The 56,321-nt window shown below is 70.7% G+C and carries 50 protein-coding genes and 4 pseudogenes (1 of these 54 only partly in view); 29 read left to right on the forward strand and 25 right to left on the reverse strand.

Going from position 1 to position 56,321, the window contains the following annotated elements:
* Positions 1-165: 165 nt before the first annotated feature.
* The 3 genes from ACZ5PB_RS09940 to ACZ5PB_RS09950 form a co-directional block, all read right to left on the reverse strand.
* A complete protein-coding gene (locus ACZ5PB_RS09940; protein ID WP_468689461.1) occupies positions 166-1,149 on the reverse strand; it encodes an isopeptide-forming domain-containing fimbrial protein in 984 nt (327 codons plus the stop codon).
* 178 nt (positions 1,150-1,327) lie between these two features.
* Positions 1,328-3,868: a GEVED domain-containing protein gene (locus ACZ5PB_RS09945; RefSeq protein WP_468689462.1), complete on the reverse strand. Its 2,541-nt coding sequence runs from the start codon at positions 3,866-3,868 to the stop codon at positions 1,328-1,330.
* A 221-nt stretch (positions 3,869-4,089) separates the two neighbouring features.
* On the reverse strand, positions 4,090-6,537 hold the full coding sequence (locus tag ACZ5PB_RS09950) for an LPXTG cell wall anchor domain-containing protein (RefSeq protein WP_468689463.1): 2,448 nt from the start codon (positions 6,535-6,537) through the stop codon (positions 4,090-4,092).
* 765 nt (positions 6,538-7,302) lie between these two features.
* Between ACZ5PB_RS09950 and ACZ5PB_RS09955 the strand changes: the two are divergent.
* A pseudogene (locus ACZ5PB_RS09955) lies at positions 7,303-7,770 on the forward strand (Na+/H+ antiporter NhaA); the annotation flags it as partial.
* A 482-nt stretch (positions 7,771-8,252) separates the two neighbouring features.
* On the opposite strand, the gene ACZ5PB_RS09960 reads toward ACZ5PB_RS09955, so the two are convergent.
* The gene (locus ACZ5PB_RS09960; RefSeq protein ID WP_468689465.1) at positions 8,253-8,696 is read right to left on the reverse strand and encodes a DUF6653 family protein; all 444 of its coding nucleotides are present in this window, start codon (positions 8,694-8,696) and stop codon (positions 8,253-8,255) included.
* 453 nt (positions 8,697-9,149) lie between these two features.
* The gene (locus ACZ5PB_RS09965; protein ID WP_468689466.1) at positions 9,150-9,677 is read right to left on the reverse strand and encodes a hypothetical protein; all 528 of its coding nucleotides are present in this window, start codon (positions 9,675-9,677) and stop codon (positions 9,150-9,152) included.
* Between the two features lie 354 nt (positions 9,678-10,031).
* On the opposite strand from ACZ5PB_RS09965, the pseudogene ACZ5PB_RS09970 reads away from it, so the two are divergent.
* The 3 genes and pseudogenes from ACZ5PB_RS09970 to ACZ5PB_RS09980 form a co-directional block, all read left to right on the forward strand.
* A pseudogene (locus ACZ5PB_RS09970) lies at positions 10,032-10,088 on the forward strand (hypothetical protein); the annotation flags it as partial.
* 307 nt (positions 10,089-10,395) lie between these two features.
* Positions 10,396-10,868: pseudogene (locus tag ACZ5PB_RS09975) on the forward strand (hypothetical protein); the annotation flags it as partial.
* 20 nt (positions 10,869-10,888) lie between these two features.
* Positions 10,889-11,764, forward strand: a complete 876-nt coding sequence (locus tag ACZ5PB_RS09980; RefSeq protein WP_468689468.1) for an alpha/beta fold hydrolase — start codon at positions 10,889-10,891, stop codon at positions 11,762-11,764.
* Between the two features lie 194 nt (positions 11,765-11,958).
* On the opposite strand, the gene ACZ5PB_RS09985 is transcribed toward ACZ5PB_RS09980, so the two are convergent.
* The gene (locus ACZ5PB_RS09985) at positions 11,959-13,446 is read right to left on the reverse strand and encodes a SulP family inorganic anion transporter (protein ID WP_468689470.1); all 1,488 of its coding nucleotides are present in this window, start codon (positions 13,444-13,446) and stop codon (positions 11,959-11,961) included.
* Positions 13,447-13,682: 236 nt separating this feature from the next.
* On the opposite strand from ACZ5PB_RS09985, the gene ACZ5PB_RS09990 reads away from it, so the two are divergent.
* Positions 13,683-13,916, forward strand: a complete 234-nt coding sequence (locus ACZ5PB_RS09990; protein WP_468689471.1) for a MerR family transcriptional regulator — start codon at positions 13,683-13,685, stop codon at positions 13,914-13,916.
* Between the two features lie 302 nt (positions 13,917-14,218).
* On the opposite strand, the gene ACZ5PB_RS09995 is transcribed toward ACZ5PB_RS09990, so the two are convergent.
* Complete coding sequence (locus ACZ5PB_RS09995; RefSeq protein ID WP_468689474.1) at positions 14,219-15,625, reverse strand: NAD(P)-binding domain-containing protein; 1,407 nt, start codon at positions 15,623-15,625, stop codon at positions 14,219-14,221.
* Between the two features lie 107 nt (positions 15,626-15,732).
* Between ACZ5PB_RS09995 and ACZ5PB_RS10000 the strand changes: the two are divergent.
* From ACZ5PB_RS10000 to ACZ5PB_RS10015, 4 genes and pseudogenes are all read left to right on the forward strand, one after another.
* A pseudogene (locus tag ACZ5PB_RS10000) lies at positions 15,733-16,017 on the forward strand (FAD-dependent oxidoreductase); the annotation flags it as partial.
* Between the two features lie 275 nt (positions 16,018-16,292).
* A complete protein-coding gene (gene arsM, locus ACZ5PB_RS10005; protein WP_468689475.1) occupies positions 16,293-17,141 on the forward strand; it encodes an arsenite methyltransferase in 849 nt (282 codons plus the stop codon).
* 79 nt (positions 17,142-17,220) lie between these two features.
* Positions 17,221-17,586, forward strand: coding sequence for an ArsR/SmtB family transcription factor (locus tag ACZ5PB_RS10010; protein ID WP_468689477.1), 366 nt, complete (start codon positions 17,221-17,223; stop codon positions 17,584-17,586).
* Positions 17,587-17,655: 69 nt separating this feature from the next.
* Positions 17,656-18,156, forward strand: a complete 501-nt coding sequence (locus ACZ5PB_RS10015; RefSeq protein ID WP_468689478.1) for a GNAT family N-acetyltransferase — start codon at positions 17,656-17,658, stop codon at positions 18,154-18,156.
* Positions 18,157-18,212: 56 nt separating this feature from the next.
* Here ACZ5PB_RS10015 and ACZ5PB_RS10020 read toward each other — a convergent pair whose 3' ends face one another.
* The 6 genes from ACZ5PB_RS10020 to ACZ5PB_RS10045 form a co-directional block, all read right to left on the reverse strand.
* A complete protein-coding gene (locus ACZ5PB_RS10020; protein ID WP_468689479.1) occupies positions 18,213-18,689 on the reverse strand; it encodes a permease in 477 nt (158 codons plus the stop codon).
* An 11-nt stretch (positions 18,690-18,700) separates the two neighbouring features.
* On the reverse strand, positions 18,701-19,186 hold the full coding sequence (locus ACZ5PB_RS10025) for a permease (RefSeq protein WP_468689481.1): 486 nt from the start codon (positions 19,184-19,186) through the stop codon (positions 18,701-18,703).
* Positions 19,179-19,535 carry an ArsR/SmtB family transcription factor gene (locus ACZ5PB_RS10030; RefSeq protein WP_468689483.1) on the reverse strand — a complete coding sequence of 119 codons (357 nt, stop codon included), beginning with the start codon at positions 19,533-19,535 and terminating at the stop codon, positions 19,179-19,181. The genes ACZ5PB_RS10025 and ACZ5PB_RS10030 overlap by 8 nt, the downstream gene beginning before the upstream one ends.
* A 213-nt stretch (positions 19,536-19,748) precedes the next feature.
* Entirely contained in the window at positions 19,749-20,807 is a 1,059-nt protein-coding gene (locus ACZ5PB_RS10035; RefSeq protein ID WP_468689486.1) for an ArsO family NAD(P)H-dependent flavin-containing monooxygenase, read from the reverse strand.
* Positions 20,804-21,922 carry an ACR3 family arsenite efflux transporter gene (arsB, locus tag ACZ5PB_RS10040; RefSeq protein ID WP_468689488.1) on the reverse strand — a complete coding sequence of 373 codons (1,119 nt, stop codon included), beginning with the start codon at positions 21,920-21,922 and terminating at the stop codon, positions 20,804-20,806. The genes ACZ5PB_RS10035 and arsB overlap by 4 nt, the downstream gene beginning before the upstream one ends.
* On the reverse strand, positions 21,922-22,227 hold the full coding sequence (locus tag ACZ5PB_RS10045) for an ArsR/SmtB family transcription factor (protein ID WP_468689490.1): 306 nt from the start codon (positions 22,225-22,227) through the stop codon (positions 21,922-21,924). Before ACZ5PB_RS10045 ends, arsB begins: the two co-directional genes overlap by 1 nt.
* A 95-nt stretch (positions 22,228-22,322) precedes the next feature.
* Between ACZ5PB_RS10045 and ACZ5PB_RS10050 the strand changes: the two genes are divergently transcribed.
* Both ACZ5PB_RS10050 and trxB read left to right on the forward strand, forming a co-directional pair.
* On the forward strand, positions 22,323-22,745 hold the full coding sequence (locus tag ACZ5PB_RS10050) for an arsenate reductase ArsC (protein WP_468689492.1): 423 nt from the start codon (positions 22,323-22,325) through the stop codon (positions 22,743-22,745).
* Positions 22,742-23,722 carry a thioredoxin-disulfide reductase gene (trxB, locus tag ACZ5PB_RS10055; protein ID WP_468689493.1) on the forward strand — a complete coding sequence of 327 codons (981 nt, stop codon included), beginning with the start codon at positions 22,742-22,744 and terminating at the stop codon, positions 23,720-23,722. The genes ACZ5PB_RS10050 and trxB overlap by 4 nt, the downstream gene beginning before the upstream one ends.
* 189 nt (positions 23,723-23,911) lie before the next feature.
* On the opposite strand, the gene ACZ5PB_RS10060 is transcribed toward trxB, so the two are convergent.
* The 4 genes from ACZ5PB_RS10060 to ACZ5PB_RS10075 all read right to left on the reverse strand — a co-directional run bounded on the left by ACZ5PB_RS10060 (position 23,912) and on the right by ACZ5PB_RS10075 (position 27,247).
* Positions 23,912-24,457, reverse strand: a complete 546-nt coding sequence (locus tag ACZ5PB_RS10060) for a hypothetical protein (protein ID WP_468689495.1) — start codon at positions 24,455-24,457, stop codon at positions 23,912-23,914.
* Between the two features lie 162 nt (positions 24,458-24,619).
* On the reverse strand, positions 24,620-25,630 hold the full coding sequence (gene gap, locus ACZ5PB_RS10065) for a type I glyceraldehyde-3-phosphate dehydrogenase (protein ID WP_468689497.1): 1,011 nt from the start codon (positions 25,628-25,630) through the stop codon (positions 24,620-24,622).
* Positions 25,631-25,699: 69 nt separating this feature from the next.
* Positions 25,700-26,572 carry a universal stress protein gene (locus ACZ5PB_RS10070; RefSeq protein ID WP_468689498.1) on the reverse strand — a complete coding sequence of 291 codons (873 nt, stop codon included), beginning with the start codon at positions 26,570-26,572 and terminating at the stop codon, positions 25,700-25,702.
* A gap of 15 nt (positions 26,573-26,587) precedes the next feature.
* A complete protein-coding gene (locus ACZ5PB_RS10075; protein WP_468689499.1) occupies positions 26,588-27,247 on the reverse strand; it encodes a flavodoxin domain-containing protein in 660 nt (219 codons plus the stop codon).
* Between the two features lie 240 nt (positions 27,248-27,487).
* On the opposite strand from ACZ5PB_RS10075, the gene ACZ5PB_RS10080 reads away from it, so the two are divergent.
* The gene (locus ACZ5PB_RS10080) at positions 27,488-27,730 is read left to right on the forward strand and encodes a hypothetical protein (RefSeq protein ID WP_468689500.1); all 243 of its coding nucleotides are present in this window, start codon (positions 27,488-27,490) and stop codon (positions 27,728-27,730) included.
* A 47-nt stretch (positions 27,731-27,777) separates the two neighbouring features.
* Here ACZ5PB_RS10080 and ppk2 read toward each other — a convergent pair whose 3' ends face one another.
* The 4 genes from ppk2 to ACZ5PB_RS10100 form a co-directional block, all read right to left on the reverse strand.
* Entirely contained in the window at positions 27,778-28,617 is an 840-nt protein-coding gene (gene ppk2, locus ACZ5PB_RS10085; protein ID WP_468689501.1) for a polyphosphate kinase 2, read from the reverse strand.
* Positions 28,618-28,673: 56 nt separating this feature from the next.
* On the reverse strand, positions 28,674-29,525 hold the full coding sequence (locus ACZ5PB_RS10090) for a universal stress protein (RefSeq protein WP_468689502.1): 852 nt from the start codon (positions 29,523-29,525) through the stop codon (positions 28,674-28,676).
* Positions 29,526-29,579: 54 nt separating this feature from the next.
* Positions 29,580-31,931, reverse strand: a complete 2,352-nt coding sequence (locus ACZ5PB_RS10095) for a phosphoketolase family protein (protein ID WP_468689503.1) — start codon at positions 31,929-31,931, stop codon at positions 29,580-29,582.
* 93 nt (positions 31,932-32,024) lie between these two features.
* On the reverse strand, positions 32,025-32,897 hold the full coding sequence (locus ACZ5PB_RS10100) for a universal stress protein (protein WP_468689505.1): 873 nt from the start codon (positions 32,895-32,897) through the stop codon (positions 32,025-32,027).
* A 163-nt stretch (positions 32,898-33,060) separates the two neighbouring features.
* Between ACZ5PB_RS10100 and ACZ5PB_RS10105 the strand changes: the two genes are divergently transcribed.
* The 16 genes from ACZ5PB_RS10105 to ACZ5PB_RS10180 all read left to right on the forward strand — a co-directional run bounded on the left by ACZ5PB_RS10105 (position 33,061) and on the right by ACZ5PB_RS10180 (position 49,467).
* Entirely contained in the window at positions 33,061-33,636 is a 576-nt protein-coding gene (locus ACZ5PB_RS10105; protein ID WP_468689507.1) for a hydrogenase maturation protease, read from the forward strand.
* A 17-nt stretch (positions 33,637-33,653) separates the two neighbouring features.
* Positions 33,654-36,008, forward strand: a complete 2,355-nt coding sequence (gene hypF, locus ACZ5PB_RS10110; protein WP_468689509.1) for a carbamoyltransferase HypF — start codon at positions 33,654-33,656, stop codon at positions 36,006-36,008.
* Between the two features lie 6 nt (positions 36,009-36,014).
* Positions 36,015-36,386, forward strand: a complete 372-nt coding sequence (locus ACZ5PB_RS10115; protein ID WP_468689511.1) for a HypC/HybG/HupF family hydrogenase formation chaperone — start codon at positions 36,015-36,017, stop codon at positions 36,384-36,386.
* A complete protein-coding gene (locus ACZ5PB_RS10120; protein WP_468689513.1) occupies positions 36,383-39,079 on the forward strand; it encodes a bifunctional acetate--CoA ligase family protein/GNAT family N-acetyltransferase in 2,697 nt (898 codons plus the stop codon). Before ACZ5PB_RS10115 ends, ACZ5PB_RS10120 begins: the two co-directional genes overlap by 4 nt.
* A 61-nt stretch (positions 39,080-39,140) precedes the next feature.
* Positions 39,141-39,872, forward strand: a complete 732-nt coding sequence (locus tag ACZ5PB_RS10125) for a CBS domain-containing protein (protein WP_468689514.1) — start codon at positions 39,141-39,143, stop codon at positions 39,870-39,872.
* 26 nt (positions 39,873-39,898) lie between these two features.
* Positions 39,899-40,420 carry a flavodoxin domain-containing protein gene (locus tag ACZ5PB_RS10130; RefSeq protein WP_468689516.1) on the forward strand — a complete coding sequence of 174 codons (522 nt, stop codon included), beginning with the start codon at positions 39,899-39,901 and terminating at the stop codon, positions 40,418-40,420.
* Positions 40,417-41,004 carry an Rv1733c family protein gene (locus tag ACZ5PB_RS10135; protein ID WP_468689517.1) on the forward strand — a complete coding sequence of 196 codons (588 nt, stop codon included), beginning with the start codon at positions 40,417-40,419 and terminating at the stop codon, positions 41,002-41,004. Before ACZ5PB_RS10130 ends, ACZ5PB_RS10135 begins: the two co-directional genes overlap by 4 nt.
* 194 nt (positions 41,005-41,198) lie before the next feature.
* On the forward strand, positions 41,199-42,353 hold the full coding sequence (locus tag ACZ5PB_RS10140; RefSeq protein ID WP_468689519.1) for a 4Fe-4S dicluster domain-containing protein: 1,155 nt from the start codon (positions 41,199-41,201) through the stop codon (positions 42,351-42,353).
* Positions 42,350-42,814, forward strand: coding sequence for a Crp/Fnr family transcriptional regulator (locus tag ACZ5PB_RS10145; RefSeq protein ID WP_468689521.1), 465 nt, complete (start codon positions 42,350-42,352; stop codon positions 42,812-42,814). Before ACZ5PB_RS10140 ends, ACZ5PB_RS10145 begins: the two co-directional genes overlap by 4 nt.
* Positions 42,811-43,617, forward strand: coding sequence for an FAD/NAD(P)-binding protein (locus ACZ5PB_RS10150; RefSeq protein WP_468689522.1), 807 nt, complete (start codon positions 42,811-42,813; stop codon positions 43,615-43,617). The genes ACZ5PB_RS10145 and ACZ5PB_RS10150 overlap by 4 nt, the downstream gene beginning before the upstream one ends.
* Before the next feature lies 1 nt (position 43,618).
* Positions 43,619-44,431 (forward strand): NADH-quinone oxidoreductase subunit B family protein, encoded by an 813-nt coding sequence (locus ACZ5PB_RS10155; RefSeq protein WP_468689523.1) that lies wholly within the window; start codon positions 43,619-43,621, stop codon positions 44,429-44,431.
* Positions 44,428-45,777 carry a Ni/Fe hydrogenase subunit alpha gene (locus ACZ5PB_RS10160; protein WP_468689525.1) on the forward strand — a complete coding sequence of 450 codons (1,350 nt, stop codon included), beginning with the start codon at positions 44,428-44,430 and terminating at the stop codon, positions 45,775-45,777. Before ACZ5PB_RS10155 ends, ACZ5PB_RS10160 begins: the two co-directional genes overlap by 4 nt.
* 21 nt (positions 45,778-45,798) lie before the next feature.
* Positions 45,799-46,497 (forward strand): CBS domain-containing protein, encoded by a 699-nt coding sequence (locus ACZ5PB_RS10165; protein ID WP_468689527.1) that lies wholly within the window; start codon positions 45,799-45,801, stop codon positions 46,495-46,497.
* Complete coding sequence (hypD, locus tag ACZ5PB_RS10170) at positions 46,497-47,597, forward strand: hydrogenase formation protein HypD (protein WP_468689529.1); 1,101 nt, start codon at positions 46,497-46,499, stop codon at positions 47,595-47,597. The genes ACZ5PB_RS10165 and hypD overlap by 1 nt, the downstream gene beginning before the upstream one ends.
* Positions 47,594-48,664, forward strand: a complete 1,071-nt coding sequence (gene hypE / locus ACZ5PB_RS10175) for a hydrogenase expression/formation protein HypE (RefSeq protein ID WP_468689531.1) — start codon at positions 47,594-47,596, stop codon at positions 48,662-48,664. The genes hypD and hypE overlap by 4 nt, the downstream gene beginning before the upstream one ends.
* Positions 48,665-48,777: 113 nt before the next feature.
* A complete protein-coding gene (locus ACZ5PB_RS10180; protein WP_468689532.1) occupies positions 48,778-49,467 on the forward strand; it encodes a response regulator in 690 nt (229 codons plus the stop codon).
* 7 nt (positions 49,468-49,474) lie between these two features.
* On the opposite strand, the gene ACZ5PB_RS10185 is transcribed toward ACZ5PB_RS10180, so the two are convergent.
* The 3 genes from ACZ5PB_RS10185 to ACZ5PB_RS10195 all read right to left on the reverse strand — a co-directional run bounded on the left by ACZ5PB_RS10185 (position 49,475) and on the right by ACZ5PB_RS10195 (position 54,478).
* Positions 49,475-51,202, reverse strand: a complete 1,728-nt coding sequence (locus ACZ5PB_RS10185) for a sensor histidine kinase (protein ID WP_468689534.1) — start codon at positions 51,200-51,202, stop codon at positions 49,475-49,477.
* Positions 51,203-51,308: 106 nt separating this feature from the next.
* Positions 51,309-53,690, reverse strand: a complete 2,382-nt coding sequence (locus ACZ5PB_RS10190; protein WP_468689536.1) for a glycoside hydrolase family 65 protein — start codon at positions 53,688-53,690, stop codon at positions 51,309-51,311.
* A complete protein-coding gene (locus tag ACZ5PB_RS10195; protein ID WP_468689538.1) occupies positions 53,687-54,478 on the reverse strand; it encodes an HAD family hydrolase in 792 nt (263 codons plus the stop codon). The genes ACZ5PB_RS10190 and ACZ5PB_RS10195 overlap by 4 nt, the downstream gene beginning before the upstream one ends.
* Positions 54,479-54,678: 200 nt before the next feature.
* On the opposite strand from ACZ5PB_RS10195, the gene ACZ5PB_RS10200 reads away from it, so the two are divergent.
* The gene (locus ACZ5PB_RS10200) at positions 54,679-55,575 is read left to right on the forward strand and encodes a universal stress protein (protein WP_468689540.1); all 897 of its coding nucleotides are present in this window, start codon (positions 54,679-54,681) and stop codon (positions 55,573-55,575) included.
* Between the two features lie 208 nt (positions 55,576-55,783).
* On the opposite strand, the gene ACZ5PB_RS10205 is transcribed toward ACZ5PB_RS10200, so the two are convergent.
* Positions 55,784-56,321: the 3' portion of a PP2C family protein-serine/threonine phosphatase gene (locus tag ACZ5PB_RS10205; RefSeq protein WP_468689541.1), read on the reverse strand. Its footprint extends 500 nt past the window's final position; 538 of the gene's 1,038 nt are visible here — the last part of the coding sequence; its start codon lies off the right edge, out of view; its stop codon occupies positions 55,784-55,786.

Consider the following 56,321-nt stretch of genomic DNA (forward strand, 5'->3'; position numbering starts at 1 on the left):
TCCCCCCCCCCCCCCCCCCCCCCCCCCCCCCCCCCCCCCTTCCCCCCCCCCCCCCCCCCCCCCCCCCCCCCCCCCCCCCCAACCCCCCCCCACCCCCCCCCCCCCCCCCCCCCCCCCCCTTCCTTTCCCCCCCCCCCCCCCCCCCCCCCCCCCCCCGAGACGGGGTCAGGAGGCGGTCTTCGTCACCTCCAGGTCGGCCAGGGGCTCGGTGACGCCGCCGCCGGGCGGGTCGACCGGCTCGCTGCCGCCGTTGTTGGGATCGGGGTCCTCGACCTCGGAGGTTGAAGAGGCGGTGTTCTTCAGGTCGCTGCCGTCACCGGTGTACGCCGGGTCGAGCTTGACCTTGAACGTCCACGACTTCGACTCGCCGTTCTTGACGACGTCGGCCGTACACGTGACCTTCTGGCCCTGGGCCGTGCAGTTGTCGGACGAAGACACGAACGACAGCGGCCCCGGCAGGTCGTCCGTCGCCACGACCTTCGTGGCATCGGACGGACCCGCGTTCTTCGTGGTGATGGTGTACTCGAACTCCTCACCCGGCGACACCTTCTCCGAGCCCACCGCCGTCTTCGACGTCGACAGGTCCGCACTCGGCTTGCCGACGCTGCCGCCGCCGGGCAGTACGGCCGAGGCCGTGTTGTTCGCGCTCGTGGGGTCCTTGGTGTCCGAGGAGATGACTGCGCTGTTCTTGAGGTCCGTGCCGTCGCCGGTGTAGCCGGAGTCGACGCGGGCCTCGAAGGTCCACGTCTTGGTGGCACCGGCCGCCAGTTCGGCGACGGGGCCGCAGGTGACAGTCTGGCCCTGGGCCGTACAGCCGTCCGTGGACGAGACGAAGGTCAGCCCGGTGGGGAGGGTGTCGGTGACCTTGGCGTTCTTGGCGACGGAGGGGCCGTTGTTCTTGGTGGTCAGGGTGTAGGTGACGATCCCGCCCGGCGGGACCGGCGCCAGGCCGCGCACGGCGGCCGAGCGGTTCGCCCCCTGAACGCTCATGTCGGCCGTGAGGGAGAGGTCGGTACCCGCCCCGGTGGGGGCGGGTACAGCCGTAACCTGGGCCAGAGCGGCGGGGGTGGCGCACAGGGGCACTGCGCAGGACAGCGTGGCCACCACTGCGGCCGAAGCCAGGTGCCACCGTCTCTTGGTCATCGTCATGTCGGTTTCTGTTCTCTCTCGGTCGTGCCACAGCCCTCGGGGTATGTGTCCGCACGGGCACATAGGTGCCCTTCGGGTGATGGCGTGGGGGTGAAGCGGCCACCTCCGAGGAGGGGGTGGCCGCGGTCCGCCACCGGAAGGAGGGCGCCGTGTGGCGCCCTGCCCGGCGGTCGGAAGCTCAGGAGGAGGTCTTGGTCAAGTCCAGGTCCGACTGGAGGATTTCGACCGTGACCGGGTAGTCCTCTACCTCGCCGGCCATCTTGTACTCACCGGTGGGTAGCGGAGCGGCGACTGCGCCCTCGTACAGGCGGATCCGGGCGAAGGTCTTGCCCTGCGCGATTGCCTCGGGCACGTTCCAGCTCAGCTCGGCACTCGTGGCGCCTGCGGTAACGGCGGCGGTGGCACGTTCGCCGGAGTCGAAGACGCCGTTGTGGTTGAAGTCGATCCACGCGGCGACCGTGGCGGTGCGCTGAGGATCGGTGTTGGTGAGCGGCACGGTGAGCCCGTAGGTCTGCTCGCTGATGACCGGGAGCGCGGTGAACGCGTCGTCCTGGTCACCGAGGCCGTTGTAGTCGGCAGCCTGGCCGTCGGCGTCGACGGGACGGCGGGCATCGGACTCGACGCTCTTGTCCTGGCCCAGGAAGAAGCCCTCCGCCACGTCGGAGAAGGGTCCACCGTTTTCAGCCGTGGTGTGGTAGGAGTCGGGGGCGTCCCCGAAGTCCTTGTTGATCACGCAGCCCCCCGCGTCCACGACCTTGTCGTTGTCGCCGGAGATCTGGCTGGCGAGCACGGCATCACGCACTTGGGCACCCTGGATCGGGTTCTCGGCGGTCGAGCTGGTCAGGTCCATCTGGTAGACCTTGCCGCGACGGTCGATGGCGTAGAAGTTGCCGATCTCGTCGAAGAACGTCGAGAGGTAGTCGCCGTTCGGGATCTTCCTTCCCACCACCGTTCCCGGCCCCCTGTCCCCGTCGAAGACCACGCGCTTGAGGGTGGAGCCGTCAGCCATGTACAGGCGCCCGTCCTTGGGGTGCAGGGCCCAGTCGTACCAGTTGCCTCCTCCCACGTTGAACTTGCTCGCTCTGGCTACCGGCTTGGGGGCGGTCAGGTCGATGGCCAGGGCCTTGTTGAAGGCGTCGCCGGCCACGTAGAACGTCTTTCCGTCACCGCCGATGTCGCCCTCCCTCCAGTAGCCGTTGTTCTCCAGCCCCGGCACGTCCTGGACCTTGATGTCGCCGGACGGAGTGTTCGGGTTGATGGTCAGCATGCGGAACGGCTTCTGCCGCGTGATCGCGTAGAGCCGGTCGGTGTGCGTGCTGTATCCCAGGGCGTCGAATCCGCCCGCGTAGGTGATCCCGGTGTCGACGGACTTCCCGGTGAGCGGGTTCACCCGGAACAGTCTCGTCGGGGCCTCGCCGATCGCGGCGTAGGTGTACGTGTGGCACGAACCCTGCGGTGTGGTGGACGCGGAGATCCCGACGGTGACTTGCGCCCGGTCGTTGTCCGGGTTGACATCCACCAGGTGAGCCGGGACCGCTACGGTGGCCGAGTTGGTCACCTCCTGGGGCAGGAGGGGTGTGGTGGCGGTGACGGTGTAGACGGCGGTGCCGCCACGCTTGAGGTCGGCGGTGGTGTCCAGGTTGTTGCCGCTGCCCGTGGCCGTGGCGCAGGAACTGCCTGCGGATGCCTCGCAGGTCCAACTCACGTCGGTCAGCGCGGCCGGGAGGGCGTCCCTGATGCGGGCGCCGGTCACGTCGTTGGCCTCGTCGTTCTTGACCGTGAGCTTGTAGGTGAGCTTCTTGCCGCCCTCGGCCGTGGCGGGGGCGGTCTTGGTGAGGGACAGATCCACCGGGAGGGCCACCTTGAGGTCGCCGATCTCGTGGTTGTTGGTCGCGCCGCCCGAACCCGCGGAGAAACCGAGCTTGAGGGTCTGCGGCAGCGCGGGCTGGTTCGTGACTGTGGAGATGTCGAAGCTGTCGATCATCTGCTGCATCGGGGTGCCGGGGCCGGTGTTGGAGGCGACCGAAACCAGCAGCTTGCCCCCCTTGGGCACCACGCTGACCCTTGCCGTCCGGAATTGCTTGCGGCTGTCCTTGGTCTGCACGGTGCCGCCCGGCCCCTTCACACCGGTCGCGTAGTTGTAGCCGGTGATCTTGCCGTCGACCTTGGTGCCGCCGCCGCGCAGCACGATGTTCTCCTCCCTCCGGCCGGGGCCGCCGTACTCGCCGGAGAAGTTGCCGTACTCGTCGAAGCCGACGCCCAGGAACGCCCCGGGCACTCCGACGTAGCCCAGCGCGCCGCCCGCGTTGCCGACACCGTTGGGGGCGGTGCCGTCGGCGAAGTACATCGTCAGTCCGTCGCCGAACCCGTTGCACCCCAAGATCAGCACGCAGTGGTTGTTGCCGCCGTAGGTGGCGTAGGTGAACTCCGCGACCACACCGAGGTCGGTGGAGAAGTCGCCGTTCATCTGCCAGCTGCCCGACTGGTCCTTGTCCGTCGTGGTCAGGCGCAACCAGCCGTCGGGGTCCTTGTCGTCGTACCTGGCGCTGCCGGTCAGTACGGTGTCCGAGGTGGGGCCGTCGAAGCCGTTGACGTAGGGGAAGGTGACCGGCGCCGCCTGCCGGGCGGCCTGCGGCTGCTGCCCCTGCTGGAGGACGGCACCGCGGGCGCCGGGGGCGGGCGGGGGTGTGGCCGCGGCCAGCGGGGCCAGCGCGAGCACGGTGAGCACGGTGGTGGTCAGGGCCGCGGCGCGGCGCCCGCGCAGGGCGTGTGGGGGCCGTGGTCGAGCAGGTCGGGGTGGGGAGCTGTGGGTCTGCACTGTTCTGTCGTTACCTTTCCTGGTGTACGTCGCGGCCCGCTGCCGGACCGCTGACCGCGCCTGCGCGCGGGGCGCGTCGGGCGAGTGGGGCTCCGCTCGCCCGGCTTGTGGCCGATCCGGGGTCAGCCGGAGCGGCGGCGGCGTGCCGCGTACGTCAGGCCGGCGCCGGCGAGGAGCAATCCGGCGGCCCACAGTGTCCACGGGGACACGTCGTCGCCGGTCTCGGCCAGCTGCGGCGCCTGGGTGGTCGGCTTCGAACCGGCCGGCTTCGAGTTGGTGGGCTTCGAGCTGGGCTTGGTGACGTGCAGCGGACCGCCGCCGGGGCCCGAAGTGCCGGGCGGGTTCTGGTCGTTGTCCGGGTTCGGGTCGGGCGTGGTGGACCCGGCGGAGGCGATGTTGTCCAGGTCCGCACCGGTGCCCTGGTAAGCAGGAGAGAGCCGTACGACGATGTCGAACTGGGCGCTGCGCCCGGCCGCCACGGTTCCGGCCAGGCAGGTGACCGTCTGGCCCTGGGCGGTGCAGCCGGAGGAGGCACGCTGGAACAGCAGGCCGTCCGGGAGCCGGTCGGTGACCTTGACGTTCTCCGAGTCGGACGGGCCGTTGTTGGTGACCTTGACGCGGTAGGTGAAGGTGTCGCCGGGGCGGATCTTGGACTGGCCGGGCGCCAGGATCGCCGTCTTGCTGGTGGCCAGGTCGGCGTTGCCGTGTGCGGCGGTGGTCGCCAGGAAGGTGTCCGTGTTGTTGTCCAGGGAGCTGTCCTCAGGGCTGGTCACCCTGGCGGTGCCGCCCGACAGCGTGGTGCCCACGGGCGCGTCCGAGCCGACCCGCACCGGGTAGGAGAGGGTCACCGAGGAGTCGGCCCTGCTGTGCGCGGCACGGCCGGTGGTCCTGCCGTCCGTGGGCGGTACGGCTTCCAGGCCCGCTTCGATGGTGCAGCGCAGCGCCTTGCCGGCGTCGCGAACGGTGCACCCCGGGGGCAGGCTCGTGTTCGGTACGGTGACGTGCGTGGGCAGCGTGATGTCGACCTGGGCGGGCCGGCGCGTGCTGGAGGGCCCGTGGTTGACCACCGTGATCTGCCCGCGTGCTGCTGTGCCCGGGACCACCGGGCCGGTGATGTCCTGGGCACGGACCTCCAGGTCGGCCTCGGCCTGGCCGGGCGCCTGTCCCGGCCCGCCCGGCAGCCCGGACGCGGAGGCGGTGTTGTTCTCCGGCTTCGGATCGGCCGTCTTCGCGGTCACCCGGGCGGTGTTGACCACGTCGGTGCCGTCACCGTCGTACGAGGGGGAAAGCCGCACGGTGACCGTGAACGTCTTCGTCTCTTCCGGCTTCAGCTGGGGCAGGTCCGGACAGGTCACCGTGGCGCCGTAGACGCCCTTCTCGCCGGTGCAGCCCTCGGCGGAGGACACGAATGCCAGCGCCTTGGGCAGCGTGTCGGTGACCGTGACGCCCTTGGCCGTCGAGGGGCCGTGGTTGGTCACCGCGATCTCGTAGTCGAACGTGCTCCCGGGCGAGACCGCCGCGTTGCCCTTGGCCACCTTGGTCACCGCCACATCGGCGGCCACGGGGGCCGGCCGCCCACCCCCTGGCAGCCCCGCACCCCCGGTCGGGCCGGTGTTGTTGCCGCCGTTGGGGTCCGTGGTCGCCGATTCCACCTGGGCGATGTTGGCGATGTCCGAGCCGTCCCCCTCGTAGTCGGGGTCCAGGCGCACGGTGATCACCCAGGTCGCCTTCTCGCCGACGGCCAGCGTCTCCTTCGGGGTACACGTCACCGTCTGTCCCTGGGCCGTGCAGCCGTCCTTGGACGACACGAACTGAAGCGGCGCGGGCAGGTCGTCGCTCACCTTGGCGTTCTTGGCCACCGACGGGCCGTGGTTGGTCACGGCGATGGTGTATTCGAATGTCTCACCCGGTGCGACCGGCCCCCCGGCCCGCTGACGCGTGAGCGACAGGGCGGCGGAATAGGACCCCGGTGCCTTGCGGGTCTCCGCCCCGGCCCTGCCGGACTTGTGTGTCGCCGGCTCGGGCGTGCGGGAAGCGGTGGGCTGCTTCCTGGTGACATCGGAATCCACCAGCCCCACGGCCGCGGGACTCGTCCGCCGGCGGGTGCGATCAGGGGCGGACGGCTGCCCGCTCCCGGAACTCACCGCGGTATTCGACCCTTCGGGAGTGGTTCGTGCTGCACCGGACTGCCGCGATGAGGGCTTCTCGGTCGTCGGCCGGCCCGGACCGGCCGCCTCACCCTGAACAGGGGCTCCGCCCTGCTCCGACATCGCAGGTGCGGAAGCCGCGACCTCGCCACGCGGTCGGGAGCGCGAATCCGGGTCCCGTGACGAGCGGTCCTTTTCCCGCAGGGCCGGGCTTGTCCGGGTGACCCCCTCTCCGCCTTGGACATGCTCCTGACGTCCCGTCATATTGGCTGCGGGCGAGGGTGCGTCGGGTGATTCTGCGGCCTGTGCACCGCCGTGCGCGGCCACCAGGGCGGCAGCCGCAAGGGTGGAGGAGGTGAGCGCGGTCACGAGGTAGTGCTGCGCCCGACTGTCCCGGCTGCGGCGAGGGGAGGAGCTGGTCATGTTCGGGGCCTTCGTTTCCTATTCGAGTCGAAACGCCGGCTTACGCCGACAAGTTCACAGGGCCTGCGGGCAAACGGGCATGACGGGCCGTCATACCTGTGCCTGTTGGTTTTGCGCCGGAACCACTGGGAGCGGCCCCCTGATCGACAGCCATCCCGTGCAGTGCCACATCTGTGCGAACATCGAAATCTTCGCGTGGTGCGCAAAACGGATCATGTGATGTATTTGTGACTATTTGGGAGAGACGCGCCTTCGTATCACCCTGGTGGCCTCACAGTCCGCCCCCCCCTCATCTCGGTGAGCACCTCGCGGGCTGAACTGGATTCTGAGCCAGGAAGCAGGGCCTGCCAGACCAAGGTGAATCGCTGAACTCCCTGACCACCACCGGGTAGGCCGATTCAACTCAACTTCACCTGTGGTCAACCGAGTTGCAATGAGCGCCCGCCCTTCGAACGGCAGCCTCGGTGCTCTCGGCGACCGCAGATCGAGCCTCGCGAGGAAGATCCGGCAATCGCAGCCACTCACGTTCATGGGGCGCAGCCGCAGGTTCGCCGGCCCTGTACTCCAGACGGGCACCCACTCCGCAACTGCGATGCCCTGCGGAGAACACGCGAAGACAACTTGAAGCCTGGATTCACAGGCAGCGGCACCACGTCACCAACCCCGAGCCGCCCACACCCGGGACGCCACGTCGGCGGGATGGCGTCCCGCCCCACTCCCCACAGTCGACGACCGAGCTCGCTGCTGACACTCGGATCCGGTCACGCGGGGATCGCGGTGCCGCTGTTCGCCCTTTTCGCCGCCGGGGTGAGCGTCTCGGCCGCATCGCTGGGTGAGGTGTTCAGCCGGCCGGAACCGCTCGGCGTGGTGCTGGGGCTGGTGGTCGGCAAGACCCTGGGGATCTTCATCGGAACCTACCTCGCAGCCCGCTTCGCCCGTGCCCGGCTCAATCCCGACCTGGCATGGGCAGATGTCTTCGGGCTGGCCGTACTCGCCGGAATCGGCTGCACGGTCGCCCTGCTGATCGGCGAGCTCGCCTTCTCCGACCCCACTGCGGCCGAGCACATCAAGACCGCGGTCCTGATCGGCTCCCTCGTGGCGGTCGCCTGTGCCGCACTTCTCCTCAGGCGCCGCAACGGAATCTACCGCCGCCTTTACGAGGAGGAGAACCGCGACGACGACCAGGACGGCGTCTCCGACAATTACCAGCGAACCGGACCCTCAGAGCAGTAACCCGGAGGCTGCCATTGATGCAGCAGCGTCCACCAGCGCAGCTGCCGAGCCAGGGGCCGTCCGCGAGGCGCCCCTGCACAGGCAGCACACTTTTCGGCTGGCTGGCTGAACATACTGAGGACCCCCAGGACGGGCCGGGTGGGTGTTGGCGGAAATGGCTGGCTGTGTCGCCGTCGGCCGAACAGGGTCCGGTAAGTCCCACGCAATCGAACCAGTGGCGAGGCAACTGTGCAACGGAGTCGGTGAGTTGGGAAGTTTCGGGATCATCGCCCGGGATTGGAACAGCAGGATCTGCTCGGCATTCGACGAGCATCGCAGCGCCGAGCCGCCAAGGTCCCTGCCGCCCCTCCCGTCCGGCCGCATGAACGGCAGGTATGCGGTCGGACGGGCGATCACGGGCAGTTGTTCTTCTCGTCGCAGTTGCCTGGGGCAGGCCATCAGCAGGCCATTGCCATGATCTGATCACCGAAGGGCTGTAGGCGTCAGTCGGCCTGCTGGCGGTGAGCGTCGAGGTAGCGGACCATCAATTCCCAGTACACGAGGGTCAGCGCCATCTGTGCGGCGGTTGCTGTGGCTGCGGCCGTTGGCCTACGGCGATAGGCGGCCGCTACCGCGCAGGCGGAGGCCAGGGAAGCCGCAGCGTTGACACCCAACGCCAGATCCCTGGGACGGTCGATGATCCACTGTTCCTCGCCGAGCATTGCACGGCTGGCCCAGGCCCGGTCGTCGGCGGGTTTCGGGAAGATGACGGGGTTGAGCGCGAACCAAGCAGCCGTCGCCGCCGCATGCGGCCCACGGCGCGTCCACACCGGCCACAGCACCAGAGGGGTGGTGGCCCAACGCGTCCATGCGCTCCAGGGGTTGGCATGCCGAGCGAAAACTGCTCGTCGCACCCTGGCGAGCCGGTTCCGGGGGAGGGCGTTCATAGGTGTGCTCCGTTCGAGGCTGTCGGCGCATGACGCAGTACGACGCCGACCAGACTTCCCGGCACACCTCGGCAGAGAATAGGCTGCGAGTGGCACACAGTAAAGTGCGTTCCGGTCCGCAACTCCCTTGATATCTGGGATCCTTGACCTTCGGCCACCGTGGCTGTGCTGCGTTGCCCAGGGGCTGTTTCCTCTGGAACCACAGGTCCCAGACTCCTGGTGCCCGTGATCGAGGAGAAGGCTCAGGACGAGCGCCCGGGCGGGTCATCACACCGCGCCTTGGTGCCAGATGACGCTACTTCACCGCACGGGAACGCCGGTGAGCGTCCTCACGCAAACAGGACCGCGCCATAAGCCGTCGCTCAACCTGACGACCGGAAGTCGGTGTCGACATGGTCGTCGTTGAGCGATCTCCCATGGGCTGGGCGGCCCCAGCTCCGGCGGGTCAGCCCATCATCCACGGGCAGCCAGAAGGATCAACAGCGGAGCATAGATCATCGCAGCGGCGGCTAGTTGCCGCTTCCACTCCACTGACCGTCGCAGGTCAGCGGGGCCACCCCGATTGGCTCCATAGGGAGCCTTTTTACGTGCTTCTCGCAGAGTCTCGCATGCGCTCTGATACGTCGGATAGCCGGTGAGCGCGCCGATCAGCGACCCGCCAAAGGCGATCGAGCCCCTCTTTCGACCGTCGCGCAGTTGGAAGCACAGGCCATCGCTCACTGTCACCCGTACCACGTCCTGCCAGGCAACAGTGGAGGTCACAAGGATGTTGGTGATCGACACCTCAGTGGCGGTGAACCGTATTGCCGAGTGCCATCCGAGCAGCCAGAAGAAGAAAGTGGTCGTGGCGATCACCAACGGTGGCGCGTAACCGGCATCAGGTAGGAAGCCCGCGACCCCCACCGCACAGGCATAGAACCCTACCCCCGCCGTCATCAGGAGCCATGTGAACAATGGTCGACGCACGACGTTCGCCTGCACCCGCATCACCTCGCGAGGATCTTTGCCTTGAGGAAGGAACTGGTCAAGGCCGAGGGTGGTGTCGCATCTACTCGGCGAACCTGAACCCGATTCTTGCTCGTGATAAGCGGAGGCCGGGGCACGGCGAGCCACCGGGGGCTGGGTCGAAGGTTTGTCCCGTCCAGGATCCTACGTGCGGCCCCACGCTGCCCCTTCGGCGGCCGACAGCCTGTCCAGAAGCTCCGCCAGTCCGCTGCGCGTTGCCGCCAGCACCACCAGGTCCTCGGGTCGCAGGACGTACCCGGGGTGCAGGTCCCAGACCAGGCCGCGCCCACCGGCTCGAGGCCGCTCGCCCGCATCGGCAACGCCGACCTGGTGCGTGGCATCTCCGACTGCCTGACCGTCGCCCGGCAGGCCACCACGACGACCCCGACGGTCGCGGTGGAGGAAGCACTGGTGGCGACCTGCGCACGGATCACTGACCGGTACCACTGGCTGGGCGACCCGGAGGCGGGTGACCTCAGGGCTCGGCTGGCGGAGATACAGGCCACCGTCGGCCGGGTGCTGGAGGAGTTCCGGGCCGTCACCGCGCAGTCCCGGCAGGCGACCGAGGCGCTCGATGCCGCCGCCCACCTCGCCCGTCTCGTGCGGCAGGTGCGTGGCGAGGCACCCGCCACGGCCGAGGAGCGGGTCGGGCGGAGTGCCGAACTGCGTACGGCTCAGGGCCGGTTGACCACGTGCCCTGACCGGCACCGACTACCGTGCACCGTTCACCGGCCCGGTCTTCGCCGCCACCCGCGCCCACTGGGTGCAGACCCTGCTTCGGAATCGCCGCTGGTCTACCGGGCGGAGTAGCTCGCGGCGCGGCTGCCGGCGGAGCACGGGGCAAAGCGGGTGGGGGAGTCGCTGGCGGAGGGGGCGGAGGACGCCGTACCCGCGCTGGTCCGGCAGGCGGCGGAGGCCGCGTACGACGAGGGTGACGAGCGCGGCATCCACGACCACGACGCGACCGCCGTTCTGTGCGCCGTGCTGCGCCTGCACGAGCAGGCGGGTCTGCTGCGTCACCCGGCCGCCGTGCGGGCCGCCGCCCAGCTGTTCTGGGCACCCGGCACCACCGGGGCCGCGCGTGAACGGTGACAGCGAGCGGCGGTCTCGCTCGTCCGGGTCCGTGAGACATTCGGGGCGGCCCCCGCGCTCGATGCGCTGCGGGCCCCGGCCCGAGCAAAGGAGGCATGGTGAAACCCCTGCGGATCGGCACCGAACTTCCCGTACGACGCGCCCTGTTGAGCTGCGGCCCGGTGGAGTACCGGCTGGACCGCCGAGGACCCCGCACCGTGGTGATCCTGCACGGCGGCCACATGCGGGCGGGCCTGGCTCTCGGTGAGGAGGTGTTCGCCGACCGGGACCGCACTGTGCTGGTGCCCTCCCGGCCCGGCTACGGCGGGACACCTCTGCCGGCTGACGGTACCCCCGCCGGGTTCGCCGACCGCGTGGCGGAGCTGTGCGGGCGGCTCGGCATCGGCCAGGCGGAGGCGGTGGTGGGGATCTCCGCGGGAGGGCCCACTGCGGTGGCACTGGCCGCCCGGCATCCCCGTCTCGCGTCCCGGCTGGTCCTGATGAGCGCGGTGGGCCCGCTGCCCTGGCCCGATGCCCGAATTCGTCGGGCCGCTCGCATCGTGTTCCACCCCGCTGTGGAGGGCGCGGTCTGGGGCGCCGTACGGCAACTGCTGCGCGTCGCACCCGGTACAGGGCTGCGGCTGCTGCTGCGCGACCTGACCACCCTGCCCGCCCGGGACATGGTCGCGGGACTGCGCGCGGACGAACGGGAGCAGCTGCTCGGGCTTTTCTCCCGGATGAGGTCGGGGGCGGGGTTCGTCCACGAACTCGTTCCCGTACCCGATCTCACGGCAGAGGTGGACGTGCCTGTGCTGGTGATCGCATCCCGGCGCGACGGCTCGGTCCCGTTCACCCATGCCGAAACCCTCGCCGCAATGCGGCACGCACAACTGTGGGAGAGCGCTGCGGGCAGCCACTTCGTCTGGCTCGGCGAAGGGTGGCAGGAGACAGCGGCCCGCATCCGCGCCTTCCTGGACATACCGGACGGCTGAGGTGCCGGGGCGAGCGGCTCCCACGAGGGAAACCTCCCGTTGCCCGGATTCCGGAACGGTGATGACGAGATGTCCTCACCGGCCGCTGGTGAAGGCGGCCGAGCGTAGCGGATGAGCGGCGGGGGCGGGGCGGTGGTCGGCGTTGGACGTCCGTCTGTGGGGGGCGGTGCGGGGAGTGCCGTGCTGTCGGCTGGTCAGTGGCTGGTGAGGTTGCCGGTGAGTTTGCTGTGGAGGTCGGCGCTGGGGGTGTTGAGGCCGATGATCTCGACCTTCTTCCCGCGCTGCGCGTATTTGGTCTCGATGGCGTCGAGTGCGGCGACGGAAGAGACGTCCCAGATGTGGGCGGCGGACAGGTCGATGACGACCCGGTCGGGGTCGGTGGCGTACTGGAACTGGCCGTAGAGGTCGTTGGAGGAGGCGAAGAACAGCTCCCCGGTCACGGTGTAGAGGACGCTGCTGTTGTCCGGTGCGACATGGGGGGTGACTTCAGCGAGGTGCGCGACTCGCTTGGCGAAGATGACCATGGCGGTGAGGGAGCCGACGACGACGCCGATGGCGAGGTTGTCGGTGGCGACCACGCAGATGACAGTGATGGCCATGACGGCGATCTCCCCGGCGGGCATCCGCTCGAGGGTCTTGGGTGCGATGGAGTGCCAGTCGAAGGTCGCGAAGGACACCATCACCATCACGGCGACCAGGGCGGCCATGGGGATGTCGGAGACGACCCGGCCGAAGACGATGCACAGCACCATCAGGAAGACCCCGGCGAAGAAGGTGGAGAGGCGGGTGCGGGCGCCGGACACCTTCACGTTGATCATCGTCTGGCCGATCATCGCGCAGCCGCCCATGCCTCCGAAGAATCCGGTGACGATGTTGGCGATGCCCTGGCCGATGGACTCGCGGGTCTTGGAGGAGTGGGTGTCGGTGATGTCTTCGACGAGCTTGGCCGTCATCAGGGACTCCATCAGGCCGACGAGCGCCATCGCAAACGCGTACGGGGCGATGATCTTCAGGGTGTCCATGGTGAAGGGCACGTCCGGCAGGCCGGGCACTGGCAGAGAGGAGGGCAGGTCGCCCTTGTCACCCACGGTCGGTACGGCGATTCCGGCCGCGACCGTGATGACGGTGAGGATGACGATGGAGACCAGCGGGGCAGGGATCACCTTGGTGATCTTCGGGAAGAACACCATCAGGGTCAGGCCGCCGGTGATCAGCGGGTATACCGCCCAGGGCACGTCGTGCGTTTCCGGGACCTGTGCCAGGAAGATCAGGATGGCGAGGGCGTTGACGAAACCGACCATCACCGACCGGGGTACGAACCGCATCAGCTTGGCCACCCCCAGCGTGCCGAGCGCGATCTGGATGACGCCGGCGAGGATGACCGCGGCGATCAGGTAGCCGATGCCGTAATCGTGGTTCAGGGGTGCGATGACGAGGGCGATGGCGCCGGTGGCGGCGGGGATCATCGCGCGGCGTCCTCCGACGACCGAGGTGACGACGGTCATGGTGAAGGAGGCGAACAGGCCGATCGCGGGGTCGACCCCGGCGATGATCGAGAAGGAGATCGCCTCCGGGATCAGGGCGAGGGCGACGACCAGGCCGGCCAGGATCTCGGTGCGCCAGACCTTGGGATTGTTCAGCCAGTCGGGGCGCAGGCCGTGCAGCCGTGTGGCGGGGGTCACTGGGGAAGAGGAAGACGCAGAAGGTTGCGTACCTGTCGTGCTCGGGCCCACCCGTCCGGCAGGCCGGGGCGTGCGGGAGGATGCGGAGGACTTCGCCGCCACGCTCCGCACTCGCTTGCAGCGGTCCTGAATTCCTTGTCCGGTCCTGGCTGTTGCCAGTGCGCTGACCGCGCAGTCTTCTCGTACTGCCGGTTTCAGCGCTTGAGGGGCTTGCTCCCGGGCGGTGTGCTGGAACGATGCGCATCGGGGACCTTGCCACCGCCAGCGGGCTGACCGCCAAGACCATCCGCTTCTACGAGCAGGCCGGGCTGGTGCCAGAGCCGCCCCGCACCACGGGCGGCTACCGCGACTACAGCAGCGACGCCGCCCATCGCCTCGCCTTCATCCGCGACGTCCAGGGCGCCGGGCTGACCCTCGCCGAGATCCGTTCCGTCGTGGCCCTGCGCGACAGCGCCACGTCACCGCGCTGATCGGCCAGCACCTCGCCGACATCGAACAACGACTGGTCGAACTGCGTACCACCCGCAGCGCCCTGCGGGACCTGGCTCGGCGGGCGGCCCGGACCGACCCGGAAACCTGCGGCGAGGACGGCATATGCACCATCCTCTCGCCGCACCGACGAGGGCACGCACGCCCGCTCACCCATGACGGGGCGAGGGCAGATGATGCCCCGGTTGGTGATCTGGGTGGCGCACAGGGTGGGCAGCACGGCGCGGGGCCGCGACCGGTCCGTTTCCGGTCGCGGCCCCGCTCGTGGGGGTGTCCAGGCCGGTCACGACCCGCAGCAGCCGCCCGCGTCAGGCTCCTTGGGGGCCGCACCGGCAGCAGTGGCCGCTGCGGGCGCGGTGAGCGGGACGGTCTGGGGCGCCGGCGCACAGCAGCCGCCGTCACTGTCCTGGGTGGTGGGGGTGTCGAAGAGGCCGGCGCCGCCGCAGACTCCGGTTTCGGGGAGGGTGAGTTCGACGCGGTCGGCGGCGTCGAGGTCGCCCGCGAGGGCGGCGGTCACCGAGCGGACCTGCTCGTAGCCGGTCATGGCGAGGAAGGTGGGGGCGCGGCCGTAGGACTTCATGCCGACGAGGTAGACGCCTTGTTCGGGGTGGGCGAGTTCGCGGTGGCCGTGGGGGTAGACGGTGCCGCAGGAGTGCTGGTTGGGGTCGATCAGCGGGGCCAGTTCGACGGGCGCCTGGAGGCGTTCGTCGAGGTTCAGGCGCAGTTCGTTGAGGAAGGTGAGGTTAGGGCGGAAGCCGGTCAGCACGATGACCTCGTCGACCGGTTCAAGGCGGAGGCCGTCCTCGCCGACCAGGATCAGACGGCCCTCGCTGTCGCGCTCGATGGCCTCGGTGCGGAACCCGGGGACCGCATCGGCGTGCCCGTGGTCGACGGCGGCCTTGGCCGCGAGGCCGAGCGCGCCGCGGGCAGGGAGTTGGTCGGCGGCGCCGCCGCCGAAGGTGGAGCCGGAGATCCCGCGGCGCAGCACCCACACCCCCTTCGTGCCCGCACCGTCGTCGGCGTTCGCGAGATCGGCGAGGGTGGCCAGGGCGGTGAACGCGGAGGCGCCGGAGCCGATCACGGCAGTGCGCCTGCCCGCATACCGGGCCCTGACGGCAGGATCCTTGAAGTCCGGGACGCGGTAGGTGATCCGGTCGACGGCGGCCTTCTCGCCGAGTGCAGCAAGTCCGCTGCCGCCCGCCGGGGACGGCGTGCTCCAGGTGCCGGAGGCGTCGATGACCGCACAGGCGAAGACGCGCTCCTCGCGGCCGTCGGTGCATGCGACGTGGATGACGAAGGGCTGCTGTTCGCGGTCGGCGTCGACGATGCGGTCCCGGCCGGTGCGGGAGACGCCGGTGACGGTGGCCCCGTAGCGAACGCGGTCGCCGAGGACGTCGGCGAGGGGCTGCAGGTACTGCTCGGCCCAGTCGCCGCCCGAGGGGTAGGTGGCGGGGTCGGGGTGCACCCAGCCGGTGGGGGCCAGGAGCTTCTCGGCGACGGGGTCGACGACTTCGCCCCAGGTGGAGAACAGCCGCACGTGCGCCCACTGGCGGACCGCCGCCCCGGCTGCCGGTCCGGCTTCCAGGACCAGGGGGTTGAGGCCCTGGTCGAGGAGGTGGGCGGCGGCGGCCAGACCGGTGGGCCCGGCCCCGATCACGACGACGGGCAGGGCGGTGGCGTGCGCGTTCACGACGACTCCTCGGTTGTTTCGACATCTGTCGATGGGTTGCGCGGCCCAGCATGACACCTGTATCGATGGACGTCAACATAGACGTTTATCGAATTGGGGGATGGTCCATGGAGCACGTCGACGTCGCCGTCATCGGCGGCGGGCAGTCCGGGCTCGCTGCCGCGCATGCATTGGTGCGGCGCGGGCTGCGGCCGGTGGTCCTGGAATCAGCCGGCCGGGCCGTGGGGTCGTGGCCGCGCTACTACGACAGCCTCACCCTGTTCTCGCCCGCCCGGTACAGCTCCCTGCCGGGGATGCGCTTCCCCGGCGCCGACCGGGACCGTTAGCCGCACCGCGATGAGGTCGTCGCCTACCTCACCGCGTACGTTGGCCGCCTGGACGCCGAGATCCGCAATTGGACGTGCTCGTGCTCGCCACCGGTTACCGCCTGACCTGCCCTACCTCACCCCGGGTGGGCCGGGACGCCGACCGCATCACCCGGCGCCTGGCGGCCCACCTCGCCCGCCGGTAACACCCCCTGCCGTCCGGCCGCCACCCCGCGAGAACGCCCCGCGTCTGCACTTCTTGTTTCGATATGCGCCTATGTTGACGTCCTTCGATACAAGGCGCAGTGTTGCATCGAGAGCCGTCGAATCAAAGCGGCGGCCGGGAGCGGAGGAGAACTGTCATGGCCCAGAACACCCCCACCGCCGATGCGGACCTGCGGGAGACGGTGCGGGCGCGCTATGCCGCCTCGGCCGTGAAGGTCGCCGAGGGCGGTACCGCATGTTGCGGCGTCGAGCCGGTGGAGATCGACGAGAACTTCGGCTCCGCCCTCTATGCCGACGGCGAGCGTGAGGCCCTGCCCGCCGAGGCGGTGGCCGCCTCTCTCGGGTGCGGCAATCCCACCGCGGTCGCCGACCTGCACGAGGGGGACCGGGTCCTGGACTTGGGCTCGGGCGGCGGCATCGACGTGCTGCTGTCCGCCCGCCGGGTCGGCCCGGCAGGCAAGGCGTACGGGCTGGACATGACCGAGGAGATGCTCTCCCTCGCGCTGGCGAACGCCGCGAAGGCCGGGGCGGCGAACGTGGAGTTCCTCAAGGGCGCCATCGAGGCCGTCCCGCTGCCCGCCGCCACGATCGACGTGGTCATCTCCAACTGCGTGATCAACCTGTCCACCGACAAGCAGGCCGTGTTCGCCGAGACCTTCCGCGTCCTGAAGCCAGGAGGCCGCATCGGCGTCTCCGACGTCGTCGCCGACGACGCCCTGACCCCCGCCGAGCGGGCCGAGCGCGGCGACTATGTAGGCTGCATCGCTGGCGCCCTGTCCTTTGCCGAGTACCACCAGGGACTGGCGGCGGCCGGGTTCACGGACATCTCCCTCACCCCGACCCATGCCGTCGCCGACGGCATGCACTCCGCGATCATCAAGGCCACCAAGCCCGCAGACGCCCCCACCACCCTGCCCTCCGCCGGGACCGGCGCCGAGGCCGACTGCTGCGGGAGCGCCCCCGCCCGGGCGCCCTCCTGCTGCTGAGGCATCCCCCAGGGGCACCCCGGTGACTGGTCAACAGACACCCCTGCCACTTTGATTCGATGTGTGTCAACATAGACGTATGTCGAATACGAGGGTGTTGACGGTGCTGGAGCCCGAGACGGTGACGCCGTGCTGCCCGCCGCTGACCGAACGGCCCATGAACGCGGAGGAGGCCGAAACAGCCGCCCGCATGTTCAAGGCGCTCGGCGACCCGGTCCGGCTGCGGCTGTTCTCCGCGGTCGCCTCCCACGAGGGCGGCGAGGCGTGCGTGTGCGACATCTCCGACGTCGGGGTGTCCCAGCCGACCGTCTCCCACCATCTGAAGAAGCTGAAAGATGCGGGTCTGCTCACCTCCGAGCGGCGCGGGACGTGGGTGTACTACCGGGTCGAGCCGTCCGTGCTCGCCGCGATGGGGAAGATCCTGGTCGGCGCGGCGGGCGCCTGACCACCAGTCCACTGCCCCGACCGTCGCTCCGCGGTGGCCGGGGCGGCGTCATGAGAACGGGGAACGGGTATGGGGGACACGGTGGAGATCGTGCCGCTGCGCACCGAGCACGCACCGCAGGTGCTGGCGATCTACCAGGCGGGGATCGACGAGGGGAACGCCACCTTTGAGACCAGCCCGCCCACCTGGCAGGCGTTCGACGCCGCGAAACTGACCGAACACCGCTTCGCCGCCTGCGACGAGACTGGGGCGGTGCTCGGCTGGGTCGCGACCAGCGCCGTCTCGGACCGGTGCGCGTACGCGGGCGTGGTCGAGCACTCCGTGTACGTCCACCCTGGAGCCCGTGGGCGCGGTATTGCCTCCACCCTCCTGGCGGCGCTGATCGACTCGACCGAGGACGCCGGGATCTGGACCATCCAGTCCGGGATCTTCCCCGAGAACACCGCCAGCCTGCGTGTGCACCAGCGGGCGGGCTTCCGTGCCATCGGTGTGCGGGAGCGCATCGGGCGCCATCACGGCGTCTGGCGCGACGTCGTCCTCGTCGAGCGCCGTAGCCCTGCCATCGTGTAGTCGTCCTTCCCGTGCCGACCGGGCCGTGGCGGGCGTGTGCCTGGCCGGCGGGCGGCTCAGATCAGCATGATGAGGTATCCGGCTGTGACGGCGATGCCCACGATGGCGAGAGTGTAGGCGGCGAGCAGGCGTCGGGACATGACCCGGCTCAGCAGGCCGAGTTCGGGAACGTTGACTCCGGCTGCGGAGATGATCAGCGCGAAGACCGCCCCCAGCGTCATACCGCTGTCGTGCAGGGTGGCGGCGATGGGCAGGAAGGCTTCGGTGGAGACGTAGAAGGGGATGCCGAGCGCCGCCGCGACGGGCACGGCCAGAGGGTTGTCCGGCCCGGCCAGCCCTGCAATGAGGTCCTGCGGCACGAGGCCCAGGATCGCAGCGGCGACAGCGACGCAGGCCACCATCGGGATCGCCGGACTGCGGGCGAGAGTCAGCCCATGACGCAGGGCGCGGCGGGTCTCGGCTCGCCATCCGCCCCAGGGGGCAGGGTCGGCGAACGGGTCGTACGGCCGTGCGGTGCAGGTGTCCTCGCGCACGGCCAGGCCGGCTACGCGGCCGCCGGACCGCTTGCAGAGGTGGTCGGCGCTGCGTGCGCTGTGGCGGGGCGCAGACCGTGCTCCAGGTGAGCGGCGTCGGCCGTCAGGGCGGCGAGCAGCACGGCAAGGCAGGTGGTCACCACGTAGGCCGTGGTGACTTTCCAGCCGAACAGCGGGATGAGGATGGCCACGATGACCGGGTCGAGGAGAGGGGAGGACAGCAGGAAGGCCGTCAGCGTCGCTGTCTGGATGCGTGCGTTGACCATGCCGATGACGACCGGAATCGCGGAGTATGTACAGAACGGCGTGACGAACCAGAGCAGGATTCCCTTGGCCGCTCCGGCCAGCGGGCCACCGCCGAGCCAGTTCTGGAGTCGGGAGACACCGACGCGGCGGGCTATCAGCGCCATGAGGGCAAGGACCACCGCCAGCAGGACCGCCAACTCCACCAGCAGCAGAGCGAATTCGGATAACGCGGACGTCAGCCGTTCACCCACCGGACCGATCTGCCTGCCAGGGTGCCAGCGCCTGCGTACTGCTGGCGGCTCGCACCGGTGTGAGGCCCATGACCACCTCGGCTGCCGTCGGGAACTCATCCAGGCAGTCCTCGTTCACCCGCACATGACTGGCGGTGCCCACCCGCTCGACGAACACGAATTCCAGCTCGGCGAGGCGCCGCACATGGGCCGAGACGGTCGACTGCCCCACCCCCGTCGCGGCGACCAGCGCCCCGATCGTCATGGCCTTGCCCTCGGTGGCCAGCAGGTGAAGCAACTGCAGCCTGGTCGGGTCCGCCAGGCACCCGAACCAGCTCGCGTACGCCTCCGCGGCGGAGCGGTCCAGCATGTTTCCCTCCCGCATCCAGTCATTTATCGCTCATCGACGATGATAGCTAGAGTGGAGGGTGCTGTCTTCAGGCAGGGGGGCGGAACGTCATGCGGGAGTGCCCGACGGCTGCGGCGCCGTCGGGCACTTCGGGGGCGTGGGGCCCCACGGGGTGCAGCAGTCTGTCCATGGCGCACGCACCCCGTGGGGCTTGCGGAGCCACCGGCTGGGCTGTCAGGCCAGGTGTGCGATGTCGCGGACGGCATCGCGGGCCGTCCGGCCGACCCCGATGAGCGCGGCGGACGCCGGTCCGGTCCAGTCGCCGTAACCGAGCAGGTGCAGGCGCGGCTCGCCGAGCGCGCGGGTGCCCTCGGTGGGGAGGTGCCCTCGCGGGCCGCGCAGGTTCAGCGGGGCGAGATGGGACAGTGCCGGGCGGAAACCGGTGCACCAGATGACCGCGTCCGTAGCGGTGTGACTGCCGTCGGCCCACTGGACGCCGTCCTTGGTGAGCCGGATGAACATCGGCGTCGCGGCAAGGAGGCCGGCGTCACGGGCGGCCCTCACCGGGGGCACTGCGACGATGTCGCCCAGCGACGCGACCCCGCCGGTGTCGGTGCGGCCTGTGTCCAGGGCGCGGCGGCGGGCGGTGGCGACGTCGAACAGGGCGCGGCCGTCGATGTCGTCGGCCAGGAACTGGGGCGGGCGCTGGGTCACCCACGTCACCTTGACGTGACCGTCGAGGGCGAGGTCGGCGGCGATCTGCGCGCCGGAGTTCCCGCCGCCGACCACCAGGACACGCTGTCCCGCGAAGTCGGCGGGCGAGCGGTAGTTCACCGTGTGCAGCTGGCGTCCGGTGAAGATGTCACGGCCGGACACGGCAGGCAGAAAGGGCCGCGACCAGCTGCCAGTCGCGCTGATGACCGCCTTCGCCAGCCAGGTGCCGTCGTCGGTCTCGACCACGAGCCGCCCGCTGTCGCGGCGTACCGCCTGCACGCGGGTGCCGTGCTGGACGGGCAGGTCGTAGCGTTTCTCGTAGTCGGCGAGGTAGTCGACCACGTGCCCGGCACCGGGGTAGATCTCGCCCGCCTGGGTCGGCATGAGGCGGCCGGGCAGCGAGGAGTGCTCGGCCGGGGAGAACAGGTGCAGCGAGTCCCACATGTGCTGCCAAGCCCCGCCCGGGGCCGCATCCGCGTCGAGGATCACGAAGTCGAGCCCTTGGCGGCGCAGGTGGTAGCCGGCGGCGAGCCCTGCCTGCCCGCCGCCGACCACCACTACCTCGGTGCGCCAGGTCACGGGGCCGTGGTTACCGCGGCGGGGGCGAACTTCCGTCGCCAGGCGAGCGCGACGTACACCAGCCCGATCAGCACCGGCACCTCGATGAGCGGGCCCACCACCCCGGACAGGGCCTGGCCGGAGGTGACGCCGAAGGTGGCGATGGCGACCGCGATCGCCAGCTCGAAGTTGTTGCCCGCAGCGGTGAACGCCAGCGTCGCGGTGCGGTTGTAGGCCATACCCAGGCCCTTGCCGAGCAGGAAGGTGCCGAAGAACATCACGGCGAAGTACACCAGCAGCGGCAGCGCGATCCGTACGACGTCCAGAGGTTGGGAGGTGATGGTCTTTCCCTGGAGGGCGAAGAGGATGACGATGGTGAACAGCAGCCCGTACAGCGCCCACGGGCCGATCTTCGGCAGGAACTTCGCCTCGTACTTCTCACGGCCCATCTTCTGTTCGCCGATGCGGCGGGTGAGGAATCCCGCCAGCAGCGGGATGCCGAGGAAGATGACCACGTTGAGGGCGATGTGCCAGACGGACACGTCCAGGCCCTGGCCGTCGCCCAGGTTGAGCCAGCGGGGCAGCAGGTCGAGGTAGAACCAGCCCAGCAGGCCGAACGCGAGGACCTGGAACACGGAGTTGAGGGCGACCAGGACGGCGGCGGCCTCGCGGTCGCCGCAGGCCAGGTCGTTCCAGATGATGACCATGGCGATGCACCGGGCGAGACCGACGATGATCAGGCCGGTGCGGTACTCGGGCAGGTCCGGCAGGAACACCCACGCGAGGGCGAACATCACGGCCGGCCCGACGATCCAGTTGATGACCAGCGAGGAGACCATCAGCTTGCGGTCGCCGGTGACGCGGTCGAGCTTGTCGTAGCGGACCTTGGCGAGGACCGGGTACATCATCACCAGCAGGCCGAGCGCGATCGGCAGGGAGATCCCGCCGATCTCGATCTTCGCGAGGACGTCGTTCATCCCCGGGACAAGGCGCCCCAGGCCGAGGCCGACGGCCATGGCGAGAAGGATCCACACGGCGAGGTAGCGGTCGAGGGTGGAGAGCTTCTTGACGACCGAGTCGTCCCCGGCCGGGGCAGTGCCCGGGGTGCGGGTGGGGGTGGGGTCGGTGGCGGCCATCAGCAGGCCCGCCTGTTCTGCGCGGCGTCGCGGGCGGCGGCGGCCAGGACCGCGAACTGCCCGGCCAGGCCCTCCAGGACCTCGGGCCGCAGCCGGTAGTAGAGGAACCGTCCGCACGGTTCGGTCTCCACCACTCCGGCCTCGCGCAGCACCTTCATGTGGTTGGAGATGTTCGTCTGCTTGGCGCCGGTCTCCTCCACCAGGTGCGTCGTGCACAGGGTTTCCCGGGCGAGCAGGGTCACGATCTGGAACCTGAGCGGGTCACCCAGCACCCGCAACAGATCAGTGTCGACTGAAGTCAGCATGCACTGATACTGTCACATCATCGCCCGCTGATACCAGCGGGAGCTGAAGTCATCGGCGGGCGGACCCCGCCCCGCGACGAAAGAGACCTCTTCTCATGGCCGACAAGCCGTCCGTCCTGTTTGTCTGCGTCCACAACGCCGGCCGGTCCCAGATGGCCGCCGCCTGGCTCACCCACCTCGCAGGCGACCGCGTCGAGGTCCGCTCCGCCGGATCCAACCCGGGAACCGCCGTGAACCCGGCAGCCGTCGCCGCGATGGCCGAGGTCGGCATCGACATCTCGCACGAGAGCCCGAAGATCCTCACTGTCGACGCCGTCCGCGAGTCGGACGTGTGCATCACCATGGGCTGCGGCGACACCTGCCCCGTCTTCCCCGGCAAGCGCTACCTCGACTGGAAACTGGAGGACCCGGCAGGCCAGGGCGTTGCGGCCGTCCGCCCCATCCGCGACGAAATCAAGACCCTGGTGGAGGGCCTGATCTCCGAGATCGCCCCGGAGAAGCCTGGGGCGAGCGCGTGAGCGAGATACGTGAGATCGTCATCATCGGCTCCGGCCCCGCCGGATACACCGCCGCCCTCTATACCGCCCGCGCCCAGCTCAAGCCCCTGCTGTTCGGCAGCTCCATCTTCGTCGGCGGCTCCCTCACCACCACCACCGAGGTCGAGAACTTCCCCGGCTTCCCCCAAGGCGTCGACGGACCGGTCCTGATGGAGAACATGCGGGCCCAGGCAGAGAAGTTCGGCGCCGAAATGATCGACGACGACATCACGGCCGTCGACCTCACCGACGACATCAAGCTCCTCACCGACTCGGCGGGCACCGTGCACCGCGCGAAGACGGTGATCATCGCGACCGGCTCCGGCTACCGCAAGCTCGGCCTCCCCAACGAGGAGGAACTGTCCGGGCGCGGGGTGTCGTGGTGCGCGACCTGCGACGGGTTCTTCTTCCGTGACCGCGACATCGTCGTGGTCGGCGGCGGCGACACCGCCATGGAAGAGGCCACCTTCCTCACCCGCTTCGCCCGCTCGGTCACCGTCGTCCACCGCCGCTCCACCCTGCGCGCCTCCAAGGTCATGCAGGAACGGGCGTTCTCCGACGACAAGATCTCCTTCGTCTTCGACAGCGAGATCGCAGAGATCAAGGAAGCGAACGGCATGCTCGGCGGCGTCGTCCTGCGCGACACCTTCACCGGCGCCACCCGTGACCTAGACGTGACGGGGCTGTTCATCGCGATCGGCCACGACCCGCGCACCGAGCTGTTCACCGGCCAGGTCGAGCTGGACAGCGAGGGCTACGTCAAGGTCGCCGCCCCGTCGACACGCACCAGCCTGCCCGGCGTGTTCGCCGCCGGCGATGTCGTCGACCACACCTATCGCCAGGCCATCACCGCCGCCGGAACCGGCTGCGCCGCAGCCCTCGACGCCGAGCGCTACCTCGCCTCCCTCACCGACCAAGGGCGCACCGCGGTACCGGAAGCCACCGCCAGCCTTGCCTGAGCCCGGGACATACACCGCGGTCCGGCACAGTGGCCCAGCGGGATGCGGAGCCCTTTGAGTGAAGGCAGCCGTGGCGGGCCGCCGAACCCCACAATGCGTTCCATACCTGCACCACTGATATTGCGTAGCCTCCAACCGGCTTCGCAGCGATGAAGAGGTGGGCCCCTGGGTGCGCACCACGCCGTAGCGCTATCCGGCGGCCAGCACGGCCTCGAACGTCGCGGCGAACTTCACCTTGTCCTCGGGACGAATCCGACCAGCCGGCCGCACATCGATCCCGAACGGACCGGAGTCGGTGAGCAACAGGTAGTCCGGCGTGTGATCCACCCGCTTGCCGCCCGCGTGGAAACGAAGCCGGAACGGCTGCGAGAGCGCCTCACGCAGCCCGGCCGCGAAGTCGACGACCAAGAGCGTGCACTCCTCCTCGAAGCTCTCAAAACCGTGATGCCTGCGCGTGGAAACCATGTACTCGAGCCCCGGCCGGTGCTGCTGGTCGGTCCGCCAAGTGAACCGACGCACCGGCACCGTGCGTGAAACTGCCACCTCATTGAGGTCGCGCACCGAGTACGTCGCGGCAGCGTCCCGCCCGAACTTCCACGTCGTCGTCCAGCGCCTGGCCCACCGTTCGTCCAGGTCCAGCTGGTGCGGGTACTCGGTGAATCCCCGATGCAGGTGTGCCAGATCCTCCAGGCGACAGGAGTCGGACCAGGTGTCCCTTTGCGGCTCTTCCGGCACCCGACGAGTGGAACTCGGCCCGCGATCCCTCATATGCACGTCGAGCGCTCCTCAGCCGATCGAACACGGCCGCCAAGACCAACCACGACGCTACGGTGAGCGGCGCTCGTCACTCGACCAGATCAGCGTCCTTCACGCGCACGAGTGATTCCACGTCGAGGGTTACAGCCTTTTGGCCACGTACGAGGTGAGGTCCAGGAGCCGGTTGCTGTAGCCCCATTCGTTGTCGTACCAGCCGAAGACTTTCACCAGGTCGCCGTGGGCCTGGGTGAGGCCGGGGTCGAAGAGGCAGGAGGCGGGGTCCTTGATGACGTCGCGGGAGACGATCGGGGCATCGGCGACCCGGAGGATTCCGTGCAGCGGGCCGTTCGCCGCTTCGGTGAACGCGGCGTTGATCTCCTCGGCGGTCGCTTCGCGGTCCAGGACAACGGTGAGGTCGGTGAGCGAGCCGTCCTCGACGGGGACGCGGACGGCCAGGCCGTCGAGGACGCCGGCGAGTTCGGGGACGACCAGGCCGACGGCGCGGGCGGCTCCGGTGCTGGTGGGGATGATGCTGAGGGCGGCCGAGCGGGCCCGGCGGAGGTCCTTGTGCGGGCCGTCGAGGAGGGCCTGGTCGTTGGTGTAACCGTGGATGGTGGTCATCAGGCCGCGGGCGATGCCGAAGCGCTCGTGCAGCACGGTGGCCATGGGGACGACGCAGTTGGTGGTGCAGGAGGCGGCCGAGACCACGTGGTGTTCCAGGGGACGGTACGTGTCGTGGTTGACGCCCATGACGACCGTCAGGTCGGTGGCCTTGCCGGGAGCCGAGAGGAGTACCTTGCGGGCACCGGACTTGAGGTGGAGCGACGCGCTCGCGCGGTCGCGGAACCGGCCCGAGGACTCGATGACGATGTCGACCCGGTGTGCGGCCCAGTCGATCGCGGCCGGGTCGCGTTGCGCGGAGACGGCGATGTGCTTGCCGTCGACGGTGAAAGAGGTCGCGTCGTGTTGTACGGGGAGGCCCAGCCGGCCGTAGGTCGAGTCGAAAAGGAGGAGGTGGGCGAGGGTGGAGGGTGCGGTGATGTCGTTGACGGCCACTACTTCCACCCCGGCGCTGTCACCGCGCTCCAGGAGGGCGCGCAGGTAGTTGCGGCCGACGCGGCCGAAGCCGTTGATACCCACTCGGACGGTCATGAGAGTGCTCCCTGTGTGGTCGTGTCGTTGTCGCTTCGTGGTTGCGTGCGGGAAGTCCGTGGCCCCCGGTCAGTCGTGGTTCGGCACGATGGCCACCGGGCAGTGCGCGTGGTGCAGCAGGGCGTGGGCGGTGGGGCCCAGTTGCAGTCCCAGCCGGTTGTGCCGTCGGTGGGCACCGAGGACCAGGAGGTCGGCGGTGGTGGAGAGGTCGCGCAGCACCTTGTGAGCCGGGCCCTCGACGGTGCTGCGGTCCACCCGGATGCCGGGGTGCTCGTCGGCCGCGCGCAGCGCGTCGTCGAGGCGGGCCGCCGCCTGCTCCTGGTAGGTGCGGGTGAACTTGGCCGCTGCCGACGGGAGGAGGTTCGGGTCCTGGGCGGGGGTGCGCCAGGCGGTCACCGCTTCGAGCGGGCAGGCGCGGGCCTTGGCCTCCTGGAGCGCGAATCGTACGGACGCGGGGTCGGTGACCTCGCGGTTGATGCCCACGAGGACCTTCCCGTAGACGCCGTCGCGGCTGGCCTTGGTGCCGCGCACCACGATGACCGGGCATTGCGCACGGGCCGCCACGGCAAGGCTCACCGAGCCCAGCAGGAGTTCGGTGAGCGTGCCGAGGCCGCGCGATCCGGTGACCAGAGCGGTGGCGTCCTGTGCTTCGCGGAGCAGGGCGCTTTCCGCGTCCTCGGGTACCACCGCGGTGGACACCTTGAGGTCCGCCTGGCGCAGTGTGGCGCGGGTGGCGGCTATCGACACGGTTCGCTCGGCGACGCCCATGCGGGTCGCGCCGGCGAAGTCGTAACTGAACGAGGCGCTCTCGTAGTGTTCCCACCGCGAGGCGTGGACGAGCCGGAGGGGCAGCTCGCTGCGTGCGGCCTCGTCCGCGGCCCAGTCGACCGCCTGGAGGCTCGACTCCGATCCGTCCACACCTACCACCAACGGCAATCGCATGCTGTCACTCGCCTTTCAATCTGCGGTCACACGGGAGTTGTCCCGGTGCCGATCAGAGTGGTGCGGAGGACGGCTCTCCGCCAGGGTCCGGGTCGGGCCTTCCCAGGGGCCGAACGGCCCTGTTTTCCCGGAGTGGGTCGCTGCCCGCCGCCTTTCGACGAAGGCAGCGGTCACGTCCCGCGCGATGCCGTCGACCCAGGAGTCGATGGCGTCCCAGTCGCGGAAGTCGCCGTAGCGGCATCCCATGAGGCGGAAGAGCAGCCTGCCCCGCAGGGGGAACTGGTCGCGGGAGACGACTCCCGACAGCAGGCGGTGACTGCGGTACGGCGGCGAGCCGGGCAGGTCCGCGAGGATCAGGGGCCCTTCCTTGGCCGCGAGTCGTTTCCAGGGGCCCCGTAGCGCTCCGGGCATGCCGACGCTGAAGAGCCAGACGGGCCGGGTCTCCAGGAGTTCGCCGTGGCGGCGCAGGAAGTCCTTGGCCGGTGCGAGCCAGGTTCGGTCGTGGACGGCGCTGCCGAGGACGAGCGCTTCGTACCTTTCCGGCTCTTCGACGCCTTCCCGGTCCAGGTCCCGTACGTGGTTGGCCAGACCCTGTTCCCGAAGGCGCACGCCGATGTGCTTCGCGATTTCCCGGGTGGAGCCGTGTGCGGACGCGTAACCCACCAGTACGACCATGTCCATACCTCCTCAGGCCCAGACCCTCAGGTCCCTGTACTGCCAGCGTCGCCGGTGGCACGTTCCCGCGGCGAGATGCCCGGAGACCCTCGTGCGGGGCCGGACGGCCCGGGTGCACCGCTGCCCCGGGGGCCGTTCTCCTGCCGGTGCGGCCCGTTCGGCCCGGAGCCCGCGACGGGTGCCGGCGGCAGTCTGGGAGCAACGGCACGACCCGGTGCCCGACAGCCCGAGGGGGCGGCAATGATTCCTCTGATCCTGCTGGGAGCCACAGTGCTCGGCGCCGGGGTGATCTTCGGCTTCAGCTCGTTCGTCGTCGGTATCGCCCTCCTGGCGGGAGGCGTCCTGGGGCTTCTGTCCTTCATCGGTGCCCAGGGACGGCAGATGCCCGGCGAGAGGGAGAAGATCGTCGACGAGCGCCACTACATCGGCGGACGCGACGAACACCGGCGCCACTACGACGGCTACGACCACCACCGCGGCTGAAACGCCGGTGAGTACCGGGCCTGCGAGCGCGGGAGCTCGCAGGCCCTTCAGCCGTCCAGCGAGCGCGCGTGATCGGGGACATGACGCTGCAGGTCGCGCGGCGGTCGCCGGTACCCCGTTCCCGGAGGTCTCGGCGGGAGCCGCAAGGGCCTACCGGGCACCGCACGGTAGGGGAGCGTGGACAGCAGGTGGGCGATCATGTTCAGGCGGGCCGCGCGCTTGTCGTCGCTCTCGACGACGTACCAGGGCGCCTCGGTGACGTCGGTGTGGACGAACATGTCGTCCTTCGCCCGTGAGTACGCCTCCCACCTGCTGATCGATTCCATGTCGATCGAGGAGAGCTTCCAGCGCCGGGTGGGGTCCTCCAGTCGGCGGCGGAAGCGTTCCTCCTGGACCGCGTCGCTCACCGAGAACCAGTACTTCCGCAGCAGGATGCCGTCCTCGACCAGCATGCGCTCGAAGGCCGGGCACTGGCGCAGGAACAGCTGGTGCTCCTGCGGAGTGCAGAAGCCCATTACGTGCTCCACACCTGCCCTGTTGTACCAACTGCGGTCGAACAGGACGATCTCTCCGGCGGCAGGCAGGTGCTGGACGTAGCGCTGGAAGTACCACTGGGTGCGCTCGCGCGCGGTGGGGGTGGGCAGGGCGACGATGCGTGCGGCACGCGGGTTGAGATGCTCGGCGACCCGCTTGATGGTGCTGCCCTTGCCCGCAGCGTCACGGCCCTCGAACACCACCACCAGCCGGGCACCTTCCTCCCGTACCCACTCCTGGAGGACCACGAGCTCCGTCTGGAGGCGGTACAGCTCGGCCTCGTACACGGCGCGGGGCACGCTCGACGTCTCCTTCGTACCGGTCCCGCGCTTGGGGCGTTTGTCGGTCGGCATCCTCCCCTCCCTTTCCCTTCGACAGCAGCCGTGCACACGCCCGCCGTGCGCCCCTGTCACGCGTGAGGGACCACGACCACCGGGCACAGCACGTGGTGGATCACCGAGTGGGCCGTGGGGCCCAGGTGGGGGCCCGCCTCGGCCGGGCGGCCGACGACCAGCAGGCTTGCGTCGGCGGAGGCTTTCAGCAAGTGATGTCCGGCCGTGCCGTGCACCTCCTCCTGCACCACCTTCGTGCCGGGGAATTTGTGCTCCCAGGACTGGAGCACCGCCGCCATCCGCACCCGCTTCACGACCCTCGGGTCCTCGGCCGCAGCGGAGGGCGCGAGCGGAACCGTCCATGCGTGCAGCACGTGTAGCGACGTGCGCCGCCCGGCCGCCGCGCCGAAGGCGTACTCGATCAGCTCCTCGCACGGCCGTTCCAGGTCCAGGCCCAGGAGGACGGGGCGGTACGGGGCGTCGTGCGCACCCCGCCGTTCGTCCTGGGGCTGTTCCCCGGCCCGTACGAGAGCGACCGGGCATGCGGCACGAGCGGCGACCGCCTGGGCGACCGAACCGACCATCAGGCCGGTGAGGGCACTGTTTCCGCGGGAGCCGAGGACCAGCAGGTCGGAGGTCTCGGCCATGGACAGCAGGGTCGGTACTGGAGCGCCGGCGACCGTCTCCTCGACGATGCCGAGGGAGGGGTGGGCGTAGGAGAGGTGCAGCGTCGCACGGTCGATGACGCTCTGTTCCCGGGCCCCGGCGTCGTCGGCGGACGGCTGCCGGGGCTGCGGCGGGGTGGGGGAGGCGTGCACCAGGTGCAGGGGCAGGCCGCGCAGTTGGGCTTCGCGGGCGCCCCAGTCCGCTGCGTTCAGGCTTTCGGGGGAGCCGTCGAGGCCGACGGTGATGGTTCGTTCGGTGAGCACGGTGCACACCTCCGTGGTGTGTGGGTCCGGGTCGTGCGGGGGGGGCAGGCGGAGTCAGCCGTTCCAGGTCCAGTCGGCGACCTCGGGGAGGTCGGTGCCGTGTGCGCGGATCCAGGCGTGGTGGCGGGTCCGGGTGTCGGCCATGGTCTGGCGGACGGTGGCGGCGCGGACCGCGAGGCCCGGGACGCGGTCGATGACGTCCATGACGAGGCGGTACCGGTCGAGGTCGTTGCGTACGACCATGTCGAAGGGCGTGGTGGTGGTGCCCGCTTCCTTGTAGCCGCGTACGTGCAGGTGCGCGTGGCCGGTGCGGCGGTAGGCGAGGCGGTGGACCAGCCACGGATAGCCGTGGTAGGCGAAGATGACCGGCCGGTCGGGGGTGAACAGGGCGTCGTATTCGGAGTCCGACATGCCGTGCGGGTGTTCCTTGCGGGGCAGCAGCCGCGTCATGTCGACGACGTTGACGACCCGGACGGAGAGGTCGGGAAGGTGGTGGTGGAGCAACTGGGCGGCGGCCAGCACCTCTTGGGTGGGTACGTCGCCCGCGCAGGCCAGCACCACGTCGGGGGTCCTCGCCGGGTCCTCCGTGCCGGCCCACTCCCAGATGCCCGCGCCGCGTGCGCAGTGGCTGCGAGCCTCGTCCAGGGAGAGCCAGTCGAAGCTCGGCTGCTTGCCCGCGACGACGACGTTGACGTAGTCGCGGCTGCGCAGGACGTGGTCGGCCACCGACAGCAGGGTGTTGGCGTCCGGCGGGAAGTAGACGCGGACGACCTCGGGGCTCTTGTTGAGGACGTGGTCGACGAAGCCGGGGTCCTGGTGCGAGAACCCGTTGTGGTCCTGCCGCCAGACATGCGACGTGAGCAGGTAGTTGAGGGACGGGACGGGGGCGCGCCACGGCAGGCCGCGCGCGGTCTTCAGCCACTTGATGTGCTGGTTGACCATAGAGTCGACGATGTGCACGAAGGCCTCGTAGCAGGAGAAGAGGCCGTGCCTGCCGGTGAGGTTGTAGCCCTCCAGCCAGCCCTGGCAGGTGTGTTCGGAGAGGATCTCCAGCACCCGGCCGTCGGTGGCGAGGTGTTCATCTGTGGGCAGGGTCTCCGCCTGCCAGGCCTTGCCGGTGACCTCGAAGAGCGCGCCGAGCCGGTTGGACTCCGTCTCGTCCGGGCCCACGACGCGGAAGTCCCGCCGGGCGGCCGTGTCCCGCATGATCCGGGCGAGCAGACCGCCCAGGATGCGGGTCGGCTCATGGAGGGAGGCGCCGGGCTTGTCGACGGGCACGGCGAACTGCTCCAGCGGCGGCACCGGAAGGTCGCGGGTGAGCAGGCCGCCGTTGGCGTGCGGGCTCGCGCCCAGCCGGCGGTTGCCCTCCGGAACGCAGGCCAGTACCTGCGCGGTCGGCCGTCCGTCCGTGTCGAACAGCTCCTCGGGCCGGTAGGACCGCAGCCAGCCCTCCAACTGCCGCAAGTGGTCGGGGTTTTCGCGTACGGCGGCGAGCGGGACCTGATGTGCCCGCCAGGTGCCCTCGACCGGCTTGTCGTCCACGGTTGCGGGGCCCGTCCAGCCCTTGGGGGTACGGAGCACGATCATCGGCCAGCGGGCCCGGCCGTGCGCACCTGTGGTGCGGGCCGTGTGCTGGATGGCCGCGATGCGTTCCATGGCCTGGTCCATGGCGGTGACCATCGCGGCATGGACGGCGCGCGGATCGTCTCCGGTGACGTGAATGGGCCCGTACCCGTATCCCCGCATCAGTGCGTCGAGTTCCCCCTCAGGGACGCGGGAGAGGACGGTGGGGTTGGCGATCTTGTAGCCGTTGAGGTGAAGGATCGGCAGAACCGCGCCGTCGTGGACCGGGTCGAGGAACTTGCTGGAGTGCCAGGACGCGGCGAGCGGACCGGTCTCCGCCTCGCCGTCACCGATCACGCAGGCGACCAGCAGGTCGGGGTTGTCGAAGGCGGCGCCGTAGGCGTGCGCGAGGGAGTAGCCGAGTTCGCCGCCCTCGTGGATCGAGCCGGGGGTCTCCGGGGCGACGTGGCTGGGCACCCCGCCGGGGAAGGAGAACTGCCGGAACAGCTTCGTCATGCCCTCCGCGTCCCGGCCGATGCTCGGGTACGTCTCGCTGTACGAGCCTTCCAGCCAGGAGTTGGCGAGCACGGCAGGCCCGCCGTGACCGGGGCCCCAGACGCAGATCGCCTCCTGGCCGCGCTCCTTGATGATGCGGTTGAGGTGGGTGTGCACCAGGTTGAGGCCGGGGGAGGTACCCCAGTGGCCGAGGAGGCGGGGCTTGATGTGTTCGGGGCGCAGGGGTTCGGTCAGGAGAGGGTTGTCCATCAGGTAGATCTGGCCGACGGCCAGGTAGTTCGCTGCACGCCAGTGGGCGTCCAGTTCGGTGAGTCGGTCGGGTGCCACGGTGCCTCCTGCTTCGGGTGGTTCCTGGATCGGGTCGGGCAGGCGTACGCATGCGTGCGGCGGGGCTTGCATGCGTACGGGCCCGGGGTGGTCTCAGTCGTGCGGTACGACGGCGACCGGGCAGTGCGCGTGGTGCAGCACCGCGTGGTTGACCGGGCCGAGCTGCATGCCGACGCGCCCCTTGCGGCGGCGTGCACCGACCACCAGCAGGCCGGCGGTGAGCGAGGTGTCCAGGAGGGCGGCCCGCGCGGTCCCCTCACGGATCTCGCGGCGGACCGCGATGCCGGGACGGGCGGAGGCGGCGTCCCGGAGTGCCTCGGTCACCTCGTCCTCCGCGCGCCGCAGGTGGTCGTCGGGCGTCGCCCTCGGGAAGTCGGGCACCTCGTGCGCCGGGCAGCGCCACGCGTGCACGGCGGTCACTGACGCGCCGTGCAACTCGGCCTCCCGAAAGGCGAATTCGATCGCGGGCGCAGACTCGGTGGACTCGTCGATGCCGACGGCGACGCTGCGCATGGGGCGGACCTCGTACGGCTTCCCCGGGCCACGCACGACGATCACGGGTGATGCGGAGCGTGCGGCGACCGCCAGGCTCACCGAGCCGAGCAGCAGTTCCACGAGCTCGCCGTGCCCCCGGCTGCCGACCACGACCGCGCTCGCCTCTTCCGCCAGGCGGATCAGCGCGAGTGCCGGGTCCTCGGGCAGCACCGTGCTCGTCACCTTCACCTCGGCCGAACGGCGTGCCGCACGCTCGACCGCCGAAGTCACGAGGTGGTCGGCGATGATCTGAACGGACGGCCGGACGGGGCTGAACGACGGTTCCGGCGTTGCGTACTCGTCCCACCGGGAGCCGTGGACGACGTGCAGCGGCACCTTGCGCGCCACCGCCTCGTCCACGGCCCAGTCCAGCGCCGCCAGGCTCGGGTCCGAGCCGTCCACTCCGACGATCAGCGGCTTTTCCACCGTCACACCACCCTCCGGGCACACCCCTGGCTGGGGCTCTGCTCCGGACGGTTGCACGCCGCGGCTCCGTCGGGGAGGGGATAACCGGCCCCCGCAAGGGTCGTTCGGCCCCTGCCAGGAACGCGCCGGCGTCGGCACAGTTGGCGGCACGACCGGCGGAAGGGACGTGATGACCACTCGGCCAGGTATCGCTGTGATCGGTGTCGGCAACGAATTCCGCCGCGACGACGGGGCGGGTCCCGCGGTGATTGTTCGCCTCCGCGACCGGGCCACCGCCCGGGCCCTGCTCACGGGCCCGTTCCCCGCGGTGGACCTCGCGGAGTGTGACGGCGACCCCGTGCGGCTCATCGAGCACTGGGAGGGAGCAGACCTCGCGGTGGTGGTGGACGCAGCCCACGCACACCCCGCTCGCCCCGGCCGGGTGCACCGGCTGGAACTCGACTCCGCCTCCCCGGACCGCCCCACCGGCACCAGCTCGCACGGACTGGGGCTCGGCGAGGCCGTCGAACTCGCCCGCGCACTGGACCGGTTGCCACGCCGACTGGTGGTCTACGCGGTGGAGGGCGCCGACACCGAACTCGGCGTGGGCCTGTCTCCCGCCGTCGCGGCTGCCGTGGCCGAGATCGCGGACAGCGTCGAGGCCGAGGTCGTACGGCACCTGGAAGCCGAGTCCGCACGGCGCACCGTGGCCGGGACCGCAGGACACCCGGACGTTTCGCCCCCGTGCGCGTCGGCAGCGGACTGAGGAGGTGCGGTCGCCCCATGGGAAAGACACCCGGCCCGGACTTTGGCACGAAGCCCGGGACCCCTCACCGTACGACGGTCCGCTTCGAAGTTTTCGGCACGGTGCAGGGCGTGGGCTACCGGCCCTTCGTCTACCGCCTCGCCACCGGCCTCGGTCTCGACGGCTGGGTGGCCAACACCGCCGGCCACGTCGAGGGGGTGGCGGTCGGTCAAGGCTCCGCCGTGCGGGAGTTCACGAGCTCGCTGCGTACCGGAGCACCCGTCCTGTCCCGCGTCTTGCGAGTCCGGGTGTCCGAGGCCGAAGGCCAACTCGGCGCAAAGGGCTCGGGGTTCGTCGTGCGTCACAGCAGTACCACCCCCGAGCGCGTGGCCGCATCGCGCGAGATCCCGCCCGACGCCGCACTCTGCGATGCCTGTCTGCGCGAACTCTTCGACCCCGAGGACCGCCGCTACCGCTACCCCTTCCTCGCCTGCACCGACTGTGGCCCGCGCGCCACCGTCGTGGAAGACCTCCCCTACGACCGCGTCCGCACCACGATGCGCCGCTTCCCGCTGTGCGCCGCGTGCGCCGCCGAGTACGCGAACCCGTGCGACCGGCGCTTCCACGCGGAGTCGCTCGCCTGTCCGGACTGCGGGCCCCGGCTGTCCTGGGACTCCCTGCGCGGCGAGGAGGCGCTGCGGGCGGCGGTCAAGGCCGTCGAGAGCGGCAAGATCGTCGCGCTGAAGGGGCTCGGCGGTTACCAGCTGGTCTGCGACGCCACCGACGAGGCAGCCGTCGCGGAACTCCGTCGCAGCAAGCGCCGCCCCACGAAGCCCTTGGCCGTCATGGTCCAAGACCTCGATGCGGCAAGGGAGTTGGCGCTGGTCTCGCGCACCGAGCGGGCCGCCCTGGTGTCACCCGTGCGCCCCGTGGTCCTGCTGAACGCCCGCAACGGGACGACGGCACCCGCCGTCCACCCCGGCACCCGGCGGATCGGGCTCTTCCTGCCGACCACAGGGCTGCACCACCTGCTGCTCCGCGAGCTGGCCAGGCCGCTCGTCGTCACCAGCGGCAACCTGTCGGGCGAACCGATCGCCGTCGAGGACCAGGAGGCCCTGGCATCGCTCGGCTCCGTCGCCGACGGATTCCTCGTTCACGACCGGCCCATCGGCTCCCGCTACGACGACTCCGTCGTCCAGGTCACCGGCCGCACCCCGCGCGCCGTACGACGGGCGCGCGGACTCGCTCCGGCCTCCCTCCCGCTGCCGGTGCCCGCCCCTGCGCCCGTGGCGGCCGTCGGCGCCCAGCTCAAGCACACCTTCGCCCTCGCGCACGGCGACTCCTGCCAACTGTCGCCCCAGGGCGGCGACTTGAGCAGCGCAGCGACCCTGGACGCCTTCTTGCGTGCCTACGACGATCTCGTACGGCTCGCCGGCCCGGTTCCCGCAGCGATCGCTCACGACCTGCACCCCGGCTACCTCTCCACCCAGTGGGCCCGTACCCAGCCTCAGCCCCGCATTCCCGTCCAGCACCACCACGCGCACCTGGCCGCCTGTGCCGCCGAGCACGGCCTGCGCGGCCCCTTCACGGGCGTCGCCTACGACGGCCTCGGCCTTGGCGACGACGGCACCCTGTGGGGCGGTGAGATCCTCGTCGGCGACCTGACCGGATACCGGCGCGTCGGCCGCTTCGCGACCGCGCCGCTGCCCGGGGGTGAGGCCGCAGTCCACCATCCGGGCCGCATGGCTCTCGGCTACCTCTGGGCACTCGAACCTCTGGGTTCCCCGCTCCCGCACTCCTGGCTGATCCGCCCCTTCACCGACCGCTTCGATCCCACTGAGGCCGCCGTCCTGCGCTCCATGGTGCTCAAGGGCCTCAACTCCCCGCGCGCCTCCAGCGCCGGACGGCTCTTCGACGCGGTGGCGGCTCTGCTCGGACTCGCCGACACCGTCAGCTACGAGGGGGAAGCCGCCGTAGCCCTGGAGAACGCGGCCGGAAACCTGCGTCCGACGCCGCTGGCCCACCGCCTCGTACGGACCGACGGAATGTGGGTGTACGACCCCGCCCCGACCCTCACCGACCTGCTGGAACGGCAGCACGCGGGGGAGGACGTCCCCGCCCTGGCCGCCGCCTTCCACCTCGCCGTTGCCCAAGCCACCTCCGCCCTGGTCGCCCGTGCTGTCGCCGACGGAGCGCCGCGCACCGTGTGCCTGGCAGGCGGCTGCTTCGTCAACCGCCGCCTGCTCGCCGACGTCGGGCGCCTACTGCGCGCCCAGGGTCTGCGGGTGCTGGTCGCGAGCGCGGTGCCGGTCGGCGACGGAGGCATCAGCTACGGGCAGGCCGCAGTGGCCGCAGCCCGTCTCACCCGCACAGCCCGCCTCGCGAAGGAGTGAGCAGCCATGTGCCTGGGCATCCCCGGCCGCGTACTGGACACGTACGACAGCGACGGACTGCGCATGGCAGAAGTCGACTTCGGCGGAGTACGCAGGCCGGTGTGCCTGGTGTACACACCGGGCGCGGATGTCGGCACGTACGTGATCGTGCACGTCGGGTTCGCCATCACCGAGGTGGACGAGGAGGAGGCCCGGCGGACCCTGGACGTCCTGCGCGCGATGGCCGGGGCGGTCGAGACCGAGCTCGGCGTACGGCTGCCCGGCCCGGAGAAAGAGGGCCGTTCGGCCCCCCGGGAGGCCCCCGGACAGCCCCTGGGGGAGGCGCGGTCGGCGGCGGATGCTCCAAGGGTCAACCTGCCTACAGGAGGCCCTCGATGACAGACCGCGAGCACCCCGCCGCCCCGGTCCACGCGCTCCTCGCGGACGGCATGACCGCGCTCATCCGCCCCGCCGTTCCCGAGGACCACGCCCCACTGCGCGCACTGTACGAGCAGATGTCCCCGGAGAACCTCCGGCTCCGGTTCTTCGCCGCGAGCAGCCGCAGCGCCGAGCAGGCCGCGGACCGGGCGAGCGCCCCGCCCCGGCCCGGCTACCGGGCGCTGCTCGCCGAGGTCGGCGGCCGGGTCGTCGGTCTGGCCGAGTACGAGGAGGACGACAACGGGCACGGCGCGGCGGAGATCTCCCTCGCGGTGGCCGACGGCCAGCACCACCGGGGTATTGGGACCCTCCTGCTGGAACACCTCGTCTCGGCCGCCCGCGTGGACGGGATCAAGGCATTCACTGCCGACGCGCTCGTGGAGAACAGGGCGATCCTCGAAGTCTTCGCCGACCTCGGGCTGTCCGTCGCCCGCTGCCACGACGGCCCCGAACTGCACTGCATCATCCGCCTGGACGAGGACGAGAGCTACCTCTCCGCCGTCGAGGCGCGCGGACGCACCGCTGACGTCGCCAGCCTGGAGCCGCTGCTGCGGCCGGACACCGTCGCCGTGATCGGCGCGGGTCGCAAGCCCGGGTCGGTGGGCCGGGCGATCCTGCACAACCTGCGCACCGGCGGCTTCCCCCGCTGGCTCTTCGCGGTCAACCCGCACGCCGGCTCGCTGCTGGGAGTGTCCTGCTTCCCCTCGGTCACCGTGCTGCCCAGGGTCCCCGACCTGGCGGTCGTCGCCGTGCCCGCGGCTGCCGTGCCCGGAGTCGCCGAGGAGTGCGGCAAGACTGGGGTACGTGCCCTGCTCGTCGTGTCCTCCGGACTGGACGCGGCCCAGGCGGAGTCCCTGCGCACCACGTGCCGTACGTACGGAATGCGGCTGGTCGGCCCGAACTGCCTGGGCCTGGCCAACACCGAACGCGGCCTGTCCCTCGACGCCACGTTCGCCGCCCACCACCCCGACCCCGGCAGTGTGGGCGTCGCCGCCCAGTCCGGCGGGGTCGGCATCGCCCTGCTCGGCGGGTTGGCCCGGCTCGGCCTGGGCGTCTCCAGCTTCGTCTCGCTGGGCGACAAGTACGACGTCAGCGGCAACGACATGCTCCAGTGGTGGGAGTCCGACGGCCGCACCGATTTGGCGCTGCTGCACCTGGAGTCCTTCGGGAACCCGCGCGCCTTCTCCCGCACCGCGCGCCGCGTGACCCGTCGCATCCCGGTCCTCACCGTGGACGCGGGCCGCACCGACTCCGGCCGTCGCGCCGCCGCCTCGCACACCGCAGCCGCCGCGACCGCCACCATGACCCGCCGGGCCCTGTTCACCCAGGCCGGCATCACCGCCACCCGCACCGTGGGCGAACTCCTTGACGCGGCAGCCCTGTTCCACGCCCAGCCGCTGCCCACCGGCAACCGGGTCGCGATCGTCACCAACGCGGGCGGCGCGGGCGTCCTGGCCGCCGACGCGTGCGCCGAGGCCGGACTGGGCGTGCCACAGCTCGCCGTCGACACCGCCGCCGCCCTGCTCGACGTACTGCCCGAAGGCGCCTCGGCCACCAACCCCGTGGACACCACGGCGGCCGTCACCGAGGAACAGCTCGGCAGCTGCGTGCAGCGGCTCACGGACAGCCCCGGCGTCGACGCCGTCCTCGCCGTACTGGTGCCCACCGCGGTCGCGTCGGCGACCGGCGACGACCTCGCGAGGGCCCTGACCCGCGCGCCCTCCCGCCGAGCCCGGCCCCTCGCGGTGGTCCGTCTCGACCAGGACCTGCCCGTCACCCTGCTGCCCGCGACGGACGGCGGCGCGCTGCCCTCCTACGCCGACCCGCAGTCGGCCGCCCGCGCACTGGCGCACGCCGCCGAACGCGCCCGGTGGCTGGACCGGCCGCCCGCTGCCGTCGCCGAACCCACCGGCGTGGACACGGCCCGCGCCCACGCCGTTGCCGAGGCCTGGCTGACCGCGCACCCCGAAGGCAGCTGGCTGGAACCACAGGCCACCACCGCGCTCCTCGACTGCTACGGCATCCCCCAACTCCCCTGGGCCTGGGCCGAGACCGAGGATGAAGCCGTCCTCGCCGCCGAACGCCTGAGCGGCACCGACGGCAGGGTCGTCCTCAAGGCCCACTGGCCGGGCCTGCTGCACAAGAGCGTCCAGCACGCCGTCCAGCTCGATCTGCGCGGCGACGGCCAAGTGCGTTCCGCCTACCGGGACTTCGAAACCCGCTTCGAAGGGCTGCTGGACGGTGTGGTGGTCCAGCCGCTCGCCCCGCGCGGCATCGAACTGATCGCCGGAGTCGTCCAGGACGAGGTGTTCGGGCCCCTGGTGCTCTTCGGGCACGGCGGCACCGCAACCGACCTGCTGGCCGACCGTGCGGCCCGGCTGGCCCCGCTCACCGCCGCCGACGTCCACGACCTGATCACTGCACCCCGTTGCGCCCCCCTGCTCTTCGGGCACGGCGGAGAGGGGCCCGTCGACCTCGACGGTCTCGAACAGGTACTGGTGCGGCTGTCCCGGATGGCCTGCGACCTGCCGCAACTCGCGGAGGCCGACCTTAACCCCGTACTGGCCCGCCCCGACGGCGTCGCCTCGCTCGACGCGCGCATCCGGCTGCTGCCCCGCACCGCCCACGACCCCTACCTGCGCCGACTCCGCTGAGCCGCGCCCGTCATCCCCTCGGAATCGGAACACTCCCTCGGAATCGGAAGAGGAGATCACCATGAAGCACGGCAAGATCGGTTCCGTGATGACGACCGAGGTCGTCACCGCCCGCCCCGACACTCCGTTCAAGGAAGTCGCCCGGCTGCTGTCCACCCGGCGCATCAGCGGTCTGCCCGTCGTCGACCCCGACGACCACGTCGTCGGGGTGATCTCGGAGACCGACCTCCTCGCCCGGGAGATCGAGGCCCCCGACCCGTACGAGCCCCCGCGCCGCTTCCGGTGGCCCCGGACGAGCCCGGCCGCCCGCAGCAGGGCGCACAAGGCGGTCGCCCGTACCGCGGGAGAGCTGATGTCGAAGCCCGCTGTCTGTGTGCACGCCGAGAACACCATCGCCGAGGGGGCCCGCCTGATGGCCCGGCACACGATCGAGCGGCTGCCCGTCGTCGACGAGGAGGACCGGCTGGTCGGCATCGTCACTCGCCGCGACCTGCTCCAGATCTTCCTGCGCACGGACGCCGCGATCCGCCACGAAGTGATCGAGGCAGTACTGGTGCAGACCCTGTGGCTGGCCCCGCGCAGCATCGAAGTCCTCGTCGAGGACGGCGTGGTGACCCTGCACGGCCAACTGGAACGACGCAGCGAGATACCCATCGCGGTGCACATGACACAGCAGGTGGACGGAGTCGTCGCCGTCGTCGACAAGCTGTCCTACCGCACCGACGACTCCCACCTGCGGCCCACCGAACAGGCTCTGCGCGGCGTCGCCGACGACTGGTTGCGTTCGCTCTGACACCGCTTCGAGAAGGAAGGTCTGTCATGTCTCTGAAGGTGCTCGTCGCGTACGGGACGAAGAACGGGTCCACGAAGGACATCGCCGGGACCATCGCCCAGGTACTGGGCGAGGCGGCCCTCGACGTCGACCTGCGGCCGGTGTCCGGCGTCGGTGACGTACGGGAGTACGACGCCGTGGTGCTCGGCAGCGGCCTCTACGCGGGGCGCTGGCTCGGCAAAGCCCGCCGGTTCGCCGCACGGCATCGCGCGACACTGGCCGAACGCCCGGTGTGGCTGTTCAGCAGTGGCCCGCTCGACGCCACCGCGAGCGAGCGGGACATTCCGCCGGTCCCCGGCGTGCAGCGGATCAAGGACCGGACCGAGGCGAGGGAACACGCCACCTTCGGCGGCGCCCTGCACGACGACGCCCGCGGCTGGATCGCCCGGAAGATCGTCGAGTCCGGCAAGGGCGGCGACTTCCGCGACTTCGCGGAGATCTCCGCCTGGGCCGGACGGATCGCCGATCAGCTCTCGGGCGTACGGCACCACCGGGAGCCGGCGCCATGACTGCCCAGACACACCCAGGCGTCCGGCTCACCGGGTGGCGGTGGCGGAGCAGCCCGTTGCGCCGCCGCTGCGACGTCGTCGAAGGGTGGACCCTCGCACTGACCCTGCTGGTGGTCCTCCTGGCGGCACCGCTGGCGGCCGTCCTGTACGGGATCTCCGTGCACGGCACCCTGCGGGACGACGCGAGCCGGCTGCGGGCCACGAGCCACGTCGTACGGGCCACGCTCACCCGGGCAGCCTCCGCACCTGCCTCGACCAATGCGCTGCCGTCCCGGGCCACCGTGCGCTGGACCGATCCCGACGGCAGCCGGCGTACCGCCGTGGTGAAGGTCGTGGCAGGCTCCCGGGCCGGCAGCACCACCGAGGTCTGGCTGGACGCCGAACGGCAGGTCATCTCCGGGCCCCTGACCCAGGAACGCATGCTGACCGCCGCTGTGGGCCGGGGCATCGCCGTGCTCGTGTCCGGGTGGGTGTGTGCGGCCGGCGGCTGGTTCGTCGTACGACGGGTGGCCCACCGCCACCGGATGGCCGGGTGGGAACAGGACTGGGCCACGACCGGACCCCGATGGACGGGGCGGGCCTGAGCGCGAGCCAGGACTCCGGCACACGGGCCCGAGCGGTCCCCATCAGGGCCGCTCGGCCCCTGCCGGAGCCCCGTCTCCGCTTCGAAGCTGGAAGTGAAGGAACGGAAGAACCGGTAGGCACTGGAACCGGCAGACGTGAGCCGGAGCAGTCCACCGGCCCCGCACCATCCGCGTCCCGCCCCAGGAGGGCAGCGATGACCACCCCCACCGACACGGCGGTCCTCGACCGCAAGGGCCTCGAAGCCCTCGTCGAAGCCCTGGTCGCCGACGGCCGCACCGTCGTCGGCCCCACCGTCCGCGACGGCGCGATCGTCCTCGCCGCACTCGACGGGGCCGACGAACTCCCTCACGGCTGCGGCGTGGAACTGGAGGCAGGGCGCTACCGGCTGACGCCCCGCGAGGACGGAGCCGTCTTCGCGCACTCGGCCGGCCCCCAGTCCTGGAAGAACTTCCTGCACCCGCAGCGCGAGCAGTTGTGGAGCGCGGACCGGACGGCGGACGGCGAGGTGACCGTCAGCGCCGCACGGCCGGAGCCCGTCTCGTACGCCTTTTTGGGAGTACGCCCCTGCGACCTGCGCGCCATCGCGATCCAGGACCGGGTCCTGACCGGTGGCCGCTTCCTGGACTCCGGCTACGGGGAACGCCGGAGGGGAGCGTTCCTCGTAGCCGTCGAGTGCACCGCACCGGGCGCCACCTGCTTCTGCGTGTCCATGGGCGGCGGCCCCGGCACAGACAGCGGCTTCGACCTCGCCCTGACCGAGGTCATCGACGACACCGGACACCGTTTCCTGGTACGGGCGGGCAGCCAGGAAGGCGCCGCCCTCCTGGAGAAACTGCCGCGTCAAGAAGCCGACGACGTCACCCGCGACGCCGCCCGCACCGCGGTCGCCGAGGCCGCCGACCACATGGGCCGCAGCATGCCGACCGTGAACCTCCAGCAGCTGATGGGCGACAGCCTGGAGGCTGCACGCTGGGACGACGTCGCCTCCCGCTGCCTTACCTGCGGCAACTGCACCATGGTCTGCCCCACCTGCTTCTGCACCACCACCGAGGAGGTCACCGACCTCACCGGCGACCACGCGGAGCGCTGGCAGCGCTGGGACTCCTGCTTCGACCTGGACTTCTCCCACCTGCACGGCGGCCCGGTCCGCTCCTCGGGCCGCAGCCGCTACCGACAGTGGCTCACCCACAAACTCGGCACCTGGCACGACCAGTTCGACAGCTCCGGCTGCGTGGGCTGCGGACGCTGCATCGTCTGGTGTCCCGTTGGCATCGACATCACCGAGGAGACCACCGCCCTCGCACAGGAACGCGACGAGAAGAACGGACAGGAAGGAGCGGAACGATGATCCCCACGAGCACCACGCTGAACGCACTCTCGGCAGAGCACCGAACCCGGCTGCTGCGCCCGGCCAGGGAGACGGCCTTCCCCGCAGGCGTCCGGCTCTTCGAGGAGGGCGGCCACGCCGACCGGTTCTGGATCGTCCGCACCGGTTCGGTGGCTCTGGACACCCACGTCCCCGGTCGCCGCTCCCCGGTGATCGAGACCCTCGGGCACGGCGAACTCGTCGGCTGGTCCTGGCTGTTCAGCCCGTACGTCTGGCAGTTCGGCGCCGAGACCCAGACTCCCGTGCGCACCTACGAGTTCGACGCCACGGCCGTCCGGCTGATGTGCGACGACGACCCCGCGCTGGGCATGGCGGTGAGCCAGTGGGTCGGCCGGGTCCTCACCCACCGCCTCCACGCGGCCCGCACCCGTCTCCTGGACCTGTACGCGCCCTACGGCAGCGGAAGCGGTGTGCGGCGATGACCGCCGTCCCCGTCCCGTACCGGGTCGTCGCCCGCTGGACGGAGACCCCGGACACGGCGACCCTGCGGATCGAACCGGTGGGGGAGCCGCTGCCGCCCTTCGTGCCAGGTCAGTTCGCGATGGTCTGGGCGTTCGGGCGCGGTGAGATCCCACTGTCGGTCAGCGCCATCCCCACCACCGGCGGCCTCGCGCACACGGTCCGCAGCGTCGGCGCCGTCTCCGAGGGCCTGTACGCGGCGAAGGCCGGCGACGTCATCGGACTGCGCGGGCCGTACGGCACCGGCTGGGAGCTGGAGAAGGCCGCCGGCCAGGACCTGGTGGTCGTCGCGGGCGGCATCGGGCTGGCCCCGCTGCGCCCCCTGATCCGTGACGCGGTCGCCGACCCGAAACCGTACGGACGCCTCAACGTCCTGGACGGCGCCCGCACCCCGGCCGACCTGATGGCGAAGATCGAGACCCGGCAGTGGCCGACGGCCTACACCGGGGTGATCGTCGACCGGCCGGACGCGAACTGGGTCGGCCAGATCGGTGTCGTCACCAAACTCCTCGGCCACGCACACTTCGAACCCCTCCGCACCACGGCCTTCGTCTGCGGCCCCGAGCCGATGATCCGGGCCACCGCCCGCGACCTCGTGCACCGGGGAGTGGCCCCCAGCAGCATCAGGGTCTCCCTGGAACGCAACATGCGCTGCGCCACCGGCCACTGCGGGCACTGCCAACTGGGCCCGCTCCTGCTGTGCCGGGACGGCCCGGTCGTGGGCTGGGACCAGGCCGAACCAGTACTCCACACAAGGGAGTTATGACATGGGCAGCCCGAGTGTGCCGACGCTCGCCGTCTTCAAGCTCGCCTCCTGCGACGGCTGCCAGCTCACCCTCCTCGACTGCGAGGACGAACTCCTCGCCCTGGCGGGGAAGGTGCGGATCGCCCACTTCCTCGAAGCCACCAGCGCCGTCCTGCCCGGCCCCTACGACCTCGCCCTGGTCGAAGGCTCCGTCACCACGCCCGCCGACGCCGAACGCGTCCGCGCCATCCGGGCCGCCTCCCGCCACCTGGTCACCATCGGGGCCTGCGCCACCGCCGGCGGCATCCAGGCCCTGCGCAACTTCGCCGACGTCGAGGAGTTCGCCCGTACGGTCTACGCGCGCCCCGACTACATCGACACCCTCGCCACCTCCACACCCGTCTCCGCGCACGTCGACGTCGACTTCGAGCTGCGCGGCTGCCCCGTCGACCGCCGCCAGCTCCTCGAAGTCATCACCGCCTACCTCGCGGGCCGCAAGCCCGACATCCCCGACCACAGCGTCTGCTTCGAGTGCAAGCGGCGCGGCACCGTCTGCGTCACCGTCGCACATGGCACCCCCTGCCTGGGGCCGGTCACGCACGCGGGCTGCGGGGCCCTCTGCCCGACGTACGGCCGCGGCTGCTACGGCTGCTTCGGCCCCGCCGGCCGACCGGGACCCGAGGGCGGCTCCCTCTCGGTCAACCTGCCCGCGCTGATCCCCGTACTGAAGAGCGACGGCATGGACGACCGCGACGTCGAACGCTTCCTGCACACCTTCAACTCGGCTGCATTCGAAGAAGAGTTGGAGTCGGTGCGGGAGGAGCGCCGGCCATGACCCACCGAGGTTCCCGCACCCTGCACGTCGGCTCCCTCACCCGCGTCGAGGGCGAAGGCGCCCTGCACCTGGACGTCCACGACGACACCGTCACCGGCGCCCGGCTCCAGATCTACGAACCGCCCCGCTTCTTCGAGGCGTTCCTGCGCGGCCGCGCCCACACCGAACCCCCGGACATCACCGCCAGGGTCTGCGGAATCTGTCCCGTCGCCTATCAGTTGAGCGCCTGCGCCGCCATCGAGGACGCCTGCGGCGTCACCGTCGACCCACGGATCGCCGCCCTGCGCCGACTGCTCTACTGCGGCGAGTGGATCGAGAGCCAGACCCTGCACATCTATCTCCTGCACGCCCCTGACTTCCTCGGCTGCGACGGCGCCATCGAACTCGCCCGCACCGCCCGCGACCACGTCGAACGCGGCCTGCGCCTGAAGCAGACGGGCAACGCGATCCTCGACCTCCTCGGCGGCCGGGCCATCCACCCCGTCAACGTTCGTCTCGGGGGTTTCCACCGCGCGCCGACACCCTCCCAACTCCGACCGCTCCATGCCCGGTTGACGCGTGCTCTGGAGGACGCCCGGCAGACCGTCGCGTGGGTGGCGGGCTTCGAGTTCCCGGACGCCGAGACGGATGCCGACCTGTTCGCACTGGCCGCCCCGGGAACGTACGCCATCGAAAGCGGCACCCCGGCCGCCCTGCGCGTCGACGGAAACCTCTCCACCTTCCCCCTGCACACCTTCCTGGACCGGGTCCACGAGGAACACCTCCCGCACACCACCGCCCTGCACGCCACCCTCGACGGCCGCCGCCACCTCACCGGCTCCCTCGCCCGGTTCGCGATCAGCGGCCGCTGGCTCACCCGCACCGCCCGCGACGCCGCCGTCGTCGCCGGGCTCGGAGACCCGTGGGAGGGGGCCGTCTGCCGCAATCCGTTCCGGTCGATCCTGGTGCGCGCCGTGGAGGTCGTCTACGCCGTCACCGAGGCGCTGCGGATCATCGAGACGTACGAGCCGCCGCCACACCCGTACGCCGACGTCCCGCCCGTCGCCGGCACCGGCCACGGTGCGACCGAGGCGCCGCGCGGACTGCTCTACCACCGGTACGCGCTGGACGGCGACGGCACCGTCACCGACGCCCGTCTCGTTCCGCCCACCTCGCAGAACCAGGGCGCCATCGAGGACGACCTGCGCCGCACCGCACAGGCGGCGCTCGACGCGGGCGTGGCCGACGACCGCGAACTGACCACCCTGTGCGAACGGGCCATCCGCAACCACGACCCGTGCATCTCCTGCTCCACCCACTTCCTCGACCTCACGGTCGAGCGCACCCGCTCCGCCCGCACCGTCTGAACCCCGCCCAGGAGGCCCGCCGTGCCCAGTTCCCCGCACATCGTCAGTGACGTGATGACGCAGACCGTCGTCTCCATCGGCCGTGACGCCTCGTTCAAGGAGATCGTCGAGCTGATGGCCCAGTGGAAGGTGAGCGCCCTGCCCGTGCTGGAGGGAGAGGGGCGGGTGATCGGCGTCGTCTCGGAGGCGGACCTGCTGCCCAAGGAGGAGTACCGCGATGAGGCCCCGGAGATCTCGCTCCCGGGCCGGGACTCCGCTGCGCGGCCCTCTGCCGGGCGGACCGCGTCGTTGCGGGAGCGGCACCTCGCCGAGCTGGCCAAGGCCGGTGCGGCGACGGCGGGCGATCTGATGAGCACCCCGGCCATCACCGTGCTCGCCGACACCACGCTCGCCCAGGCCGCCCGCATCATGGCCAGGCTCGGCGTCAAGCGGCTCCCCGTGATCGACCGTATCGGCATCCTCCAGGGCGTGGTCAGCCGCAGCGACCTGCTCAAGGTCTTCCTGCGCCCCGATGCCGAACTCGCCGCCGAGGTGCACCGCACCCTCTCCCCGCTCTTCCCCCAGCAGGACGTGACGACCTCGGTCGAGGACGGCGTGGTCACCCTCCGGGGCACCATGTACGACCGCCGCCTCGTCCCGGTCGCCGCACGGCTCGCCCACGCCGTCGAAGGAATCGTCGACGTGCAGATGGACCTCACCACCCCCGACACACCCCGCTGATGAAGTACCTCGACGAGTACCGCGACCCGGCCCTCGCCCGGCACCTGCTCGCCGAGCTGGGCCGCACGGCCACCCGGCCCTGGCGGATCATGGAGGTGTGCGGCGGCCAGACCCACACCCTGGTCCGTCAGGGCATCGACGAACTCCTGCCCGCCGGCATCCGCATGATCCACGGTCCCGGCTGCCCGGTCTGCGTCACCCCGCTGGAGACCCTCGACCGGGCCATGGCGATCGCCGCCCGCCCCGGCGTGATCCTCACCAGCTTCGGCGACATGCTCAGAGTTCCCGGCAGCACCACCGATCTCCTCGCCCTGCGCGCCGGAGGAGCGGACGTACGCGTCGTGTACACGCCCATGGACGCCGTACGCCTCGCCCAGGAACACCAGGACCGGGAAGTGGTCTTCCTCGCCGTCGGCTTCGAGACCACCGCCCCGGCCAACGCGATGACCGTCCTGCACGCCGCCCGCCTCGGCCTGTCCAACTTCTCGCTGCTGGTCAGCCACGTCCTCGTACCGCCCGCCATGACGGCCCTCCTGGAGGACCCGGACTGTGAGGTGGAGGCGTTCCTGGCCGCGGGCCACGTCTGCGCGGTCATGGGCTGGCGGGCGTACGAGCCGATCGCGGACCGGTATCACGTGCCCGTCGTCGTCACGGGCTTCGAACCGCTCGACCTGCTGGAGGGCATCCTCATGGCCGTCACCCAGTTGGAGACGGGGCGTCACGAGGTCACCAACCAGTACGTCCGCGCAGTGAGCCGCGCCGGGAACGACCCGGCCCAGGAGGCCCTCGGCCGGGTCTTCCGGATCACTGACCGGGCCTGGCGCGGCATCGGCACGCTGCCCGCCAGCGGGCTCGAACTAGCCCCGGAATACGCCACGTTCGACGCCGCACGGCGCTTCGACGTCGGCAACCTGCACCCCGTCGAGGAGCCCGCCTGCATCGCCGGAGCGATCCTCACCGGAGCCCGCCTGCCCACCGACTGCACCGCCTACGGAACCCGGTGCACCCCGCGCACCCCGCTCGGTGCACCCATGGTGTCCTCGGAGGGCACCTGCGCAGCCTTCCACGCGGCAGGCCGAATCAGGAGCGACCTCGTATGAACCAGGTGTCGAACATGAACTGCCCGATCCCCTACGGTCCGGGCGACCGCGTCCAGCTGGGGCACGGAGCCGGCGGCAGACTCACCGCCGAACTGCTCGACTCCCTCGTCCTGCCCGCGCTCGGCGGCCCGCAGCACGGCGCACGGTCCGGCCCGCAGTCCGGTCCGCTCGAAGATGCCGCGATACTGCCGCACGACGACCAACTCGTCGTCTCCACGGACTCGTTCGTGGTCAGCCCGCTGGTCTTTCCCGGTGGTGACATCGGTTCCCTCGCCGTCCACGGCACTGTCAACGACCTCGCCATGCGCGGCGCGCTGCCGCTCGCCCTGACCCTCGCGGTCATCGCGGAAGAGGGACTCCCGCTCGACGAACTGCGCTCCCTCCTCACCTCCGCCGGCAAGGCGGCCCACGACGTCGGCGTCCCCGTCGTCACCGGCGACACCAAGGTGGTGGGACGGGGTGCCGCCGATCGCCTCTTCCTCAACACGACCGGCATCGGCCGCCGCATCCCCGGCCTCACCCCTTCGGCCGCCGGCGCCCGCCCCGGCGACGCCGTACTGCTCTCCGGCCCGCTCGGGCTGCATGGAACCGCCGTCCTGTCCACCCGCGAAGGGCTCGGCTTCGAGACGGACATCGCCTCCGACACCCGCCCCCTGCACCGGCTGGTGCAGGCCCTCGCCCCGTACGGCCCGGCCGTCCACGCCCTGCGTGACCCCACCCGCGGAGGTCTGGCCACCACCCTCAACGAGATCGCCCACGACTCGGGCCTCTGTGTCGAGATCGACGAGAGCACCCTGCCCGTCCCGCCTGCCGTGGCTGCCGCCTGCGATCTGCTGGGTCTGGACCCGCTGATCGTCGCGAACGAGGGGTGTCTGGTCGCGTTCGTCGCCCCCGACGCCGCCCCAGGCGCGCTGGCGGCCATGCGGTCGCGCCCCGAGAGCGCCCATGCCGTACGGATCGGAACTGCCGAGCGCGGGCCCGCAGGCAGGGTCGTCATGCGTACGCTCATGGGCGCCGGCCGCCTGATCGACATGCCCGTGGGCGAACAACTCCCGCGCATATGCTGACTGATGACGGGCCGTCGGAATCTCACAATGGGGCCGACCGGCACTGGCGCGCGGGACTGCACTCAGGACACGATCGTCACACGACCACAGACCCGCATCCGCAGGGGGCAGCCATGAACGACCGGGCATTCTCGCCGCAACAGCCCATCCGCGTCTTCCTGCTCGACGACCACGAAGTCGTACGACGCGGGGTGCACGACCTGCTGGAGGCCGAGGCCGACATCGTCGTCGTGGGCGAGGCGGGCACCAGCGAACAGGCTCTCGTCCGGGGGCCCGCGCTCCGCCCCGACGTCGCGATCCTCGACATCCGTCTGCCGGACAGCGACGGCATCACCGTCTGCCGCGAACTGCGCTCCCGAATGCCCGAGCTGGCCTGCCTGATGCTGACCTCGTTCGACGACGACGACGCACTGCTCGATGCGATCATGGCGGGGGCTGCGGGCTACGTCCTCAAGCAGATCAAGGGATCGGACCTGGTGGAGGCTGTACGCACGGTCGCCTCGGGTCAATCGATGCTGGACCCGGCCACCACGGCTCGCCTCATGAGCAGCCTGCGCGGCCCCACGGAGGAACCCCCGGCCGTGGACGCACGGCTCGCCGGGCTGAGCACCCGGGAGCGCGAAATCCTCGCTCTGATCGGCGAAGGCCTCACCAACCGGCAGATCGGCAAACAGCTCTACCTCTCCGAGAAGACCGTCAAGAACCACATCTCCCGCCTGCTGTCGAAGCTGGGCGTGGAGCGCCGCATCCAGGCGGCCGTACTGGCGACACAGTTCAACCCGTCCTCGGAGCAGGGCACATGACAGCGCCTCACTTCTTCATGTCCATCGGAACCCTCCACTGCAACCGCGTCCCACCCGTCCCACCGGGCTCGACCGTCAGCCGCCCGCCGAGCCGCTCCGCCCGCTCGGCGAGGTTGGCCAGCCCACTCCGCCGTTCTCCGTCGCCCGGTCCGGTGCCGTCGTCGAGCACCGTCACCGTCAGCTCGCCCTTCCGGACGACCAGGGCGACGTCCGCACGAGAAGCGCCCGCGTGCCGGGCCACATTGGACAGCGCTTCGACCAGTACGGCCACCACCTCCTCGGCCACCGCCCTCGGCACGTTGGTGTCCAGCAGGCCCTCCATCCTCAGTGCCGGCGTGAAACGCAGCGTGGCCACCGCCTCCTCCACCGCCCGCACCGCCCTGACCCGCAGCCCCCGCCCCGGCGCACCCGAGGCCTCGTGCGCACGCAGCCCGAAGATGGTGGACCGGATGATCTTTATCGTCTCGTCGAGGTCGTCCACGGCCCGCACCAGCCGCTCGCTCGCCTCGGGATGCTCGACGAACCGCTGAGCACTCTGCAAGGTCATCCCGGTCGCGAACAGCCGCTGGATCGCCAGGTCGTGGAGGTCCCGAGCGATCCGGTCCCGGTCCTCCAGCAGGCTCACCTGCTCGGCCACCCGCCGCCGCTCGGCCAGCTCCAGTGCGAGTGCCGCCTGCCCGGCGAACCCCGGCAGCGGATCGGTCTCGGCCGCGCTGAACGCTGCCCGGCCCGCCGTGCGCGCGAGCACCAGGACGCCCCGCCCCCCGATCGGCACCGCGACAGCGGTTCCCAGCCCTTTCCACCGCTCCGGTGCGAACGTCACCTGCGGATCACTGGCCACCGAAGCCGTCATGACCAGCGCCTGCGCCGAGAGCGCCGCGCCGGCGAGGGTCCCCTCCCGGGGCGCGGTCAGCCCCCGATGAGCGTCCGCCCCCTCGCCCGTGGCCAGCACCGCCCGCAGACCGGACTCCCCCTCCTCGACGAGGTCGACCACTCCCAGATCCGCCGAGGTGATGTGCCGTGCTCGCTCGACCATCACCTCCAGGACCCGCGCGTCGGGCATCCCCGACAGCAGCCCAGCGGTGAACTCCGCACTCGCCTCCAGCCACTGCTCGCGCAGCCGTGCCTCCTCGTACAGTCGGGCGTTCTCGATCGCCACCCCCGCCGCCACCGCCAGCGTGGCGAGCACCGCCTCGTCCTCCGAGTCGAACTCCGCACCCCCACGCTTCTCGGTCAGATACAGATTCCCGAACACCTCCTCGCGCACCCGCACCGGCACCCCCAGGAACGAATGCATCGGCGGATGGTTCGCAGGGAACCCGGAGGACGCCGGATGCTCGGAGAGCTCCGCCAGCCGCAGTGCCTCCGGGTGGCGGATCAGTTCCCCCAACAGGCCGTGTCCGGACGGCAGATCACCGATCTGCTCCCGCAGCTTCTCGTCGATCCCCACCGTCAGGAACTGGTCCAGCTTCTCCTCCTGCCCGATGACCCCCAACGCCCCGTACTCGGCGTCGACGAGCACTACCGCGGCCTCGACGATCCCCCGCAGCACCTGCCCCAGCTCCAGCTCCCGCCCCACGGACAGCACCGCTTCCAGCAGACTGTGCAGCCGGTCCCGCGTGCCGCGCACCGCCCCGATCCGCGTCTGCAGTTCGTCCAGCAGATCGTCCAGGTGGAACCTGCCGAGCCGACCTGCCGCCCCGCTGTTTCCGCGCTGATCGCCGGTACCGCTCATGGGTCGCTCCATTCGATCAGGCGGAAAGAATGTGACACCCCGTCCCCTCACCGTAATAGTGACCCGCGTTGTCAACAGGTCTTGGAGCGAGGGCACTTGCCTGCAATCACCGCAGCAACGCCACCCGGCAGGACGTTCCGGGTGCCACCGAGACAGTCCGGTCGGGGAGTTCTATCTCGATCGGCAGCGTGTCAGAGGCCGGAACGCTGACGTCCAGGTGCCCCGGAGTCATCCGCACGCGTACGTCCCAGTGCTCCCGGTACCGCAGGGAGAAGGCGTACTCGGACAGTTCGGGCAGCGGTACCGGATCGAGCCGCAGGACATTGCCGCGGGTTTCGAGCCCGGTGAGACTGCGCTGCACGAGATCCAGGACACCGGCCATCGCGCCGAGGTGGATTCCCTCCCCCGTGGTGCCGCCCTGGATGTCGGCGACATCTCCCTCCAGGGCCTCCAGACAGAACGTCCACGCCTCGGACCGCCGAGCCCGTGCGAGCACGTGGCCGTGCACGAGTCCGCTCAGGGTGGAGCCGTGGCTGGTGCGGCCCAGGTAGTGGTCGACGGTCCGGCGCCAGGTGTCCTCGTCCAGCCGGATGCCCAGCCGGTGGAAGGCGAGCTGCAGTTCGGCGGGGGAGAGGAGGTAGCCGAGCATCAGTACGTCGGCCTGTTTGGACGCCTGGTAGCGGTTGACCGAGTCGCCCTCTGCCTCCAGGATCCGGTCGAGGCGGCGGATGTTCCCGTACCGCTTGCGGTATCCCTCCCAGTCCAGCTCGGTCAGCTCGCCGTACCCCTGGAACTGGCTGATGACACCGGAGTGGAAGGGCACGTGCAGCGTGCGCGACACCTCCTCCCACAGCTCCAGCTCGCCCCCGTCGAGCCCGGTCCGCTCGGTGAGCTCCCGACGGCGGAGGTCCGGCAGGAGCTGCAGTACGTCCAGGGCCCGGGAGAGGACCCAGGACGCCATGACGTTGGTGTACGCGTTGTCGTCGAGGCCCGGTTCGCGCGCACCCGGATAGGCGTCGTGGTACTCGTCGGGGCCCACCACGCCACGAATGCGGTGCCGTCCGAGCGTCTCGTCGTACGTGGCGCAGGAGGCCCAGAACCGGGCGATCTGGAGCAGCATCTCCGCACCCTTGGTGTGCAGGAACTCGGTGTCCCCGCTCGCCTCGCAGTACTGCCACACGTTGTACGCCACGGCCGAACCGACGTGGTGCTGGAGCCGTGAGTGGTCCGGCAGCCAGCGCCCGGAACGGGGGTTCACGTGCAGTTCCTGAGTCTCCTCGCGGCCGTCGCTACCGCTCTGCCACGGGTACTGGGCCCCGGTGCGGCCCGCGTCCCGGGCGGCGGAGAGTGCCTGGCCCAGTCGCCGGTGGCGGTAGGTGAGCAGAGCACGGGAGACCTCGGGGAGATGCAGATTGAGGTAGGGCAGGACGAACAGCTCGTCCCAGAAGACATGCCCCCGGTAGGCCTCGCCGTGCAGTCCGCGCGCCGGTACCCCCACATCGAGTTCGGCGGTGTGGGGCGAGAGAGTCTGGAGCACGTGGAAGAGGTGCAGGCGCAGGATGCGTCCCGATTCCCCCGGCACGTCGAGAGCGGCCCTGCGCCACAGCTGGTCCCAGGCCGTGAGGTGCGATTCCAGGAGTTCGTCGAAGCCGGGTGCTCGGGCCACGCGGTCGCAGGCGGCGTGCAGGGGGTCGCTGACGGCGGGATCGTGGGAGGTGTGCAGGGCCACGGTCTTGTCGACGGTGACCGTTTCCCCCTCGTCGAGTTGCAGACGGATGCGTTGGGTGACGCGCCGATCGCCCTGGTGTACGCCGACGGGCGCGTCCACGGTGAGACGTGCTGCCATGCTGACCCGGATCTCGGACGTGCTCGTGCGGCAGTTCAGCCACACGGTGTCGTCGGTGACGCTGCCCGTGGCCACGCCGGTGAGATGGCTGCCGTTCAGGTCGAGATAGCGCCGGACGCCGGTGTTGGTGACGCTGCCGTCGAGAGCTGCCTCCACGTCGAGGAGGCCGGAGAATCCCTCCGTCGTGAACTCGGTCCGCAGAGCGGCCAGATGGGGGTCCCCCATGTGTACGAGGCGTACCTGGCGCACCGCCAGGACGCCGTGCCCCGGCACCGCGTACCGCACCCGGCGTTCAAGAAGTCCTGAACTGATCAGAAGTGTCTGGTGGTGGTCGAGGAGGTTCTCGGAGTCCGGTCCGAGCCAGGCCCCCGGGTTCTCGTCGCCGTGCAGGCGGTAGCGCAGCGGCAGCCAGTTCGGCAGGTTCACCATGTCCTCGTTCTCGACCCGGCGTCCGGCCACCGTGGAGTCGAGACGGTTGTAGCAGCCCGCCACGTAGGTCCCCGGGTAGTGCGTTCCGTCCGCCGAACATTCGGTGGCCGCCCCACGAGTCGCGAAGTAGCCGTTCCCCAGGGTGCACAGGGACTCCCTGAGCGCCTCCTGTTCGGGGGCGTACCCCTCGTACACCCAGGTCCAGCCCGTCACGTCCGGTCTCCTTCCGTCACCAGTTCAGCGAGGTCGCGTACGACGAAGTGGGCACCCCGTCGGCGCAGGTCTGCGTCGGCGTCCGGATCGGCCGTCCGGTTCACTCCGACGACGAGGCCGAATCCGCCGCGTCGTCCCGCCTCCACCCCGGCCAGCGCGTCCTCCACGACGGCGGATTCCGCAGCCGGCACCCCCAGGCGCAGGGTGGCTTCGAGGAAGAGATCGGGCTCGGGCTTCCCCCGGAGGCCGAGCCGGGCGGCCTCGCTGCCGTCCACAAGGGCGTCGAAGAGATCCAAGACCCCTGCACGGGTGAGGAGTTCGCGAGCGTGGCGGGAAGCGGAAGCGGCCGCGAACGGTACGCCAAGCCGACGCAGGACGTGCAACAGGCTCACCGTGCCGGGGAAGGCCCCGATGCCGTGCTTGCGCAGTTGCTCGGTGTACCGCGACTCCTTGTCTTCGGCGACGGCCCGGACCAGACCGGCCTCCGGCGCGATGCCGCGCGAGGTGAGGAACGAGGCGGCCCCGTCGGGACGGGACTTGCCGTCCACGAAGCGCAGGTAGTCCTCCCGCACGTCGAACGGGCGCCGTTGCTTCGGATCGTCGGGCGGTCGGGCTTCGAGGAGAGCGTCGAAGGCCGCCTTCCAGGAGGCCGCGTGGACCCGGGCGGAATCGGTGATGACGCCGTCCGTGTCGAAGACGACGGCGCGGAAGCCACGCAGCGCGGGCACCAACACGCCACGGGGTGCCGAGTCCGGGGCACGCGCCGGTGTGCGGCGAGGTGGGGGCACGGGGGCTCTCCTCTGCTCGTTCGTCGGCGAACGGTTCGTTCGTGGATCGTGGGTCGTCGCGGATACGGATTGCCTTCAGAGTGGTTGCGGAACGGGACCGGGGACAGGGGCCGTTGGGCCCCGAAGCGAGGCTCCACGGCCTCTGGGCCGGGGGCGGGGCATTACGCGACGCTGATACCGACCGCAAGGAGGCGAAGTCGATGTTCCAGCCGATCGTGGCCGGTGTGGACGGCTCGCGCGAGAGTGCTGCCGCAGCGGACTGGGCGGCAAGGGAAGCGCTGCGCCGCGGATTGCCGCTGCGGCTCGTGCATGCCTGGGAAGGCTTGCCGGAAGAGGGGGTACCTGCGGGCCCTCCCGAACTGCGGGTCCCCCGGCACTGGGCGGTGCGCATCCTGCGGGGCACCCAGCGCCGGCTCGGTGAGCAGTATCCGCAACTGGACATCAGCACCGAGCAGGTCGGGAAGCCGCCACTGTCGGCATTGGCTGACGAAGCGCGGTCGGCGGCGCTCCTCGTCCTCGGCAGCCAGAGGCTCAGCCGGTTCACCGGGTTCGCCGCGGGCTCGATCGCCATGTCGGCCGTCGCCCAGGCGCAGCAGCCTGTTGTTCTCGTACGCGCGGACACTCCGGCCACCGGCGAGCACCTGCCGGACGCCGACGGGCTTCCGTCCGAGGGGACTTCGTACCGAGAGGTGGCTCTTGGCCTCAACGTGCGGAAGGAATCCGGCCCGCTGCTCGACGTGGCGTTCGAGACCGCCGGCTTCCGGAACGCTCCGCTGCACATCGTCCATGCCTGCCGACTGCCGGTCAGTGGCTCCGGCCCGGACCGGGTGGACACTACGGAAGCGCACCGGGAGGCGGAGTGGGTGCTCGCGGCAGTCCTCGACCCGTGGCGGGAGAAGTATCCGGCCGTGGAGGTCCGAGCCCAAGCAGTGCACGGGCGACCGGCGGAAGAGATGGTGCGGGTGGCCCGTGACGCCGGACTGCTGATCGTGGGTCGACAGGTGCGGCACGGGGGCGTGGGGCGCCGTACGGGCAGGGTGGCCCGCACGACGATCCAGAGGGTGGGCTGTCCGGTCGTCGTCGTTGCCCATGGCTGACGGTTTCGGGATCAAGCGCCATCTTCTGGTCGGCACGCTCGGCCTGGTGCTGGCCCCGGCTGACGATGCCGGGCCAGCGGGCCGCGAGATCCCAGCCCGCGTCCGGGCTGGGGACATAGGGGTCGATGTAGACGGGCCCATGGAACAGCACCGGTTCCCGCCTGGCGCTCCACGAGCCTGTTGCGGAGCGCTCCGCGCCAACGATCGCCTACGGCTTCCTGCATGTCGCGGGCTTCGAGGGCCGGGCAGTGGACGAGGGGGCGACCATGCTGGTCGGCTGGCACAGGGCGAGCGCGATGTCGTCGGTCGGCGCGCGGCCTGTGTGCGTGGCCACCATGGCGTACAGCGTGTCGAGCGCGTCGGAGGAGGAGAGCACGGCCAGTGCGTCACCGACCCGTTCGATGAGCGGGAAGTCGGCGCCGTTCGCATCGCGTGCCTCGCTCAGGCCGTCGGTGTAGAACAAGAGCCGGTCCCCGCTCGTGAGAAAGAAGCGGTACAGCTGCGGCTTCGGATGCAGGCCCAAAGGGGGTGCCGGCTCATGTGGTTCCAACAACCTGACCTCCTTGCCTACCCGTACGGGCGCGGGGTGACCGCAGTTGACGATGCGGACCTCGCCCGGGGCGAACTCGGCGAGTACGGCGGTGACGAAGTCCTCCGCCTCCAGTTCCGGGGTGAGCCTGGCGTCTAGGGCCGTCGCCAGGTCGGCGAGGCCGGGAGTGAGGTAGGCAAGGTCCTTGAAAGCCCCG

The organism is Streptomyces sp. NPDC032721 (genome assembly GCF_055579625.1).

What these genes read in the sequence shown, in the direction of transcription:
- ACZ5PB_RS09940 (WP_468689461.1), bottom strand. Translation starts at nt 1,149, where the DNA reads ATGACGATGACCAAGAGACGGTGGCACCTGGCTTCGGCCGCAGTGGTG.
- ACZ5PB_RS09950 (WP_468689463.1), bottom strand. Translation starts at nt 6,537, where the DNA reads ATGACCAGCTCCTCCCCTCGCCGCAGCCGGGACAGTCGGGCGCAGCAC.
- ACZ5PB_RS09960 (WP_468689465.1), bottom strand. Translation starts at nt 8,696, where the DNA reads ATGAACGCCCTCCCCCGGAACCGGCTCGCCAGGGTGCGACGAGCAGTT.
- ACZ5PB_RS09980 (WP_468689468.1), top strand. Translation starts at nt 10,889, where the DNA reads ATGGTGAAACCCCTGCGGATCGGCACCGAACTTCCCGTACGACGCGCC.
- ACZ5PB_RS09990 (WP_468689471.1), top strand. Translation starts at nt 13,683, where the DNA reads ATGCGCATCGGGGACCTTGCCACCGCCAGCGGGCTGACCGCCAAGACC.
- arsM (WP_468689475.1), top strand. Translation starts at nt 16,293, where the DNA reads ATGGCCCAGAACACCCCCACCGCCGATGCGGACCTGCGGGAGACGGTG.
- ACZ5PB_RS10010 (WP_468689477.1), top strand. Translation starts at nt 17,221, where the DNA reads ATGTCGAATACGAGGGTGTTGACGGTGCTGGAGCCCGAGACGGTGACG.
- ACZ5PB_RS10015 (WP_468689478.1), top strand. Translation starts at nt 17,656, where the DNA reads ATGGGGGACACGGTGGAGATCGTGCCGCTGCGCACCGAGCACGCACCG.
- ACZ5PB_RS10030 (WP_468689483.1), bottom strand. Translation starts at nt 19,535, where the DNA reads ATGCTGGACCGCTCCGCCGCGGAGGCGTACGCGAGCTGGTTCGGGTGC.
- arsB (WP_468689488.1), bottom strand. Translation starts at nt 21,922, where the DNA reads ATGGCCGCCACCGACCCCACCCCCACCCGCACCCCGGGCACTGCCCCG.
- ACZ5PB_RS10045 (WP_468689490.1), bottom strand. Translation starts at nt 22,227, where the DNA reads ATGCTGACTTCAGTCGACACTGATCTGTTGCGGGTGCTGGGTGACCCG.
- ACZ5PB_RS10050 (WP_468689492.1), top strand. Translation starts at nt 22,323, where the DNA reads ATGGCCGACAAGCCGTCCGTCCTGTTTGTCTGCGTCCACAACGCCGGC.
- gap (WP_468689497.1), bottom strand. Translation starts at nt 25,630, where the DNA reads ATGACCGTCCGAGTGGGTATCAACGGCTTCGGCCGCGTCGGCCGCAAC.
- ACZ5PB_RS10070 (WP_468689498.1), bottom strand. Translation starts at nt 26,572, where the DNA reads ATGCGATTGCCGTTGGTGGTAGGTGTGGACGGATCGGAGTCGAGCCTC.
- ACZ5PB_RS10075 (WP_468689499.1), bottom strand. Translation starts at nt 27,247, where the DNA reads ATGGTCGTACTGGTGGGTTACGCGTCCGCACACGGCTCCACCCGGGAA.
- ACZ5PB_RS10080 (WP_468689500.1), top strand. Translation starts at nt 27,488, where the DNA reads ATGATTCCTCTGATCCTGCTGGGAGCCACAGTGCTCGGCGCCGGGGTG.
- ppk2 (WP_468689501.1), bottom strand. Translation starts at nt 28,617, where the DNA reads ATGCCGACCGACAAACGCCCCAAGCGCGGGACCGGTACGAAGGAGACG.
- ACZ5PB_RS10105 (WP_468689507.1), top strand. Translation starts at nt 33,061, where the DNA reads ATGACCACTCGGCCAGGTATCGCTGTGATCGGTGTCGGCAACGAATTC.
- hypF (WP_468689509.1), top strand. Translation starts at nt 33,654, where the DNA reads ATGGGAAAGACACCCGGCCCGGACTTTGGCACGAAGCCCGGGACCCCT.
- ACZ5PB_RS10115 (WP_468689511.1), top strand. Translation starts at nt 36,015, where the DNA reads ATGTGCCTGGGCATCCCCGGCCGCGTACTGGACACGTACGACAGCGAC.
- ACZ5PB_RS10120 (WP_468689513.1), top strand. Translation starts at nt 36,383, where the DNA reads ATGACAGACCGCGAGCACCCCGCCGCCCCGGTCCACGCGCTCCTCGCG.
- ACZ5PB_RS10125 (WP_468689514.1), top strand. Translation starts at nt 39,141, where the DNA reads ATGAAGCACGGCAAGATCGGTTCCGTGATGACGACCGAGGTCGTCACC.
- ACZ5PB_RS10130 (WP_468689516.1), top strand. Translation starts at nt 39,899, where the DNA reads ATGTCTCTGAAGGTGCTCGTCGCGTACGGGACGAAGAACGGGTCCACG.
- ACZ5PB_RS10135 (WP_468689517.1), top strand. Translation starts at nt 40,417, where the DNA reads ATGACTGCCCAGACACACCCAGGCGTCCGGCTCACCGGGTGGCGGTGG.
- ACZ5PB_RS10140 (WP_468689519.1), top strand. Translation starts at nt 41,199, where the DNA reads ATGACCACCCCCACCGACACGGCGGTCCTCGACCGCAAGGGCCTCGAA.
- ACZ5PB_RS10145 (WP_468689521.1), top strand. Translation starts at nt 42,350, where the DNA reads ATGATCCCCACGAGCACCACGCTGAACGCACTCTCGGCAGAGCACCGA.
- ACZ5PB_RS10150 (WP_468689522.1), top strand. Translation starts at nt 42,811, where the DNA reads ATGACCGCCGTCCCCGTCCCGTACCGGGTCGTCGCCCGCTGGACGGAG.
- ACZ5PB_RS10155 (WP_468689523.1), top strand. Translation starts at nt 43,619, where the DNA reads ATGGGCAGCCCGAGTGTGCCGACGCTCGCCGTCTTCAAGCTCGCCTCC.
- ACZ5PB_RS10160 (WP_468689525.1), top strand. Translation starts at nt 44,428, where the DNA reads ATGACCCACCGAGGTTCCCGCACCCTGCACGTCGGCTCCCTCACCCGC.
- hypD (WP_468689529.1), top strand. Translation starts at nt 46,497, where the DNA reads ATGAAGTACCTCGACGAGTACCGCGACCCGGCCCTCGCCCGGCACCTG.
- hypE (WP_468689531.1), top strand. Translation starts at nt 47,594, where the DNA reads ATGAACCAGGTGTCGAACATGAACTGCCCGATCCCCTACGGTCCGGGC.
- ACZ5PB_RS10180 (WP_468689532.1), top strand. Translation starts at nt 48,778, where the DNA reads ATGAACGACCGGGCATTCTCGCCGCAACAGCCCATCCGCGTCTTCCTG.
- ACZ5PB_RS10185 (WP_468689534.1), bottom strand. Translation starts at nt 51,202, where the DNA reads ATGAGCGGTACCGGCGATCAGCGCGGAAACAGCGGGGCGGCAGGTCGG.
- ACZ5PB_RS10200 (WP_468689540.1), top strand. Translation starts at nt 54,679, where the DNA reads ATGTTCCAGCCGATCGTGGCCGGTGTGGACGGCTCGCGCGAGAGTGCT.